Raw genomic sequence first — 57,671 nt, 5'->3', positions numbered from 1 at the left:
GCGCTCGCCAGTGCCGCGACCTGCTCCGGCGAGGAACTCTCCGAGTTGTCGGAGACCGATCGCGCCAAGGCGGTCGAGAACCAGCAATGGTGGTACGGACACAACGGCTACGCCACTCAGATGGCCTTGCGCCCCCAGACCCTCGCCTACGCCCTCAACGACTCCCCGGCAGGCCAGCTGGCCTGGAACCTGGAGTGGTTCGTCGACTGGGATCCGACGGCCACCGAACAGACACCCATCGATCGCGACGTCATCCTCACCAACGTCACCACATACTGGTTGACCGGCACCGCCGGTTCCGCTGCTCGGATCTACCGGGAGTCCGGGAAGGCGTGGGGTAAAAAGCCGGCGCCGTCGGGCGTGCCGACCGCTGTCGCGCACTTCCGGGGTGACCATGCCGTCCGAGGATTGGCGGAGATGGCCAACATTGTCGTCCGCTGGCACGAGTACGAGGTGGGCGGCCATTTCGCCTCTTTGCAGGCTCCTGCTGAGCTCGTCACCGATATGCGCACATTCTTCCGGTCGGTAGGTAGGTAGGTACTGGCGGTCTGGCCTGCCTCGCGGGCCGGACCTGCGCTTGTGACGACCTTCACCCGGCCGCGTCGAGCCGGGTGAAGGTCTGCTCGCGAGTCCCGGCGGGGCCCACTCAGCCCACATAATCCGCGAGATATTTACCTGTGAGAGTGGAACCGTTGGCCACCAGATCGGCGGGGGTGCCCTCGAAAACTATGCGGCCGCCGTCGTGCCCAGCTCCAGGGCCCAGGTCGATGATCCAGTCGGCGTGGGCGATGACGGCCTGATGGTGTTCGATGACGATGACCGACTTGCCTGCGTCGAGCAGGCGGTCGAGCAGGTCGAGCAATTGTTCGACATCGGCGAGATGTAGGCCTGCGGTCGGTTCGTCGAGTACGTAGATCCCTCCCTTGTCGGATAAGTGCGTGGCCAGTTTCAAACGCTGTCGCTCACCCCCGGACAATGTGGTGAGAGTCTGGCCGAGGCTCAGGTAGCCGAGCCCGACATCGGCGAGACGCTCGACTATGGCACGCGCGGCGGGCAGTTTCGATTCGCCCGTGGCGAAGAACCCCCGCGCCTCGTCCACCGACAGTGCGAGCACCTCGCTGATATTGCGGCCGCCGAGACGGTATTCCAGCACCGATGCTTGAAACCGTCTGCCGTCGCACTCCTCACAGGGGGCGGAGACGCCGGCCATGATCTCCAGATCTGTATTGATGACACCAGTGCCCTTGCAGCCTGGGCAGGCGCCCTCGGAGTTGGCGCTGAACAGTGCGGGCTTGACTCCGTGGGCCTTGGCGAACGCCTTGCGGACCGGTTCGAGCAGTCCGGTGTAGGTGGCGGGGTTGCTGCGCTGGGAGCCGCGGATCGGGGTCTGGTCAACCGATACGATGCCCTCGGACGCCGGGATTGAACCGTGGATGAGCGAACTCTTGCCGGAGCCCGCGACGCCGGTGACCACACACAGCACTCCCAGTGGAATGTCGACGTCGACATCGCGCAGGTTATGTGTGGACGCGCCGCGGATCGCCAGTGTGCCGGACGACGTTCGCACGATGTCCTTGAGGGCGGCGCGATCGTCGAAGTGGCGGCCGGTGATCGTTCCGCTGGTTCGCAGACCCGCCACTGTGCCTTCGAAGCAGACCGAGCCACCGGCCGTGCCCGAGCCCGGACCGAGGTCGACGATGTGGTCGGCGATGGCGATGGTCTCCGGTTTGTGTTCCACGACCAGAACGGTGTTGCCTTTGTCCCGCAATCGCCGCAGCAGGTCATTCATTCGCCGGATATCGTGCGGATGCAGCCCGGTGGTCGGCTCGTCGAAGACGTAGGTGATGTCGGTGAGCGCGGAGCCGAGGTGGCGAATCATCCTGACGCGCTGCGCTTCACCGCCGGACAGCGTCGCCGATTGCCGGTCCAGCGAAAGGTAGCCCAGTCCGATCTCGACGAAGGCGTCCAGCGCGCGCCCCAACGATATCAGCAGCGGAGCGGTGGTCGGTTCGTTCAGGTCGCGCACCCATTCCGCGAGATCGCTGATCTGCATCGCGCAGGCCTGCGCGATGTCGACGCCTTTGATCTTGGACGACCGAGCCTCGAGTGAGAGGCGGGTGCCTTCGCATTCGGCGCAGGTTGTGAAAGTGACCGCACGGTCGACGAAGGCACGGGCATGCGCTTGCATGGTCCCTTTGTCCTTGGTGAGGAATGTCTTCTGAACCCGTGAGACCAAACCCTCGTAGGTGTGGTTGACGCCGTCGATCTTCATTTTGGTCGGCTCGTGGTACAGAAGATCGTGTAGCTCCCGCTCGGTGAATTCGCGGATCGGTCTGTTGGGGTCGAACAGGCCCGATCCGGTGTAGAGCCGGGCATTCCAGCCTCCCCCTGAGAAGCCTGGAACGGTGATCGCGCCTTCCGCGATGGATTTGGAGTCGTCGTATAGCTGGGCGAGGTCGATCGTGGAGACAGTGCCGCGGCCCTCACATTTCGGGCACATGCCGCCGGATGTGGTGTGACCCTGATCGTCGACATCGGTGGTCCCGCCCGTCCGGACGGACGGGGAGTTGAACGAAAAGGCTCGGGGTGAACCGATATGCGGCTCGCCGAGTCGGCTGAAAAGGATACGCAGCATCGTGTGGGCGTCGGTGGCGGTGCCCACCGTCGAGCGCGGGTCACCACCCATCCGCTGCTGGTCGACGATGATCGCGGTGGTCAGGCCTTCGAGGACCTCGACATCGGGTCGCGCCAACGCGGGCATGAATCGCTGGACGAAGGCGGTGTAGGTCTCGTTGATCAGTCGCTGCGACTCAGCGGCGATCGTGTCGAACACCAGCGAGCTCTTCCCCGATCCGGAGACGCCGGTGAATACCGTCAGCTGTCGCTTCGGGATCTCGATGCTGACATTTTTGAGGTTGTTCTCCCGCGCGCCGACCACCCGGATCGCATCGTGGGCCTCGGCGACCGACGATCCGGATTCCACTTCCGGTGCCGTGCTCATCGTTTCTCCATTCGGTGGTGCGTACCGCTGCGCTGTTCGGTGGTGAGGTGAGATCGCCGGACCGAGAACTCGGTGCCGACTCGGAAGACGCTTCGCATGGAGGCGCCGCGTCGACTGTACCGGTGCCGACTGACAGTTGCAGTGGACCGAACTCGAAATACGTTCCGGCACAACGTGAGCGAGCATCGGGACGAGAATCCGTATTGAGCGGTTCGTCCTGAATTGTGCCGCGAGTTAGCGGTTGACCGCATCGGAAAGGTCACGCCGACAGCAATATTCACCTCACCGCCCGATGCGCCCAACCGCAGCGAGCCGGAACCGGCGCGAAGGATCCCCGCGGTCGGCCAGGTTCAGTCCGGCTCGCCGATCGTGAGGTCGTACTGTGGGGTGCCCGCCAGCTCGAGCAGCCGTGCTCCTTCGGCCTCGACGCAGGCTCTCACCGCTTTCGACCACCGGCGCAGCGGCCGTACCTCGATACCGCCGCGGCGGCGGGCCCAGGTCCATATCCCGTCGACCACGCCGTCGACCAGGACGGTGGCGGCCACCGCCGACCCCACGCACACCCGCGCCCGAACCTCGTCGGTCATCACTCGGCGGCGATCGTGATGAGCGAGCAGCAGCGAATCGAATTCCGGAAGTAAGCGCACCGGTGCGGGTACGTCAGCGTCGGGGCGTGCGAGCCCCGACAGATCGAGCAGTCGCTGTCCGTCGGGACCGTCGAACCATTCGACCTCATCCGACATCTGGGCCGCGATATCGTCGAGCCCGGAGAGTCCGGACCACGCCTGCACGTCCCGCGCGGTCGCGGGACCGAACGCGCGCAGGTGTCGACGGATCAATTCGACAGGGTCGGCGCTCGACAGCGTGCCGATCACGTTGTCGGCTGGTCTCGCGTACACCCTGCCGCCGCGAGCCCACTGCCCGGCGGGCGGCATATGCACCAACATTCGGCGGTATTGCACGGTATAGGCGAGTGCGGCGGGGTCGTCGTGACCGAACCGCTCCCCCAGCGCGGCCTTGAGGTCGGCATGCGTCAGCGCCCGCTCGGCGAGCAACTCGTCCGCTGCGGTGAGGACGGCCTCCACATCGGCGCCACCGAGTCGTTTGGTGAACCCGGAACGGAACACCCGCTCGATCGCGGGTTGGACGGTGGGTCGCAGCCAGCGGAAATCATCGGCGGTGACCAGGTGCAATGTTCCGCGCATCAGGGTGGAACGCACCACGGTGTGTTCGTTCAGCGCGCCGGTGAGGTGGGCGAAGTCGAACCCGTCCAGCCGTGCCGCCAGGGCAAGGTAGGGCGCGTCGGGCAGCTGTGACTGGAGTCCGAGGACCGCTGCTACCACCGGTTCGACCGCACCGGGTCGCCGCTCGAGCAGACCTTGTCGAGCGAGTGTCGCGCGGCCGAGGGAACGGAGGTCGATGGTCCGAGTCGTCACACGCCAAGCTTGCCACGGCGAGTCGAGTGGATCTCCAGCACTGACAGCGATGCTCGACAGGCGAATTGTCCACCGGCCTGCCGGAATCCGACCGAAGAAGCGGACCGATCATTTCACCGATGCCGACGACCGTGCGTCCCGCGGCCGAGAGGACCTGCCCGTGTCTGCTAGAACTTTCGCCCTCCCAGCGGGTTTCGCGCCCGAGAGCATCGTCATCGGTGCCGGTCCGGAAATTTTCGTCAGCTCACTCGCCGACGGTCGTGTGCTCGGCTTCGACCTGCGTTGCGGTGCTTCGCGCACCGTCGCCTCCGCCACGGGGACCGCCGCGGGCGGACTCGCTCTCGACGCCTCAGGCAGACTGTTCGTCGCGGGAGCCTTCTCTGGTGAGGTGCGTGTCGTCGATATCGGCACGGGCGCGCAACTGCGCCGGCTGCGGGTTGCCGCCGCGACGGACTCGCTCGTCGCCGACGTCGCGCTGACACCGACAGCAGCGGTGTTCACCGACGCTCGGGTTCCGGTGCTGTACCGGCTACCGCTCGGGAAAGACGGTATGCCCGCCGATTACGTCGATGTGGTGCCGCTGCCGGATTCCCTCGAATACGGCGATGGTTACAACGTCTGCGGTATCGCCGCCGGTCTCGATGACGGCGATGTGTTGCTGTTGCACGCGGGCACCGGAGCGTTGCATCGTGTCGATCCGTTCACGGGTGCGGCCGAACGCGTCGAACTGCGCGGCGATCTGACAGGCGGCGACGGTTTGTCGCGCCGCGACAACACCTTGTTCGTGGCACTCGGCTTCCGGAACGCGGTAGCGGTCGTCGATCTCGACGCCGCAGGGCGTCGAGGCGAGGTCCGCGCGATGATCACCGACCCGCGATTCGACGTTCCCACCGCTGTCGCCGAACGCGACGGCACGCTCTACCTGACCAATGCTCGTTTCCGCAGTCCACGTACGCCCGATACCGACTACAACGTAGTCGCGGTCCCGTGGCGCTGATGGCACTGCCGCGATCTGGTGATCCGCCCACCCCGCCCGTTCACTCGGCTACCGGCGACACGCCGGGCGTCCAGGCCGAGTCGAGCGTTCTTCCAGCCGCCGAGCGTTTTGTCGGTCGGTACCACCCCGGTCAGCTGACCCCGACCCGAGGAGAACACCGTCGTGTCCGAGTCGTCCACATCTCTTAACTCCCGCGCCCCGCGCCCCGTCGTGCTGCTGTTGCCTGGCCAGGGCGCGCAATTCGTGGGGATGGGCCTCGGCCTCTACGGCCACCACCCCGTCTTCACCGCAGCTATGGACGACGTGCTGATCCGCTGGGGCACATTCGGTGAACAAGTGCACGCGGATTGGATTCGCCCTACGGAGGCGAGCACGGATATCCACGACATCCGTCGTGCCCAGCCGCTGCTGTTCGCGATCGACCACGCGATGGCGAAGGTGGTCGAGAGTTGGGGTGTGCGACCTGCCGCCCTGCTCGGCCACAGCGCGGGTGAGGTGGTGGCCGCGGTGCTCACCGGTGTGTTCGATCTCGACACCGCCGCCGCCCTCGTCGCGGGTGGTGTCGGCCGCGCCGGGGATATGCCTGCGGGTGGGATGATCGCGGTGGCCGCGTCGACGGCCGAACTCGAGGGTTTGCTGCCGCGCGATGTCGCGGTGGCCGCAGTGAACGCGGCGCGGCAGACCATGCTCGCGGGCCCCACCGCCCCGCTCGCCGAGGCGGTAGGTGTCTTGCGCGCGGCAGGTTTCGCCGTGCGTGCCATCGGATCGAACCGCCCATTCCACAGTCCAGCGATGGCCACCGCTGCCGCCGCCAACACCGCCGCGCTGGCGCGGATCTCACTGCGACCGCACGACGGCCGACTGTGGTCGGGTTATACGGCCGGACTCCTCAGCCAGGAGCACGCCGTCGACCCCGCCTTCTGGGGCAGTCAGGTCATGTCGACGGTGCGCTTCGGTCCTGCGTTGCGGGCATTGCTCGAACACGGTGACGCGCTGCTGGTCGAGGCGGGCCCGGGCCGCACGCTCACCTCGCTCGCCCATCGCACCCCGGCGGTCCGTTCCCGCCGCTCGCTCGCGTTCGCCATGCTGCCGGAGAACCTCGATGGCCCGGAGGCTTCATTGGCCGCGCTCGACGACGTGGCCCGCGCTCTGCGAGTCGAAGGTCACCTGCTCATTGATCCGCGACCGACAACAAATAGCACCACCATAGATCGGAGATCCGCATGAGTGTCAGTTCCATCGTTCGCACCGGTGTCGAGGTGCGTCTGGCGTCCCGCCCGGCCGACGACATGTTGCGCGAAGACACCTTCGAGGTGGTCGAGGTCGACGTACCCGACCCGGACGAGGGCGCGATCCTCGTCCGCAACGAGTGGATGCTACTGGCCGCCGCCATGCGCGACCTTGTTGTCGAGACCTCGAACAGCGATCTGCCGATGCCGCGCTTCGAGATCGGCAGGGTGCCGTGGGCGCTCACCGTGGGCACCGTCGAGGCCACGGGAAGCGACGCCTTCGCGGTGGGTGACCTGGTATATCACCGGCAGGGTTGGCGGCAGTACGCGACCGGACCGGCCGCGGGGTTCGCCGCGCTCGAGCGTGGCCTGCTGCCTTCGTCAGAGTATTTTCTGAGCCAGGGACCGACCGCGTACCGCGGGATGGTCGAGATGGCGCGGGTGGGTGCGGGCGACACCGTATTCATCACCAGCGCGGCGGGCGGGGTGGGCAGTCTCGCGGGTCAGATCGCCCGGGCTTGTGGCGCGAAGAAGGTCATCGGCAGTGCCGGTTCGGCCGACAAGGTCGCTTGGTTGACCGAAGAACTCGGTTTCGACGCCGCGTTCGATCGCCACGACGGCCGCGTGTTCGACCACCTCCGGGAATTCGCCCCGGACGGCGTCGATGTTGTGTTCGACAATGTGGGCGGTCCTCAGCTCGAGGACGCGATACGGGCGAGCGCGCCTCGTGCCCGTCTCGCGCTGTGCGGTGTGCTGTCGCAGCGTGATCCCATGTTGCCGCTGGGATTCGCGATCAGGAACGAGTTGGAGATCCGGCCTTTCAGCACTTCCTATGCCCCCGCCACCGCGCGGGCGTGGCAGGAGCGGTTCGGCGATTGGCTGCGCGACGGCACCATCACCTTCCCTTACACCGCCGTTCGCGGAGGACCGGGCGCCGCTCCGGAGGCGCTGCGGGAGCTGGTGGCGGGACGCTGCCGCGGTCAGGTACTCGTCGACCTACGTCCCGCCGAATGACCAACGACAACAACTCCCGCCCTTGGTGGCTCGACCGAGGAGACTCGCAATGCGTATCGAAGAGACCGAACTGGCTGGGGTTGTTCGCCTGCACCCCGAGCCCATCCCCGACCGACGTGGTCGGTTCCACGAGGCGTGGCGCCGAGAGGAACTAGAGCGCGCGGTGGCTCATCGGTTCGACGTGCGGCAGGTCAATGTCACGACCTCGCACAAGGACACACTGCGCGGAATACACACCACGATCGTGCCGCCTGGTATGGACAAGCTCGTGACCTGTGTGCGGGGTGCGGTCCTGGATGTCGCTGTCGATCTGCGGGTCGGCTCGCCGACATTCGGGAAGTTCACTGTCACTCGGCAGGATGCCGCGTCGGGTACCGGAATCTTCATGGGGGCCGGGATCGGGCACGCCTACACTGCACTCGCCGACGACACGGCGATGCTCTACCTGTGTTCGCAGGAGTATGTCCACGGCACGATGTTGGATATCGACGCCCTCGATCCTGAGATCGGTATTCCCTGGAATTTGTCCCGCGACCCGATTCGCTCGGACAAGGACGCCGCCGCACCGACACTGCGCGAGGCCATGACGCTTGGGATACTTCCGACGTGGGAGGCCTGTGTGGCGGCGAATCTCGCGGCGGCGCCGTGACATTCGATGTCGTGGGCTCTCCAGTTCGGTTCGGCGTGCTCGGGTGCTCCGATGTCGCCATCCGCAAGATGATTCCGGCCCTGCTTGCCGAACCAGATGCCGAACTCGCCGTCGTGGCCAGCCGCGACGGCGACCGGGCGCGCGCGCTGACCGAGCGTGTAGGCGGGATCGCGGTGCAGGGCTACGACACTCTGCTGGCCCGTCACGATGTAGACGCTGTCTACATCCCGTTACCTGCGATGCTGCATGCCCGCTGGATCGAGGCGGCGGTGGAGTCGGGTAAGCACGTGCTGGTCGAGAAGCCGATGACGACGAATGCCGCCGAGACTTCACGGATATTCGGGCTGGCGGCCGACAGGGGTGTCGTCGTGCTGGAATCGTTTACTTTTCTTCATCACTCGCAGCACGCGCGGATCGGTGAACTCCTCAGATCGGGGACTATCGGCTCGCTGGTGTCGTTCGCCTCCGCGTTCACCATCCCACCCCCTCCGCAGGGCGATATCCGGCATCGGCCGGATCTAGGTGGTGGTGCACTCGTTGATATCGGTGTCTATCCGCTGCGCGCGGCGCTGCTGCACCTCGGCTCGGAGGTCGAGGTGCACAGTGCGGTGCTGCGTGTCTCACGTGCGACTGGCGCGGTGATTTCGGGCTCAGTGCTGGTCTCGGATCCCGCGGGCGTCGGCGGTCAGCTGAGTTTCGGAATGGAGCAGTCCTACCGCTGTGAGTACAGTCTGTTCGGCACCACCGGACACCTGACACTGTCTCGAGCGTTCACGCCTCCGGACAACCACGTTCCCGTCCTCGATCTCGTTGGCGGCGACGGCCCGTCCACGCTCTCGCTTGCGCCGGATCGGCAGTTCCACAACACCGTCCGCCGGTTCTGTGCGGCTGTGCGCCGCCGCGTGGACCTCGGCCCGGATACCGCGGCATCGATCCGGCTCGCGGAGCTGCTCGATCAGGTCGATCGGATCGCCCATCGTTTCGTGGTCTGAAGACCCGAGCCAGCCAAATAGGTTCCAGTAATGCTCGATTATACTGCTAGACAGTCATTTCCATGCGCGGAATAATTTTGGCCGGTGGCACCGGATCGAGGTTGCATCCGATCACCGTCGGCGTGAGCAAGCAACTGGTTCCGGTGTACGACAAACCGATGATCTATTATCCGCTGACAACTCTGATGCTCGCCGGTATTCGCGACATCCTGGTGATCACCCGACCCGACGACGCCGATGCCTTCGCTCGGTTGCTGGGTGATGGTTCGCAATTCGGCATCTCGGTCACCTACCGGATGCAGCACGAGCCGAATGGTCTGGCGCAGGCCTTCGTGGTCGGTGCGGCGCACATAGGCGCTCACTCCGCGGCATTGGCCTTGGGCGACAACATTTTCTACGGTCCGGGACTCGGCAGTCAGCTCGGCCGGTTCGGCACGATCAGCGGTGGCGCTGTTTTCGCGTACCGGGTGTCGAATCCCTCGGCCTACGGCGTGATCGAGTTCGATGCCGAGGGCAGAGTGCTCTCGCTGGAGGAGAAACCGATGTCGCCTCGATCGAGCTTCGCGGTGCCTGGGCTCTATTTCTACGACAACGACGTGGTCTCCATCGCTCGTGAGCTGAAACCGTCGGACCGTGGCGAATACGAGATCACCGATGTCAATCGGGCCTATCTCTCGGCCGGCCGACTCCGCGTGCAGGTACTGCCACGCGGGACTGCATGGCTCGATACCGGCACCTTCGATTCCTTGTTGGAGGCGGGCAATTTCGTCCGGACCATCGAACAACGCCAGGGGCTCAAGATCGGGGTGCCAGAGGAGGTCGCGTGGCGGCAAGGTTTCATCACCGATGATCAATTGCGCAAGCGCGGTGAACAATTGGTGAAGTCAGGCTATGGCGGCTACTTGTTGACCCTGTTGGAACAAGGTCGGCATCTGTCGGGATCGGACGGGCGCTGAGTCGACAACGTTTGCCGCTATCGGTTCTACCCAACCTGTGATAGACATGATTCATGTCTATCACAGGGTTGGTGGCGGCCCACGGACCGACCACGACACACCGTCTCGTCGGGTCCTGCGCCGACTACGAGCGCTGAATCCGACCAGATAAGGAGGCAACGATGACGACATGGACCGGTAACGCCACCGAATCCACCGAACCCACCGAACCCGCGGTACTCGGCGCCCGCGAATGGGCGCCGACGGCAGGCGGCTGGGGGGCGCCGCAGGGACCGCTCTACAAATGGCGGTGGTGGGCCCTGGCTACTGTTGTGCTTGCGACCGTGATCGATGTCATCGACGCACTGGTCACCAACGTCGCCGGCCCGCCTATCCAGAAAGACCTGAACGCGGGCACCGACCTCGTTCAGTGGCTCGGGGCGGGCTACACCCTCGCTCTGGCAAGCGGGCTGATCATTGGCGGCCGCATCGGCGATATCTTCGGCAGACGGCGGGTATTCATCGTCGGCGTCGCGGGTTTCACCTTGGCGTCCGTCTTGTGCGGCGTCGCGCAGGATCCGACCGCGCTGGTGGTATTCCGTGTGCTCCAGGGCCTGTTCGGGGCGGCGATGCTGCCGCAGGGCATGGGCATGATCAAGGAGGCGTTCCCGCCCAAGGAGATGCCCGCGGCCTTCGGTGTCATGGGCCCGACGTTGGGAATCGCTACTATCTCGGGGCCAATCCTCGCCGGATTCCTGATCTCGGCCGATCTGTGGGGCACCGGCTGGCGGATGATCTTCCTCATCAACGTGCCTCTTGGCGTACTCGCGATCGCCGGGGCCGTGGCCTTCCTCCCACGCAAACAGCTCAGTACCGCCGGCCGACTCGACCTCGTCGGCACCATGCTCGTTGCCGTCTCGGCGCTGCTGCTGGTGTTCCCCATCGTACAAGGGCGCGAAGAAGGCTGGCCCGCCTGGACATTCATCGCGATGGCCGCAGGTTGCCTCGGCTTCGTGGTGTTCGCCTGGTGGGAACGGCGGGTACAGGCTCGCGGCGGCGAACCGCTGATCGTGCCATCGCTGTTTGCGAAGCGCTCGTTCTCCGGTGGCATGGTGGTCGGACTGCTGCTGTATACGTCGGTCACCGGATTCTCACTGATCATCAGTGCGTTCCTCCAGATCGGACTCGGATACACTGCGTGGCACACCGGCGTCACGATGGTGCCGCAGGCCATCGGATCGCTGATAGGATTTCTGGCCGCCCGTGCGGGTCTGGCTACCAAGTTCGGTCGCAAGCTGATCCACGTCGGCATCCTCGTCATGCTGTCGGGCGTGACAGTCCTCGGCGTCCTACTCGCCACGGTCGAACCGGACTTCTCGGGTTTCGTCCTCGCTCCGGGCCTCGCGTTGTTCGGTGCGGGTATGGCGCTCGCCATGGCGCCGTTCTATACGATCGTCGTCGCCGGGGTTGATCCGGCGGAGGCGGGCTCCGCCGGTGGTGTGATCACCGCCGTGCAGCAGCTCGGCAGCGCCGTCGGCGTCGCCGTCATGGGTACCGTGTGGTTCGCGTTCGTCGGTGACCTCGCCTCGGCGGGCGGCCCGCAGAGTTTCATCGATGACACCAGGTGGACGATGCCCGCCAGTGCGGCATGTCTGCTGGTGGCGGGCTTGATCGTCTTCCTGATGCCACGTAAGGCGGCCAACAGCTGGGGATGAGCCCTGCCGATAGGCGGTCGTTCCGCGGTGGGTGAGATCGGGCTCCGGCCCGGTCTCACCCACCTTGCTGTGTATCCAGTCGCGGTAGTCCGCCGGTACATGTGTAGCGAAAGTTGAGCGTTGATCCACCGGCTCCGGCGATCCTGGTCTTCTCGACAGTCGGTCCACAGGAGGCGCAGGTCATGACGGCGAACCTTTCCACGGAAGACCACACTCAAACCAACACGACACTTCTCGATCGAGCCGCCCGGCACGCCGCCGAGGCAGACCGCAGCGGATATCTGCATTCGACTGTCGTCGAGGCTCTCCACAGCAGCGCCATTCCTGCCCACTTCATCGGCCCCCGTTACGGCGGCGGTCCGGGTGACTTCACGAGTATCACCCGGACCATCTCCGATCTGGCTCACGCCTGCCCGGCCACCGCCTGGCTGGCCGCGGTAGCCGCGTACAACGCACGATTCGCAGGCTTCCTGCCCCAACAGGGCCAGGACGAGATCTGGGGTGATGCGAATACCGCGCTCATCGCTTCTGGACTCGTCCCCGCTGGGCACGCCGAACTGACCGACACCGGCGATTACCGACTCTCCGGCACCTGGAAACATGTCAGCGGCGTCGAATCGGCGCAGTGGGTTCTACTGGTCGCGATGACCCAGCAGTCCACCACCGTGCCGTACCTGTTCGCCGTTCCGCGCAGGCAGATCACAGTTCGATCCACCTGGAACGCGCTCGGAATGCGTGCCACCGCGAGCCACACCGTCAACATCGACACCCTGGAAGTACCTGCCCACCGCGCCACCGCGCACCTGCCGATCCTCACGGGCGCGGCCTCGCCGAGTTCCCCGGCCGGGCCCGCGCACAGCACTCCGCTGATGGCCCTAGGAGGACTGACCTTTCTAGCCCCCGCGTACGGCGCGGCGGACGAATTGGCTCGCCTACTCACCCGACGGACGGTTGGGCAGGCCCGCGCCGCCGACAAGCCCGTCCCCGAATCGGTCAGCCTGGCGTTGGGACACGCGGCAGCCGCGATCGACGCGACGCGCCAGGTGATGAACGCCATCACCTCCGACCTCGACGCCGGATCAGGCCGCGATCGCGCAGCCGTGAACGCCCAGCGAGCCGCGTACGCGGCCACGCTGCTACGCGAGGCCATGGCGACGCTGCTACCCATCATCGGCACCGCGGACCTGGCTGAACACACCGACACTCAACGTCTCTGGCGCGATGTGACCGTGGCCGTCTCCCACGCCGCTCTGAATTTCACCAAAGCCACAACTGCCTACGTCGGCAGCATCACTTAGCATTCGCACTCCCGGAACGGAATCGAATCATGCCTACCGCCCTCATCGTCGGCGGCGGAATCGCAGGCCCTGTGGCCGCGATCGCCCTCGCCAAAGCCGGATACGACGTTCAGATCGTCGAGCGCCACCACCGATCGGCCGACGGCGTCGGATCTTTCATGAACATCGCCCCCAACGGTATTGATGCCATCGACTGCCTGGGGCTCGGTGACCTGGTCCGCGCCGTAGGCTTCCACACTCCGGCGATGGCGTTCTATCGCCACGACGGCCGTCGCCTCACTCGGGACATCCCGTTCGACCGCGGCACCGGGAAGGGAAACACCACCCTGAACCGTGCCGACCTGTACACCGCGCTGCGCGAGGAGGCCGAATCACGGGGAATACCCGTCCACTACGGCAAAGCGCTAGCGGGTGCCGAGACCGACGACTCGGGCGTCACCGCATCGTTCATCGACGGGACCGCACTACGCGCCGACCTGCTCGTCGGAGCCGACGGCCTCTACTCGAGCGTCCGTCAGATCATCGACCCACTGGTCGACGCACCTCGCTATCTGGGAGTTCTCAACGCGTGGGGATATATCCCGGACTATCCGCTTACCGATGCGCCGGGCGTCATCCGGATGTTCTTCAACCGCAAATGTTTCTTCATGTACACCCAGGCGCCCACCGGTGGCCTGTACTGGTACGCCAATCCGCCCCGATCGGAAAGGCCGTTCTCCGAGAACCTCTACGGCGGCGAACAATGGCGCGCGGAGATGCTCGGACTGGTCGAGGGCGACGCGTCCCCTGTCAAGGACATCATCGCCGCCACGCCTGACCTACCGGCCCCCTTCACCAATTGCGATCTTCCCAAGGTCGCCCGCTGGCACCGCGGAAATATCGTGCTCGTCGGGGATGCGGCCCACGCCGCCTCCCCGACGTCGGGGTCGGGGGCGTCGCTGGCCATGGAAGACGCCATAACCTTGGCGAAATGCGTTCGCGACGAGACCTCGATCGCATCGGCTCTGCACACCTACGAATCACTGCGGAGACCGCGGGCCGAAGCCATCGTCGCGCAAGGTCGTCGCAACATCAAAGGTAATACCGCAGGCCCGTTCGGCAGCCGGATCCGAGATCTGCTCATCAGCAAGAAGTTCGGCAGGGACCCGGAGCCCATGTGGACCCACCGGCACCACATCGATTGGGAAAGCCCTGTCTCGGTGCTGTCCCAGTAGGATTTCCGGCTTTCGCCCTCGCGGCCGCCCGAGATCCGAATCGACAATCCAACCGGCATACGAGAAGATCCGGTACGCGAGCGTGGATCTCACTGATTCGACGTGTACCGGAATAGAAGTTGTTGGCTGGTATCTCGTGATTCTGTTTTATTTACTTGGCGCTGTTGTAGACGAGTTTCGGATATCGGTCCGGGAGAGCGACCGTGTCCAGGATCTCGCTGGCTGTGGCGGTCCTTCGAACGGGCTGACGGTGGCGTTCCAGTGGGTGATGTAGTCGCAGATCTGTGTGATCAGCATTTTCGCAGAGGTTAAGGCGCCGCGGCTGATCTATTGAGGGTGATCAGGCCGAACCAGGTTTCGACCATGCTCATCCACGACGAGCAAGTGGGGGTGAAATGTAATGTCACATAAGGGTTTTCGTCCAACCATGTCCGCACGTCGAGGGTGGTGCGAGTGGACAGGTTGTCCAGTACGACATGAATCTCCTTGCCCGCATACGGTTTCACCGCCTTCTTCAGAAATGCCAGGAACTCCGCGCCGTCGCGGGTTGGCCGGCAGTCGCCGAGTACCTCGCCGCTGCCGACGGTGAGCGCGGCGAACAGGCTCGTGGTGCCGTGTCGGACGTAGTCGTGAGTGCGTTTCTCGGTCATCCCGAAGTCGATCGGCAGCAACGGCTGCATGCGGTTCAGAGCCTGGATCTGTGCCTTCTCGTCGACGCTGAGCACTGCCGCGCCACCGGGTGGATCCAGGTAGAGCCCGACGATATCGATGACCTTTGCGGCGAACTCCGGGTCGCGAGACAGCTTGAACGCGCCCTGGCGGTGTGGCGTCAACCCGGACTCGCGCCACAGCTTGGCCACATAATGGTGCGACACGGCGACCTTCTCGGTTCGGGCGATGAACTTCGACATCTCCCGGGACGACCAGTGCGACAACCCTTCCGGCGGCGCGGACTGGGTCGCGGCCAGGATCCGCGCCCGAATCCGGCCCGGCACCTGCTCACGACCAGCGCCGCGCTTGCGGTCCATCAGCCCCGCGATGCCTTCGGACGTATACCGTGCCAGCCACACGTCCACCGTCGGACGCGACACCCCCGCCATCGCCGCGATCTCGATCTTCGACCGGCTCTCCGCACGCCACAACACGATTCGCGCCCGACCACCCACGGTGGCCGGCACATCCGGGCAGTACGCCAGGTCCCGCAACTCCTCAAGTTGCGCCGCAGTCAACTCCACAGACACAGACTACCCATGCCAACAAAACAGAATCACGGGATACTAGACCGTGTTTGAGAAGTAGTCGACGTTCGACTCAAGGGGTGGGGACTGATGGCAATGAAGCGCGAGTTTTCGTGTGGCCCGGGCAGGCGTGACGGCGATGCACCAGTTGTCGCGCGCACCGTGGTCATCGCGGTGCTGACGGGATTCTGCATCCTCGAACTGCTCGAAATCGGCGCACAGATCCGCAGTCCCGTCGACCGCGGGTTCTGTGTCCTGTTCACCGCCGGTGTGATGGCGCTCCAGATCGGCCTGTTCGGGCGCCTGGAGACGCCGCCCCGGTTGCCGGTCGCGGTGTGGGCGCTGGCGGCCGAGGCAATGCTGACCTACCTGCCGATCCTGCGGTTTCACACGGTGTATGCCGGGATGCCGGGTTTCCTGGCGGGCTCGCTGATGCTCGCGCTCCCGCTGTCCATCGGCGCGGCGGGTTTCGCCGTGGTCGTCACGAGCGTGGCGCTACTGCAATGCGATTCGACCACGACGGCCTACGATATTGCCCACACCACCGTTTCGACCGCGGCGATCGGCGGCGTGGTGTTCGGTCTGACCCGCTTGGCGGGGCTCGTCGTCGTGGTCGCGAATGGTCGCGCCGTCGCAACTGCGGCCGCAGTAGCCGCGGAGCGCACACGGTTCTCCCAGGACCTGCACGATCTGTTCGGCTACCGTCTGACGGCGATCATGTTGAAGGCGGAGTTGAGCCAGCGGCTGGTTCACGGCGATCCGCCGGGCGCCCACGCTGAACTCGGCGAAATAATCGATATCACCCAGCAGACGGTGATCGATGTGCGCGCTGTCGCGCGTGGGCGCCACGGGTTGTCGTTAGAGGTGGAGGCTGCAGGACTGGCGTCAACCCTCGTCGCGGCAGATATCGAAGCCGATATCGATATCGATATCGATATCGCCACCCTCCCCGATCACGTCTCCTCCGTCTTGGCCATCGTACTGCGTGAGGCGGTCACCAATATGTTGCGGCACAGCACAGCACGGCACTGCCTGCTTCGAATCGGTGCCGATGACGACGGTGTCGAGCTGTCACTGAGCAACGACGGTCTCGCCACGGACCGAGGCGACTGGCCCGGTGACGGGTCGGGGCTGGTCAACCTCGAGGGTCGACTCGCTACGATCGGCGGGCAGCTTACCTGGGGAATGAAGGCGGCGGGCCGGTTCAAGATCGACGCGTTCGTGCCGCTGCCGATCGCATTGCCGCTCGAATCGAATGTCGCTTGAGTCGAACAGTGCTTTAGCGCCGAATCACATTCACAGCCAACCGGACTCGGCCGCGATACGGATCGCGTCGATCCGGTTGCGGGCGTGCAGTTTACTGACCGTCGAGGCGAGGTAGTTGCGCACTGTTCCCGGAGACAGGGCGAGAGACTGAGCGATCTCTCGGGTGCCGGTGCCCTGGGAGGCCACCCGTAGCACCTCCACCTCGCGACCGGTGAGCGGACAGTTGGTGGCCTCCAACGCCGACAGCGCAAGTTCGCTGTCGACGGACCGGCCGCCAGCAGCCACGGTACGGATTCCGTCCGCGAGCGCCTCGGCACGAGCGCCCTTGAGCATGAAACCCTGTACTCGCTGCGCGAGTGCCCGCCGGATCACCTGGGGGCGGGCGTGCGTGGTCAACATCAGGACCCGGACAGCTGGCATGTCGGCCATGATCTGTCGCGCCACCTCGATGCCGTCCAGTCCCGGCAGATCGATGTCTATAACCGCGACGTCGGGCGCGAGTCGGCGGACCTCGTCGAGCGCCTCGTCGCCGCGCGCCACCTCGCCGACGACGTCGATATCGACCTCGGCGCGTAACAGACTGCTCAGGGCGGTGCGGATCAGGTCAGCGTCTTCGACGAGCAGTACCCGGATCACAGTCGCACCCTGATCCGTTCAGCGACAACATGATTCGAACGATGCCTGGGCTGTGGAGTGGGCACGATGGGAACTCTAGTAGATACCGACTGCCTGGGTCCCGTAGTGTTATCGCGTCCGTCCGGCCACCCGGTCGAGGGCGTGGCCGTCGTCAAGGCGGCGGGCGAATCCAAGGTGGTCAACAGTGGCTCCTCGGTGAGGCGGTGGCGAACGCGCTCGCCCGGTGTTTCGATGACGACTCTCCCGCACATCGCTGGAGATACGGTCGACCGCGTCGCGGTGTTCGAGGCGTCGTCAAGCGGGTCACGGCAGGGTCGCAACTACCCCTGCCATCCGATCCCCGGAGGTTCACATGACCGCTCCGAAGTCTCACACCGAATCCCCCTACGGCACAGCTCCCGAGAACACCGAGGAGTGGGCCGTCCGCAAACAGGTCTGGGTGCCCGCCGGTCCGAACGCTGCATTCGAAGTCTTCGTCTCCCATCCGACCGAATGGTGCCCGGACCACGATGTCTTGGTCGCGCCGCGCGATCGGATCGTTTTCGAACCGCGCGTCGGCGGCCGGTGGTACGAAATCTCGACCAGCGGCGAGATGCGCGACCTGGGCCGGATCCTGCACTTCGAGCCCGGCCACTCGCTGAGCCTGACATGGCGGGTCGATGGCCGCTGGCAGCCTGTCGACGACGACGAGATCGCCTCCCGGATCGTAGTCACCTTCACCCCCGGCGACGCGGGAGGCACCGACGTCGAGTTCACCCACCTCGAACTCTGGCGTCACGGTCCTGACGCCGAGGTCATCCGCAACGCGGTCGGCGGCGACAGCCCAGGCGAGACCCTTGCGCTGTTCGAGCGCGCTGTCCGTCGTCGCTATCCCGCCGTCGCCGATCCGACCACAGCGCCGGACGTTGGCACGACGGCCGCGAACAAACGGGTCGTACTCGCCTCGTTCGACGCGCTGGCCAGCGGCGAACTCGATCTGCCGCTGGCCGCCCAAATGCACACACCGGAGTACATCGATCACCAGGCCCGGCCGGGTTCGGCGCGCGGCCCGGCCATGGTCGTGGCCCACGCGCGATGGTTGCGGTCGGTCTATCCCGACCTCGCGTTCGAGATCGAGGACATCATCGCCGAGGACGACAAAGTGGTGCTGCGGTGCGTGTTCACTGGAACTCACCTCGGCGACCTGTTCGGTATCGCTCCTACAGGCAAACTGGTACGAACCGACCAGATCCACATCCTGCGGCTCGACGGCGGCCGAATCGCCGAACACTGGGCCGGCCGCGACCACAGCAAGCTCGCCGAGCAGCTCGGGGTGTGACGGCGATGCGAGTACTGATCAGCACCGGACCGTCCTACGGACTGTTCTTTCCACTGGTGCCGCTGGCGTGGGCGCTGCGCGCGGCAGGTCACGAGGTGGTGTGCGCTTCCCCCGAGGGACATGCGCGCACGGTCGCGTCGGCCGGACTGAATTTCGCCCCCACATACGGGCCGATGACGATGCGAGAGGTGATGCTTGCCGACCGCGCAGGCCGCCCGGTCACCATCGCGGACACCGAACCAGAACTGCTCGAACAGGTCGGGCGCGGTTTCGGCCGGCTCGCCGCTCGGACTCTGCCGGGCGTCGATGACGTCGTGCGGCGATTGCGGCCCGATGTCGTCGTCGCCGAACCGCATGCCTATTCCGCCGCGGTATCCGCAGCCACACACGGTATCCCCTATGTGCGGCACGGCATCGGGATGGGATTCGACCCTGTCATCGACCGATGGGGCGCCGATGAACTCGCCCCCGAGCTCACCGCGCGTGGCCTGGCAGACATCCCTGGCCCTGCGCTCGACCTCGATCCGTGCCCGGCGCCGGTCCGCGCACCGCATGCCGAGCACCTACCCCCAATCCGCTACATCCCCTTCGAAGCGCCGACGACCTTGCCCGCCTGGCTGACCACACCACGCGACCGGCCTCGGGTGCTACTGACTCTCGGCACTGTCGCGCCGCAGGGCCGAGGATTACCGCTGTTCAGGGAACTGCTCGCGGCTCTGCCTGCATTGGGGGTGGAACTCGTTGTCGCGGTGGAGGACAAGGCGCTGTCTGCACTCGAGCCGCTGCCCGACGCCGTGGTGGCCGCCGGATGGCTGCCGCTCGCAACGGCGGTCGGCGTCTGCGATGTCATCGTGCACCACGGCGGCGGCGGAACCACCATGGCAGGTATACGGGCAGGGGTGCCGCAGTTGCTGCTGCCCCAGGTGCTGCCCGAACAGTACGACAGCGCCCGACGGCTCGCCGATCATGGCAGCGCGCTCCAGTTGCCGGGCGGAAATTTCAGCTCGAGCGATATCGTAGACGCGGCCGGACGGCTGCTCGGCGAGCCGGAATTCACCGTGCGTGCCCGCGCGCTGGCCGCCGCAGTTGCCGAGATGCCTAGTCCGGTTGAGGTACTCCCCTATATCGAGTCGTTGACGAAGGCGGACATGTCGGCGTCCTGATATCGCTCAAGCATCCGGAACCGCCCACAGCCGCGAATCTACCTTGCGTGCAGGCTGATTCGTCGTGGTGGGCGGTGCACGGGGACGGGACGGTGTCGGCCTTCGCACGGCGATCGGTGGACTCCTGTGGTACTCCAGTACAGGCGGCGACAGTTGGGTCACAGACCACCCCGCCCGGCGCCGATGGAGAAATCAATGACCGCCGTCTTTCGCCCAAGCCATCACCTACAACCGTTGGTCGATATCTCGCTGCCCAAGCGGCTGGCCGTATCGGTCGCCGCCCGCGGTGGAATCACCGAGAACGGCGAGTTCGACACGTGGTTCGCCGACCGCGCGCAAGCGGGCGCGTCCCGCGTCGATCACGTCCCGCTCGAGGAGCTCGACGGCTGGGATTTCCAGGCCGATACCGGCAATATCGTGCACCGCAGTGGACGGTTCTTCGTCATCGAGGGCCTGCAGGTACGGCGACGCGGCGAAGAAGGCGACCGGTGGCATCAGCCGATCATCAACCAGCACGAGATCGGAATCCTCGGAATCCTCGTCAAGGAGATCGACGGCGTCTTGCACTGCCTCATGCAAGCGAAGATGGAACCGGGAAATCCGCGCAGCGTGCAGCTCTCGCCCACCGTGCAGGCCACGCGCAGTAACTACACGCGCGTACACCGCGGCACGTCGGTGCGCTACATCGACTACTTTCGAAATCCGTCGATGGGCCGGGTGATCATCGACGTGCTGCAATCCGAACACGGCGCGTGGTTCTTCCAGAAAAGCAACCGCAATATGGTCGTCGAGGTCGTCGAGGATATCGAGATCGGCGCGGACTACTGCTGGCTGACTCTCGGGCAGCTCTACGACCTCATGCGCTGCGATAACCTCGTCAACATGGACTCGCGCACGGTGCTGTCGTGTCTGCCGCAACCAGCACCGTGGACCGGAGATCTGCGTGACCCGTTCCGTATCGCGCTCGCCGCATCCCGCGACACCGAATCCGGAGCGGTATTGTCGATGACGGAGATGATGAGCTGGTTCACCGACTGCCGCTCGGCCGTCGACATTGAGGCCCATCGCATCCCACTGTGCGAGGTTGAGGGCTGGCGGCACAGCGGCGGCGAGATCGCCCGCGAGGACGGCAAATACTTCTCCGTCGTCGGCGTCGACGTCTCGGCGGGCAATCGCGAGGTGGGCCGCTGGTCACAGCCGCTTATCCGGCCGCACGGCATCGGCGTCGTCGCATTGATCGTCCGGCAGTTCTGCGGTGTGCTGCACCTGCTGGTGCACGCCCGCGCCGAGGGCGGTTTCCTCGACGCTGTCGAACTCGGTCCCACCGTCCAGTGCGTGCCAGACAACTACGCAGACGGCGCGGGCCCGGCCTTTCTCGACACAGTGCTCGCCGCGCGCGGCGAGCAAGTCCGCTACGAGGCGGTGCACGCAGAGGAAGGCGGACGGTTCCTGCACGCGGAGAGCCGCTATGTCGTGGTCGACGCCGACGACAGCATCCCAGACCAGGCGCCCGCTGGTTTCGCGTGGGTGACCGTCGGACAGTTGTCGGAGCTGCTGCGCCACGGCCATTACCTCAACGTGCAGGCGCGCACGCTGCTCGTCTGCCTCAACGCCATCGGCTGACCGCGCCCGGTTCGTGTAACCGGTTCGGTCCGAGACCTTCCGGCCTCGAGCACAGTCCGTGATCCGGCGCATGCGGCGGACCACCACGCGGACCCGGACGTGAATTCCTCACGGTCGTGGGTATGCGCAGCGCAGGGGTAACTGGTGCGTCGTCCACTGGCCCGCCATCGGAGTGGTCAATAGGCTGGTCACGGACGTTGAAGCGACCCACATCAGCGCCGATCACAGGGTCGAACGCCAGTCAAACGCTTGGGGGAACACATTGTTGGACGTCAAGATCTTGGGCCCGCTCGATGCGCGCAACGGCGATCACGAAGTCACGCCGAGCGCCGCTAAACCTCGCCAGCTGCTCACGCTGCTCGCGCTAGAATCCGGTCGGGTCGTGTCCGCCGCGACGATCGTCGACGAGCTGTGGGGAGGCAGACCCCCGCGCAGTGCGCTCACGACCATGCAGACCTACATACTGCAACTGCGCCGCTGTATCGTCGGCGGCACGCTCGGCGGTCCGATCGAGGACGCAAGCGCACGACGTGCGGTCAAGGAGGTGCTGGCGACCAGGACCGGCGGCTACAGCCTGAATATCGATGCCTCGCACATCGATAGCCGCGTTTTCGATTCCCTGGTCCGTCGGGGCGGACATGCCTTCCAGGAAGGCGAATGGGCCGCCGCCTCGCAACTGCTGCGTTCGGCGCTCGAGCTGTGGCGCGGGCCGGCGATGGTCGATGTCGAGGTTGGCGACGTTCTGTCGGTCGATCTCGCCCGACTCAACGAGAGCCGCCTGGTCACCCTCGAGCAGGTCATCGAGGCGGAAATGCAACTCGGCAAGTACCGTTCGCTGCTGAGCGAACTCGCCGAACTCGCCTCTCGGTATCCTCTGCACGAGAATTTCGCGGGCCAGTACATCGTGGTCCTCTACCGCGCGGGGCGCCGATCGCAGGCGCTGGCCGCCTACAGCCGCCTGTGCACCAATCTCGGCGCCGAACTTGGCGTCGCCCCCTCGGCGCGACTACAGCAGTTGCACAGCGCGGTGCTCACGTCCGAGCCCGCGCTAGACGAGCCCAACGCGGGCGGCCGGCTGCTCGATCAGCTCGCGGGCTGACGGCAGCGGCCCGGCGTCCGCGCGCTGGGCGACCGGCGAGGTCGAGGCGCAGGTTCGGCCTCGCCGGCACGGGATCGGCTAGGTTCGTCGTTGTGAGTTCCCGTGAGACACGACCGGGCGCGGTGTTGTTCGACTATTCGGGAACGCTGTTCCGGTTGGAGGCTGACCAATCCTGGGAGACCGACCCGTCTACCGACCTGGACGGCCTCCTGCACCGTATGACCGCGCCGGTCGGCGTGATAGCCGACTTCGACGAGCCGACCCGCGACGCATGGGAGCGCAGGGATCTGGATCCCGCCCTGCACAGAGCGGCCTATCTGGAGGTGCTGCGGCAGTCGGGAGCCGACCGGGCCCGCGCCGAGGAGCTCTACGGTCGTCTCATTGATCCGGGCTACTGGACACCCTACCCCGACACCGGCGTGGTCCTGGAAGCGTTGAGTGCGCAGTCGATTCCGGTGGCCGTGGTCAGCAATATCGCCTTCGACGTGCGTCCCGCGTTCGCCACACGCGGGTGGGACCGGCACATCGACGCTTTCGCACTGTCCTACGAGATCGGGTCGATGAAACCCGATCCAGGCATCTTCGAGTGGGCGTTGCGGAAGGTGGGCGTGGCGGCCGAGGACGCGCTGATGGTCGGGGACAGTCTGACCTCCGACGGAGGCGCGGCGGCGCTGGGTTGCAGATTCGCTCTAGTCGAACCCCGCCGCACCGCCGAACGCCCAACCGGCCTGCGGAATGTGCTGCGGGAGTTCGGGTTCGCGGTTTGATCCCGCTTCGGGCTCGGTCCGCGGATTCAGGACTGCGGCGGCTGCGGGCGTAACTCTTCGTCGATCACCTTGTGCGCGTACATCTTCCACAGCAGGTCGGTGAGCACACGCCGCTCGTGTTCGTCGAGTGGGTTCAGGAAACTCTCGCTTTCCTGGCCGAGCCGGTTACCGAGACGCGTGAGCAACTGCTCGCCCGCGCCGCTGATGGTCAGCTGTTTGACCCGCCTGTCGTGTGCCGCGGGTTCGGCGTTGATGAGTTCACGGTGCCGGAGCCGATCGACCGACCCCACGACGTTGCGCGGTTCGATGCCCGCCGCGCGAGCCGCATCCCGTTGCCGCATGGGGCCGTTGGCCCGAAGGACCGACATGAGCGCGAATTCGACCTGCCCGATGCCTTCGGCGTTGATGAGCCGGAACCAGCTCGACTCACACATGGCACCCACCCGGGAAAGCAGAAAACCTGCGTTGCGTAGGTAGGACGGCTCGTTGATGTGCATATATCGTATCTATCACGGCACCGAGCGTGGGCCGCGTGACCTGGCGTGGGCCTGCTCCCGCAGAAAGGCCGCCAACGACGCGTCGACGTACATGTGGGTCAAACCCATGGCGAGAAGTCCCGGACCCACGTAGGTCGCGATGGTGTCGATGACGCGGCGAACTTTTCGCCAGGTATCGCGAGTGGCGGTATTTCGACCTGTCATGGCCACGATAGTCCGGCCACGAACTCGAATATCGCCGGAGGAGAACGGCGCACCGCGCGCGCCCGAACCTGTGGGTGGTCTTCTCGATCCAGTGATCCTCCAGAGAACTCCGGCGCCTCTCCAGAACCGGCCGCTACCAACGACATATGGGCGAAACAGAACCGCGGCAGCGATCTGACACCGATATCGAAGCCACCGCGGTGGGCGCGGCGATCCCGATCACCATATCCGGCCTGGCCTGCCGGTTGCCCGGCGCCACGACCGTCGACAGATTCTGGGATCTGCTCATCGGGGGTGTCGACGCGATCGCCGATCCGCCCGCCTGGCGGGGGCCTCGACGGCCGGGCGGCTATCTGAGCGATGTCGAATGTTTCGAGCCCCGTTTCTTCGGCGTGTCTGGCCACGAAGCCGCCGCGATGGACCCGCAGCAGAGAATTCTGCTGGAAACGGTCTGGCACGCGATGCACGACGCCCACGTCGACGCCACGGCCTTGGCGGCGGTGACCACGGGCGTGTTCGTGGGCGCCTCCAATGAGGACTACGCGCACCTCGTCCGGCGTGACGGCGCTGTCGATTCCTACACCCTGACCGGCACCAGCCGAACGTTCCTGGCCAATCGCGTCTCCCATATCCTTGGCCTGAGCGGCCCCAGCATGGTCGTGGACACCGGACAGTCCTCGTCGCTGACCGCCCTGCACACCGCGGTGACCTGCCTACGTTCGGGTGATTGCGACGTGGCCGTCGTCGCAGGCGTTCATCTGAACCTCGACCCACAAACCGACGATGTGCTCGACAGCCTGGGCGTGCTGTCGCCGACGCACCGCTGCCGCACCCTGGATTCGACCGCCGACGGAATCGTCCGCGGCGAAGGGGTCGGCGTCGTCATCCTCACTACCGGCGCGCACCAGCACTTGTTTGGGCGCGCCCCTTATGCCTCCGTCGTGGCGACTGCGGTGGGGCATGACGCGGCCGCGGGGTCGCTGACCACCTCGAGTTCCCAGGCGCAGGCCCGTCTGCTCGACGCCGTCTACGCCGAGACTGTTCACCCTGATCAGCTTGGCTATCTGGAATTGCACGGCACCGGGACACGTGTCGGCGATCCCATCGAGATCGACGCGGTGACGGCGGTTCTCGGCAGCGCCCGCACCGCCGCGGATCCGCTGTGGGTGGGTTCGGTGAAGACGAATATCGGCCATCTGGAAGCGGCCGCGGGTATCGCGGGCGTGATCAAGGTGGCGTTGAGCATCCAGCACGGCCAGATACCGCCAAACCTGCACTTCCACCGCTCCGCCCCCGCCATCGACCTGCCCGGATCCGGACTCGACGTCCCGATCACCGTTCAGCCGTGGCGCGGGCGTCCATCCGAACGATACGGCGCGGTGACCTCCCTCGGCCTCGGAGGCAGCAACGCGCACGTGGTGCTGGCCGGATGCGACCCCGTCGAGCACACCGCGTCCGCGGTATTCCCGGCGCCGCTGCTGGTATCCGGCAGCGACCACGCGACCCTGCGTGTGCAGGCGGGTCGATTGCGAGCGCATCTCGCCGCCTGCGACCCGACGACGGTGGCCGCCCGAGCGTGGCAGACCCTCCGCGATCCGCACGGTCCGGTCCGTATCGGATCAGCCGTTCGAGATCGCGCCGACGCACTGTTGCAGTTGAGCAGCCTGGCGGCCGGAGACCTACCCGCCGACACCGTTATCGAGCGACCCGCTCCCGGCGAGGTCGTCTTTACCTTCCCTGGACAGGGAATGCAGAAACCCGGGATGAGCACCGCCCTGTATCGGGCCTATCCCGCGTTCGCCGAGGCATTCGACAAGACCGCCGACATTCTCAACGGCTTGGTGGAACGCGATATCGTCGACCTATTGTGGCAGGACGCCGATCTCGACCGCCTCGACTACGCCCAGCCGCTGTTGTTCGCCATCCAGACCGGATTGCTCGGATTGCTCGCCTCGTTCGGCATCACTCCCGATATCGTCCTCGGCCATTCCCAAGGTGAGATTACCGCCGCGTACGCGGCCGGAGTGCTGTCCCTAGAAGACGCGTGCCTGCTGGTGCGTGATCGAGGGCGATTGATCGATTCGCTGCCGCCGACCGGGGCGATGCTGGCCACGATGGCCTCAGTAGACCAGGTCAACAAAATTCTCCCGACGTTCCCGACCATAGATATCGCGGGGATGAACGGTCCGTCGAACACAGTCCTGGCGGGTCCGTCCGCCGATCTGCCCGCCATGGCCGAAGAGTTTCGTCTGCGCGGAATCCATACCAGGACACTGCGGGTCGCCCGTGCGGGCCACTGCTCATTGATGCGTCCGATCAGCGACGAACTCGCTACCGCCGCGAGCCGGGTCGCCTGGATGCGGCCGCCACAGGGCGCCCCTCGCCTGATCTCGTGCCTGGACGGCGCCGAAGTCGCCGTCGATGCCGTCGATACCTTCGACTGGCCCGGCCATTGGGCCTGGCACCTGTGCCGCCCTGTGCGATACGCCGATGCCGTCGACCGAGCGCATCTTCTGGGCGGCCGCTGGTTCGTCGAAGTTGGTCCCGGCCACAGCCTGACGACCATGACCACCGACTGCCTCGACGGAGAAGTCCTGGCCACTCCACTCATGGACGGCGATCGGGAGGTGGACGCGTTTGTCACCGCGATCGCGCAGGCGGCCGCAGGCGGCTATCGCTTGAACCCGCACCCGGCGACCATGCATACCGACGTCCCTCACTACGAGTTCGCCCGAAACCGCTACTGGTACAAGGGGTTCGATCCGGGACGCGCTGACCCGACGATATCGGCGGGCGTCGTGACGCCGCCGATCCGCGCCACCGTGGATCCTGCGCTCGGCTCGGCGGAGAAAAACTCGCCGCCGATCACCGAACTGGTCGAAGACCTCGTCAACGCCGCCATCAGTGGCGATATCACCAGTGCCGACCTGGACCGCTCCTTCACCGACATCGGTCTCGATTCGAGAGCAGCAGTCGCCCTGCGCACCGCCCTGAACAGGCGCCTGGGCCGACAGCTGCCACGGACTCTGCTCTTCGACTACCCCTCACCCCGTTCGCTGGTCGACTACCTCATCTCGGAGACCGACACATGAGCACTGAAATCTCGCCTCCCGAATCAATCGCCGTGATCGCCACCTGCTGCCGATACCCCGGTGGCATCGCCGGTCCGGACCAATTGTGGGAGCTTGTGCATACCAGAACCACGGTGTCCGGCCGATTCCCCGCCGAGCGCGGTATCACTGCGACTGTGCCTCCGGGAAATTTTCTGGCCGAGGTCGACCGCTTCGACAACACCCACTTCGGCATATCCCCGCGCGAAGCGTTGGCGATGGATCCGCAGCAACGCGTTCTGCTCGAGGTCGTGGCACAGACTTTCGAAGCGGCAGGTCTCGATCGTGCCGGTCTGCGCGGTACACAGACCGGAGTATTCGTCGGCGCGATGTCGCAAGAGTATGGGCCGCGTTTGGCGGACCGGGGCGAAGATGTGCAGGGATATGGGATCACGGGGAACTCGATCAGTGTGATCGCGGGCCGGATCGCCTATGTCTACGGCCTGACCGGCCCGTCCTACACGGTGGACACGGCGTGCTCCTCATCGCTAAGCGCGGTTCATCTGGCGGTGCGGGCACTACGCGACGGCGAATGCGATCTGGCCGTGGTCGGCGGTGTGTGCGTGATGCCGTCCGATGCCCTGTTTATCGACTTTGGCAGGCAGGGTGGTCTGGCCCCCGACGGGCGCTGCAAAACGTTCTCCGACGCTGCGGACGGTACGGTCTGGTCCGAGGGCGCGGGCGCGGTGCTGTTGCAGCCGTTGTCACAGGCCCGTCGGGAGGGTCGCACCGTGCTCGCAATCATCGCCGGGACCGCCACCAACCACGACGGCGCCAGCAATGGGCTTACCGCACCGAGCCGCCGGGCCCAGGAACAGGTCATTGGTCGGGCATTGGCGGATGCACGCGTCGACCCCGCCGATATCGATCTGATCGAGGCGCACGGTACCGGCACTCCACTAGGCGACGCGATCGAGCTGGCAGCCCTACAGAACACCTACGGCTCGGCGCGCCCTCCTGGTCGACCAGTATGGGTCGGTTCGTTGAAATCGAACATCGGGCACACGCAGGCCGCAGCAGGCATCGGCGGACTTATCAAGACCATCCAGGCGCTTCGGCACCGCACGATTCCGCCCACCGTCGATGCCGAACCGTTGACCACCGACTTCGACTGGCAGGCAGGCGGATTAGCGGTGCCGGCCGATGCGATGGAGTGGCCCGCATCCGACCATCCGCGACAGGCCGCGGTCTCGGCCTTCGGGATCAGCGGCACCAACGCCCACGTAGTGGTGCGAGAAGGCGATCCGGTCGGGCGTCGTCACGACACCGTCATCGCACCGGTGCGACTGAAAGTCAGCGCCCCCGACACCGTCACCCAGACCCGTCACGCGAGGGCGCTGAGGCAGCATCTGCATTCCGCCGATCGCGGTGACCTGGCGACCACGGCTGCCGCTCTGGCGGGCCGGTCCCGGACAGGCGAGTCGGTCGGCGTGATCGGAGACAGCCTCGACGCACTCACCAGCGGCCTCGACCGCCTCCGCGCCGACCCGGCCGCCGACGACGGCCTCGGTGCCTACGCTCCCGGACATCTGGTGCGTAGTTCGCCGACCGCCCACGACCCGGTCCTGATATTTCCAGGCCAGGGAGCCCAGTGGGCCGGGATGGGCCTGCGGCTGTTTGAACAGCACCCTGCCTTCGCCGAGTCGCTCACCCGCTGCGCGCATGCCCTTCGACCCCACTGTGACTGGGATCTGTTCGAAGCGTTGGCGGGTCGAGATCTCGACCGGGTGGATGTCGTACAGCCCGCTCTGTTCGCCGTGATGGTGTCACTGGCCCGGGCCTGGCAGGCCGACGGGTTCACGCCCTCTGCGGTGATCGGCCACTCACAAGGCGAAATCGCCGCCGCCCACATCGCGGGTGCGCTGACCCTCGAAGACGCCTGCGCGGTCGTCGCTCTGCGAAGTCGCGCCATTCGTGACCTTGTCGCGGCAGGCGGGCTGTTGACGCTGCGGTGCTCGGCCACGCTTGCCTCGCAATTGGTCGAGCGGACCGGCACCGATATCGAGGTGTCGGTTATCAACGGTCCGAGGTCCACCGTGATCGGTGGCGTCCCGCGAGATCTGGCCCAGGTCGAGGCGGCCGCGCGCGCCGCCGGGATCGATACCCGCGTGATCGACGTCGACTACGCTTCACACACCTCAGCGGTGGAGCCCATCCGGGAACGGCTGCTTGACGACCTCTCCCACATCCGGCCGCGCATCCCCGAGATTCGGCTGTACTCAACAGTATTCGGCCGTCTGTTGTCGGCAGACGAACGACTCGACGCCGCCTACTGGTACCGGTCGCTGCGCGAGCAGGTCCGGTTCTGGCCCGCGGTCACGGCCGCGTTGGACGACGATCTGCGGACCTTCGTCGAGTCGAGTCCGCATCCGCTGCTGCCCCCGGTGATCGAGCAGATCGCCGAAGATCACGGTGTCGAGGTCGACGTCGTGGGTTCGCTACGCCGTGACAGCGGCGGTCTGCAACAACTGCTGATCGGTGAGGCCCGCTTGGATCGGGCACGCACCGTGGCCCTCTCAGCCGCCCCGACAGCCCCGCCGACACCGTTCTCCGGACGCAGCTTCTGGCTGACTCCCTCGGCGGGCTCCGCGAGCCCCACCGTGGCGGGCAGAGCGCTCGTCACGGACCGTGTCGAGTTACCACAGGGAGCCATCGCGGCCACCGTCGCGCTCGCCCAGCATCCCTGGATGGCCGAACATGTGGTCGCCGGGCAGGCGATCGTCCCCGCCACCGCCGTTATCGAAATGCTCACCGAGACAGCGCCCGGCCTGATCATCGACGAGTTGACGCTGACCGCCCCGATCGAGGTGGAGGCAGACTGCACGGTCACCGTTACCGCGACACCGATCCCGGCAGGCTACGACATGGCGGTACATCGGCGCGGGGCCGATGGGCAATTCCAGACAACCGCGACCGCGATCGCGGTACACCGATCTGAACCCGTGTCGGGACCCGTGTGGGCGACTTGGCCGCCGACGGACCTGGCCGCCATCGATGTCGCTGACGTCTACCGGCGGCTGGCAGACCGCGGCTACGACTACCGGGGAAGTTTCCGTGCGTTGACCCGTGCGTGGCGGGGTGAGTCAGTGATCGTCGCGGAGGTACATCTGCCGTCGGAGGTCACCGTAGGCAGATCGCGCGCGGCTCTGTTGGATGCGACGTTGCACGCGGTGCTATCCCATGCCTGGTCCGGACTGGCGCTGCCGTTCGTCTGGCGTGGTATCTCGGTCACCGCGACCACCGCCACCGTCCTGCGGATCCGTTGCGACCTGCTCGGGCCCGCGAGCGCGTCGGTGCACGCGGAAACCAGCGATGGCGAGTCGGTATTCGATGTCCGGGAAGTCCTTTTCCGCCCTGTGCACGGCGAGCCGGTCCCCGCACCGCTGCTGCGACAGCGCCGATGGACGGCCCGCGCGACCGAGCCCGAGGAGCCGGTCACGTACTTCTCGACAATCCCCCTCACCGACACTGTCACCGACCGGCTCGCCGAACTTCGCGAACAGCCGGTAGTCCTGGTTGATGTCGACGATCGCGAACTCGCGCTTACCGAAGATTGGGCCGAGATCGCGATGGCGCGAACGTGGCAGGCCGTCACAGCCGTCCGATCCGCCTCGCAGACAACCGATCAGGTCCTCGTATTCGTCACCCACCAGGCCGCGGCGACGTCACCGCACGATCCAGCGACCGGTCTGATCGGCGCGTCGGTGGCCGGGGCAGCCAGATCGGCAGGCACCGAACTAGCCGGTCGGGTCCGCATCGTCGATACCGACACCGACGCCAGCGACGCGCTCGTCCATGCCGCCGCTGGTCTGGGAGTGGCGGAGGTCGCGGTGCGAGACGGCCGGATTCTCGTTCCCACCGTAGAACCGGTCCCGTCAGTGGCGGTACCCGTCCCCCGCGACGGGTACCGGATCGATGTGACCCGCCGAGGCGCCTTGGACGATCTGGCCGAAGTGCCGTGGCCAGCGGCGACGGCACCGCTGCGATCGCGGCAGGTCCGCGTCCGGGTCGAGGCGGCGGGGTTGAACTTCCGCGATATCGCGGTGGCATTGAATCTTGTGAAGACTGAAACCACCATGGGCAGCGAAGGCGCGGGCCGTGTCATCGAGGTCGGCGCCGAGGTGTCGCACCTGCGCGCAGGAGATCGGGTGTTCGGGGTGTTCTCCGAATCGCTGGGTCCTGTCGTGGTCGCCGAGGCCGCACAGGTCCGGCCGATCCCGAAGGGCTGGTCCCTCGCGCAGGCCGCCGCGCTGCCGATCGCCTCGGTCACCGCCTATCAGTGCCTGACCGATGTAGCGGCAGCCAAACCGGGTGAGCGGGTGTTGGTGCATGCCGCCACCGGCGGCGTCGGTCTGGCCGCTGTCCACCTCGCGCGGGCAATGGGATGCGAGGTGTTCGCTACCGCTAGCCCCGGAAAACAGCATCACCTGCGGCAGTTGGGTATCCCCGCCGACCACATCGCGAATTCGCGCACGCTCGAATTCGTCGACCGATTCCGTGCCGTCACTGCGGGAACCGGAGTCGATATCGTGTTGAACTCGCTGTCCGGGCCGGCGATCGACGCGTCGTTGAGCATGCTCGCCCCCCGTGGCCGATTCGTCGAGATGGGCAAAACCGATATCCGCAGAGCGGAGTGGGTCGCGGCCGACTTCCCAGAGGTCGAGTACGCGGCGTACAACATTCTGGCCATGGACCCTGCCCGGATCGGGCAGGTACTCGACACCCTGATCGAGCTGACTCGGACCGGGCGAATCCCGTTGCCGTCGACCCATTCCTACGACATCCGCGACATTGATCTGGCGTTGGCCCGACTGCGCCGCGCCCGCCATACCGGCAAACTTGTGGTAACGATCCCCGACCGACGACGCGACGTAACCTGTGTCATATTCGGCGGCGCGTCGGGCATAGCCGCCGAAATCGCCGAATACATGGTCGCAGACGGCGCCAAGCATATGGTTGTCGCGAACAGATCGGGCCGACACGGCGGCGGTGCGCGCGAACTGGCCGAACGCCTGCGCCGTGTGGGCGCCGACCGGGTCGATATCGCCGAATGCGATATCACCGACCTGCGCCAGGTCACCACCCTGGTGGATACCTACCGGCCCACGGTGATTGTGCACGCGGCGGGTCTGGTCAACGACGCCTCTATCGCCACCCTCACCGAGCCGCAGTTGCGTGCGACGATGGCAGTGAAGGTCGCCGGCGCGGTGAACCTGCACATCGCCACCGCAACCGCCGACACCGAGCGGGATCCAGTCCGGTTAGTGTTGTTCTCCTCGATCGCCGGGATACTCGGCACCGCGGGACAGGCCAACTACTCCGCGGCGAACGCATTTCTCGATCACCTGTCCGCGCACCGGCATCGATTGGGATTGCCGTGCCAGTCGATCGCCTGGGGCCTGTGGGACAAGCCGACCACGCTGACCGGTCATCTCGATGACGCCGACCGCGGCGCACTGCTGCGGCGCAACGGCATTCATCCACTGTCGACCGCTCACGGCGTGGAGATGTTCGCTGCGGCGTCTGACCTACCCGCGCCGACGGTGATCGCGGCGCACCTCACCGAGCCACCCGAGTCCACCGACCTGGGCGCCGACGACGAGCCCGGCGTGGGCGATATCCTCGCACTGATCCGCGCCGAAGCCGCCGACGTGCTCGGCTACGATCTGTCCGAGGTCGGCCCGACTGATTCGTTTCGGGACCTGGGCTTCGACTCCTTGCTGAGCATCGACTTGCGCAATCGCCTGAACAAGGCCTTGGGTGCGAGGATTCGCGCCGAGGCCGCACTGGAGTTCGGCACGGCCGAACGCCTGGCCCGGCATATTGCCGCGAACCACTGAGCACACGAGCGTCGGCGAACCGGATCAGTTCGCCGACGCTCGTGTGGTCGCGGTGTCAGGCGTGCGACAGCGGCGGCGCCCCGCTCAGAACCGACATCTGCGAGAACGGCTCCCGAATATCGATACGGCCGCCTGTCGGCACGCCATCCAATTCGGCGTAGACCCGAAACAGATTCGCCACCAACCGCTCGGCCTCGGACAGTTCCGGCACGGTCCCCTCCGACCACGCCCGCTGTGCCACCTGGAGCGGGGACATCCCCTCACGACGGCCTTCGAACGCAAGATCCCTGCACCACAACAGATATCGGCGAGTCTGCTCAAGTACCTCCAGTCCCCCGACATCGCCGTGTCCCGGCACCACGACCGCCGGGTCCAACTCGAGCAGCCGTTGCAACGCCGCCAGCGATCCGTCGACCGACCCCATCAGGGCGAAAGGCGTCACCCCGTTCCAGGCCACGTCCCCGGTGAACAACACCCGCTCCCGCGGCACCCAGACCACCAGATCGCTGGAGGTGTGGGCAGGGCCGACGTCGAACAATTCGACCTCGACCCCGCCCAGATCCATGCCGAGCCGATCCTCGACAAGGATCGATGGCGCCACCAGGGTGATCTCACCCCAGTCGACCGCCGGCCACAGACCACACAGCGCCAGGCCCGCGTCGCCTGCCTCCCGGGCCGTGGTGGACGTACCGATCACTTCGGCGGTGTCGAAAACGCAATTGCCGAACGTGTGGTCACCATGGAAGTGGGTGTTGACGATGTAGCGCGGATCGCCGATACCCGCCGCGTGCAGCTCCGCCCGCATGGCGCGGGTTCGGTCGATCGTCGCGGTGGTATCGATCAACAGCGTCCGGTCGCTTCCGACCACGACGCCGGCGTTATTCACACACCACCCCCATGGTGGCTGGAGGTAAGCGCGGCAGTGCGGTGACAGTTTCTGTAGCGACGCGCTCGTGCTCATGGTCGCGCTCCCAGCTTCTCGACGGCCAACGCGAACAATTCCAATGTCTCCCCGGGCGATTCGCCGTCCAACGCAGCCCGCAGCGCCCGACCCGCGTCACCGAGCCGCCCCAGTTCGGTGTGCGCCAATTCCACCCGCGTGCCTCCCGGCGCGGCCGCGAAACTCACATCGATCTCGGAAGCGCCGTCATCGGTGCTCAGCGGTCGGAAGTCCGCACCGACGCGCCAGGTAAACCGCAGTCGTCGCGCGGGCTCCCACACGGTCACTACACCCCACTGCGCTTCCAGACCGGTCCGGTCCCATTCCAGGTAACGCCCGCCCACACCCGGTTCGATCTTCAATCCGACCCTCGGGGTTCGCAACAGCACATGCGAGGGCGGCCACCACACCGACGGGTGGGTGGTGAAGATCTCGAACGCGCGGGTCGGGTCGACCGGCACCGTCACATTCTTACGGACGTCGGGAATCTGTGTCGTCTGCATCGTCACCCTTTCCAGTGGACAAACCGATCGCCGACCACGGTGCGGGTCACCGCTGGACTCCGAGTCGAGCCACTTTGCACGGTCGAATCGGTTCCGTGGCAACGGCTGTCCAGCGAAAGTCGAGAACGGTTGCGCAATATTGCCCGCAAGCCTTCGAAAGGACCGCTGATGCCCACGATTGACCGCCGCGCTGTGATCACCGGGATCGGCGTCGTCGCCCCTGGTGCGATCGGACGCGACCCCTTCTGGACGTTGCTGCGCAACGGCGTCACCGCCACCCGAATCATCACCGCGTTCGACGCCGACCGACACCGCTGCAGAGTCGCGGCCGAATGCGACTTCGATCCGATAGCGAACGGACTTACCCACCGGGAAGCGCGAGCCCACGACCGTGTCACCCAGATGGCGCTCGTCGCCGCCGACGAAGCGCTGCGAGACTCGGGCCTGACCATCGACGGGGAACTGGCCGAGCGGACCGGCACCGCCGTCGGCAGCGCTGTCGGCGGCACCACCACGATGGAGCGGGAGTACACCGTGCTCTCCGACGGTGGCGAGCACTGGGTGGTCGATCCGAGTTTCGCCACACCACATGTGCACGACTACTTCCTGCCCAGTTCACTGGCTGCGAGCCTCGCCCGCCGCGCCGGAGCGTTGGGGCCCGCAGCGGTCATCTCCAACGGCTGCACCTCCGGTATCGACTCGGTGGGCTACGCGTTGGAAATGATCCAGCGCGGTGAAGCGGACGTGATGGTGACGGGTGCCTCCGACGCGCCGATATCCCCGATCACGTTGACCTGCTTCGACGTAATCAAAGCCACATCGATCCGCAACGACACACCCGAGTCCGCATGCAGGCCGTTCGACCGCAACCGCACAGGGCTAATTCTCGGTGAGGGCAGTGCCATCCTGATCCTCGAGGAAGCCGAGCACGCCCGACGACGCGGCGCCCACATCTATGCCGAGGTGGCCGGTCACGCCACGCGCTGCAATGCCTTCCATATGACCGGGCTGTCGGCGCAGGGTGCAGAGATGTCGGAGGCGATCGACCACGCACTGAGCAAGGCGCGGCTGAACCCCACAGATATCGACTATGTCAACGCGCACGGATCAGGGACCAAACAAAACGACAAGCACGAAACCGAAGCCGTCAAACGAAGTCTGGGCGAACACGCGTATCGAATTCCGATGACAGGAATAAAGTCAATGATCGGGCATTCCCTAGGGGCGATCGGGTCGCTCGAGATCGCCGCGTGCGCGTTGGCGATGCAGAACAAGGTCGTGATGCCCACGGCGAATCTGTTCGAACAAGACCCCGACTGCGACCTCGACTATGTGCCGAATATCGCCCGCGACCACGACATGAAGGCCGTATTGACGGTCGGCAGCGGTTTCGGCGGATTTCAGAGCGCTCTCGTCCTCACCGATCTCGAGTTGGCGGGCCGAGGATGACCACCGCCGCCGTCACCGGATTGGGAATCGTCTCACCCCTGGGCGTCGACCTCGACACCTACTGGACGAACCTATTGCTCGGTCGTAGCAAGATCGCCGAAATCGACCGTTTCGATGTCTCGGCGTTCCCCGTGCGCTACGCCGGGATGATCCCGCCGTTCGAGGCCGAGGATTCGGTACGAAAGAAGCTGGTTCCACAGACCGACCGGATCACCAGAATTGCGATGGTCGCGGCCGATTCGGCGCTGGCCAACGCTTCGGTCGATCCGCAGAGCCTGGATGGCTATCAGGCGGGTGTCGCGGTGAGCAGTTCCACCGGGGGGCTTGAGTTCGGTCAGCGACAGCTGCAGACCCTCTGGCACGAAGGGTGGGAGACAGTCAGCCCGTATATGTCCTTCGCCTGGTACTACGCCGTGAACACCGGTCAGATCTCGATCAAAAACAAGCTGCGCGGCCCCGGCTGCGTTGTCGTGTCCGAACAGGCCGCAGGGCTAGACGCGGTCGCCTATGCCAAGCATCGCGTGTGTACCGACGTGCCGACCATGCTGGCGGGCGCCGTCGACGGTCTCCTTTGCCCTTACGGCATGGCCGTGCTGGGTGTCGCGCCCGAAGTGAACCGATCGTCCGAACCTGCCAGCTATCAGCCGTTCGTCGCCACCTCGCAGGGATACTTCCCCGGAGAGGGCGGGGCGATCCTCACCGTGCAGCGGTGGGACCGCACCGGCGACCCGGCCCGCGCGTACGCCGTCGTCGCGGGTAGCGCCGCAGCGTTCGATCCCGATCCGCGGACCGGAGACGGTTTGCGGCGGGCTGCGGCGCAGGCGCTCCACCGGTCAGGATGCCGCCCCGGCGATGTCGATGCGGTTTTCGCCGACGCCTACGGCGATCCCGATTTGGATGGGGCCGAGGCGCGGGTGCTGGCCGATCTGTTCGGCGCTCGCGCGGTGCCAGTCACCGCGCCCAAGACGATGTTCGGAAGGCTGATGGGTGGCGGGGCGGCCCTGGATGTCGCTACCGCGTGTCTGAGCCTGCGTCACCAAACGCTACCTCCCGCAGGCCTTCCCGCCGACGCTATCGTCGACGACAGCGTCGCGTTGATCCGGTCGGCGACTCCCGCCGAGCTGCGCACGGTGCTGGTCCTCGCGCGCGGCCACGGCGGATTCGCCTCGGCCCTTGTCCTGCAACGCCCTTGAGGGAGCTCGGCTCAGCATGTATATAACCGCGACGGCAACAGATCTGCCCGCGCCGACCCCGGTGCATGAGGAGATCGCCCTCGGCCGTATCGATTCCCGCAGTGCCCGGCGGCTCGGCATCCGATCGGTGTGTCGCTCGGAGCAATCGGGCGCCGAATCGGCGTTGCGGGCAGGCCGGACTGCGATCTCCGAAGCCGCGATCTCCGGCGATCAGGTGAAGTTGGTCCTGCATGCCAGCGCCTATTTTCAGGGATACGACATGTGGTCCTCGGCAGCCTACGTCCAGCACGGCGCGGTCGGAAACACCTGTCTTACGTTGGATGTGGCGCAGCTGTCCAATGGCGGACTGGCGTCGCTGGAACTGGCCGGACAGTTCCTGTCCGGCCGGCAGGACTCGGCTTCGGTGCTGATCACGACCGGTGACCGGTTCTGCGAACCGGGTATCGACCGCTGGCGAACCGATCCCGGCACCGTCTTCGCGGACGGTGGAACCGCCCTGCTGGTGTCGAATTCGGGAGGGTTCGCCGAGTTGCTGTCGGTCACCGGGCGCGGCGCCCCCGAGCTGGAACAGATGAGCAGGGGCGCCGATCCCGCGGCCGACGCGCCGCTGCGGTCGACACCGATCACCATCGATCACGGCCGCGAGATGCTCACGCGCCGATACGGTCTCGCGGAACTATTGAAGATCCTGCAACAGGGACAGCTCGGCGTGTACGACGCTGCCCTGACGGGGGCTGGTCTGGCTCACGAGGACATCGACTGGCACGTGGTGCCGCATTTGGGGGTGCCGAAGATGCGGCATCAATTCTTCGAGCCACTTGGCATCGAACCCGATATCACCAACTACGAATGGGGTCGCACCATCGGTCATCTCGGTGCGGGTGACCAGATCGCCGGACTGCACTGGCTGCGTCAGCACCGCTCGATCCGACCAGGTAGCATCTGCGCCCTGCACGGATCCGGCGGCGGATTCTACTGGTCCTGCGCCGTGATCCGTTTCCTCTGACTGCGCACCGCGTTCACAACCGGGTCTCGCCGTTTCGCCGGTAGGCCGCTTCGGTGGCGACCTTGTCGGGTCGCCACCACTGTTCGTTGTCGCGATACCACCGGATGGTCGACCTCAGGCCGTCCCGGAAGTCGAGATATTGCGGCGTCCACCCCAGTTCGCGGCGCAGCGCCGAGGAGTCGACGGCGTAGCGCACGTCGTGTCCGGGTCTATCGGTGACCTGGTCGAATTCGTCGGGTGCGCGGCCGAATTCCTCAAGTAACGCGGCAATCACGGTCCTGTTGTCCAGCTCGCCGTTGGCGCCGATCAGATAGGTGCGGCCCACGCTGCCGGCACACAGGACGCGCCACACCGCACGATTGTGATCCTCGACATGGATCCAGTCGCGCACGTTCGTGCCTGCCCCGTACAGACGCGGACGGATCCCGTCAATCAGGTTGGTGATCTGGCGGGGAATGAACTTCTCGACGTGTTGGTAGGGGCCGTAGTTGTTGGAGCAGTTGGAAATCGTTGCCCTCACGCCGAAGGACCGCGTCCACGCCCGCACCAGCATGTCGCCTGCCGCTTTGGTCGCCGAGTACGGCCCCGACGGATTGTAGGGGGTGGACTCGGTGAACCGGAGTGGGTCGGCCAACGGCAGATCCCCGTACACCTCGTCGGTCGACACATGGTGGTAGCGCACACCGTGTGCCCGGACGGCTTGCAGAAGTGTGAATGTGCCGACGATATTGGTGTCGATGAACGGGCGCGGGTCGGCCAGCGAATTGTCGTTGTGCGATTCCGCGGCGAAATGCACGACCGCGTCGACGCGGCGCACCAGATCGTCCACCAGTCCGGCGTCGCCTATATCGCCGACGACGAATTCGATCCGGCTCCTCACCGTGGCTAACGATTCTCTGTTGCCCGCGTAGGTCAACGCGTCCAGCACCACCACGTCGACATTGGGATAGCGGTTCACGATATGGTGAACGAAGTTCGCCCCGATGAATCCGGCTCCGCCGGTCACCAATACGCGCGTCGGCGTCGTCGCCTCTGTACTCATGCCGCCGAGCGCCAACTGGTGGCGGTCACATAGACCGAATGGCGCCGGGGTCGTAACCAGACCGCAGGAGCCGGGGCGGGTGAAGATTTCGGTGTCGTGGCGGTGGCGAGCAATACCGCGAGCAGGGCTGCGATCTCGATATCGTCCGGGTTGCCGTGCTCGATGCGCAACAGCGGCGCATCGTGCGCGACCCTGTTTCCGTTTACCTCGATACTCATGGGTCCACATCCTTGTCCGGTCAGAGCGGAGTGTTGCTGTGTTTGCGTAGGGGGAGGTCAGCGTGTTTGGTTCGCAGCATGGCCAGCGCGCCGATCAGCGCCGTGCGGGTCGTCGCCGGATCGATCACCTCGTCGACCAGCCCGCGCTCGACAGCGAAATAGGGATGGACTAGCTCCCGCCGGTACTGCCGGATCCGTTCGGCACGTATGACTTCCGGGTCCTCGGCGCCTGCAAGTTCGCGGCGGAACACGATCTCCACCGCACCCTCGGCGCCCATGACCGCGATCTCGTTGGTCGGCCAGGCGAAAGTCAGGTCGGCGCCTATCGACCGGGAGTCCATCACGATGTACGCACCGCCGAACGCCTTGCGCAGGATCACCGAGACGCGCGGCACGGTCGCATTACAGTAGGCCGCCAGCAATTTGGCGCCGTGCCGGATGACGCCGCCGTGTTCCTGCCCGACACCAGGGAGGAAGCCAGGTACGTCGACTAAGGTCACGATCGGGATGTTGAAGCAGTCGCAGGTCTGTACGAACCGCGCGGCCTTCTCGGCCGCCGCTATATCCATCGCACCCGCCATCGAATTCGGCTGGCTGGCCACGATTCCCACCACGTGCCCGGCAAACCGGGCAAAAACACAGAGGATATTCCCGGCCCACTGCTCAGCGACCTCGAAGTAGTCGCCGTCGTCGACAATCTCCTCGATCACCGCGCGCATGTCGTAAGGCTGGTTTCCACCGGTCGGGACCAGGTCGTAGAGTGCGTCGTTGCGCCGGTCGACCGGGTCAGCACAGGGCACGACGGGCGGCTGTTCACTGTTGTTTGCGGGCAGCATCGATAGCAGCAGCCGGACGTCGTGCAGGCAGGATTCCTCGTCGTCGTAGGCGAACTGCGCGACACCGGAGCGCTGTGCGTGGACATCGGCACCACCGAGTTCGTCCATGCTGACCCGCTCGCCGGTCACCGCTGCCACGACGTCGGGACCGGTGAGGAACATCTGTGCGATACCGCGCACCATGAATACGAAATCGGTCAGTGCCGGACTGTAGGCCGCGCCGCCCGCACAGGGGCCGAGCATGACGCTGATCTGTGGAATTACGCCCGAAGCGTGCACATTTCGACGGAAGATTCCGCCGAAGCCCGCCAACGCTGCCACCCCCTCCTGGATGCGAGCGCCCGCGCTGTCGTTCAGGGCGATCAGGGGTGCGCCGGTGGCGATGGCCAGATCCATGATCTTGTGGATCTTCTCCGCGTGTGCCTCACCGACCGCGCCGCCAAGGATACGGAAGTCCTGGGCGTACACGAAGACCGTGCGCCCCATGACCGTACCCCAGCCGGTGACGACGCCATCGGTGTGCGGGCGGCGCTCGCCGAGCCCGAGACTCGCGCCGCGCGCGCGCCGCAGGGATTCGACCTCGTGGAAGGACGCCTTGTCCAGAAGCATGTCGATGCGGTCGCGTGCGGTCGCCTTGCCTTGTTCGCGCTGGCGTCCGGTGGCTGCGGTCGTCTGGTCGAGAACCAACCGCCGCAGCTCGGTCAGTTCCGTGACGAGTTTCTCCACAGCGTTCTCCTCTGCAATGCGGATCGGGGTCTCGACGAAGGTGCCGCAGGATTGCCTAGCGGCGACGCGACGCGGGTTTGACATATCGGGCGTAGAGCAGTGCGCGGGTGACATCTTCGCCGCCTTCCACGACGCCGATATAGCGCGCGTCTCGCACGAGCTTGCCGATCGGGTGGTCGCGGGTGTACCCGCCGCCGCCGAATATCTCCGATCCGATGCTCGCGACTTGCCAGGTGATCTGGCCGCAGAACAATTTGGCGACCATCGCCGAGCGCAGCGTGCCCTGACGTAGCGGATCCGCCGACCCGCCACGAGCGAGGAGTTCGTCTATCTCGCGGCCCGCCGCGAGGCACTGGGTCCGCATGGTTTCGATATGCGCCTCCATTTGTCCCAGTTTGGCGGCGAAGACGTCGTTGAGGTGCAATGGTCGCCCACCGACGAGGGTGGTCTGCGCGTAGGTCATGCTGAGGTCGCGGATGCGGCGGGCGATTCCGATGCCGCAGGCGGCTATGAGGGTACGGCTGAGGTTGAGGCCGACTTCGAGCACTCGGATGCCGTTGCCGTGCAACATGTTCTCGACCGGGACGGTGACATTCTCGAGCGCAACCTCGTAGGTGGCCGAGCCGCGCACTCCGGTCATCGACCAGCGTTGGTGAATCCGAACTCCGGGGGTGTCACGCGGCACGACGATCATGCGGTACTCGGACCCGTCGTCGATGTCGCGGGCCAGCACGACGTGATAAAGCGCCCGGTCGGCGTTGGTCGCGAAATACTTCTGCCCGTTCAGCGTCAATCGGGCGCCGTCGGCGCTGCCGCGATAGGTGGTGGCCGTCTGGGTCAGGTCACTTCCGGCCTGCTGTTCGCTGGCTAGGATCGCGCAGGAGTGACCGGCAACTCCGAGCTGGGACAACACCCGTCGAGCCACGTCGGGGTGGGCGAACCGCTCGATCATCGTCGTGCCGAGAATCGGCAGAAACGAGCCGAAGGTGAATCCGGTGTCGTGATAGGCCATCTCGGACACGATGTCCACACTGGACTCCATGCCGATGCCGAGGCCGCCGAATTCGGCGGCCAGCCACCAGTTCGCCAACCCGACTTCGGCGAACCGCTGCGACTGCGGCAGTGGATGCTCGGCGGCCTGGTCGAGTTCTGTCGCACTACCCGCCAGATTTTCGATGGCGAACCGAACGAACCTCGATGGCAGGTCGACGGCCGTGGTCACGGTCACGACTGACCGGCGAGCTGTTCGTTGGCTACGGTCAGGAAGTTCCGGATGGTGTCGATGACATCGGCGCTGCCCTCGGGGAACCTGAATCCGAACTGTCTCTCAAGGCGGCCGAGCGCATCGATTTTTGCCAGGGAATCGATGCCGAGTTCGACAAGGTCTGTATCGAGATCGGCGGTGTCGATATCGATGTCGTCGTCGCCGCCGACAGCCTGCTGTAGGCAGGTCTTCAGGTCGTCTTCGGTCACAGTGAGGTTCGGCACGGCTGATGTTCCTTTCCGGTTCGCCGCCCAGTCACGGGTGGCGGAGAGAGTGATGCGGCTGTTGCCGCCGAGGGTGTCGCGGACCATACGGGCCGCATCGGCGTCGGAGAGCCCGACGCCGTAGATACTGCGGGCGACGGTCATATCGACGATGACGTCGTGGTGTGAGGTGACCTTCACCGTCGCCGGGTCGATCTGCTCGAAAATCCAGCGGCCGGTGTGGGCGAGCATCACCGGGGGAAGTTCGTACTGCTTGTAAAAGATGCGGGCGGCGGGTCGGCACACCCGACCCGATGTCGTGCGGTGTTCGCTTCCGTCGGCCGCGATTGTGGTCATGGTCATGGTCTGCAGGTCTGGGCCGTATTCGGTTAGGTCGACGTCACCGACGTGCGGGAGACGGTCGGGCCACGCGTCGGATCGGTGAATGAATTCGTAGGCTCGTTCCAGTGATCCGGTGAATTCGACGGAGTCGTCGAAGGACACTGCGAGTCCGGTGCCGGCATGTTCGGCGGCCTGTTTGATGCGGGCCAGTTCCTGGGTGCTGTTGTGGTTGACGGCGGCGCCGATCAACGCCACTGCGGCGGGGTCGTCGTCGACCGCCGAGAACGTGTGATGCAAGGTGACCTGCGAGGCGTGGGGTCCGGCGGCGGTGATGTCCCAGCGTCCGCGCATACTCGCGACTGGGGCGGTGAATTTCACCTGTGCGAACTCGATGGTGTGGGTCTGTGGGGTCAGGACACGGCGGGACTGCCAGGTGGTGAGTCCGCCGTTGGCGGTGGCCCACAGCTGGATCAACTCTTCGTCGTCGTGCCGGTGCAATTGTTCGGCGTGCACGGTCGGTGTGAGCAGCAGTGGCCATCGCCCGACATCGGCGATGAGCGTGTACACCTGCGCCGGGGGCGCGTCGACCCGGATCCGATGGGTGAGCGTGTTCTCTGTCAAACCGTCTACCCCCTGGTAGTTCGTTCTCGTCCGATGAGTTCTCGGTAGATAAGCGGCCGCTCGAATGGGCCTGGAGCACGAGCGACGTCAGTGACGCGACTTCTACCAACGGACAGGCACTTTCGCGGCACGATAGACGAAACCGCCGTCCATGTAGGGGATCTCACCCTCTGGGACGGTCAGCGCTAGCGCTGGGGCCCGCTCGGCGAGCTTGCCGAATACCAGCCGGAGTTCGACGCGGGCCAGATCGGCGCCGAGACACAGGTGACGTCCGAACCCGAACGCCACGTGACGGTCGGTGTCTTGGCGACGTGGGTCGAATCTGTCCGGGTCGGGGAATACGGCCGGGTCCCGGTTCGCGGCGGCGGTCGACGGGTAGACGCCGTCGCCGCGCCGGATCCGTTCGCCCCCGATCGTGACGTCCTCTGCGGCGACCCGCGGAGTCGCCAGGTCGGTCACCGACAACAGCCGCAGAAGCTCTTCGACGGCGCTGTCGAGGAGTCTGGGATCGGTGGGCAGCGCGAGGAAGGTGTCCCGATCGCCGAGCAGCACCACCAGGCCGAGGCCGATCATGCTGGCAGTGCTGTCGTGTCCGCCGTTGAGCAGAAGTCGCGTTAAATGAATCATTTCGGTGACGGTGCGGCCGGGGTTGCGGGCGATGATCCGGCTGATCATGTCGTCACTCTCGGCGACGAACTTCGAGGCGACGAAATCCTTAAAGTACTCCTCAAGGAACGTGATCGCAGCTACACGTTCGTCCTGGGTGACCGCACGGTCGAACATGCGGCGCGTGTTGTGGTGCAGGGTAGGCAGGTCTTCGGGCGGTATGGCCAGCAGCTCGCCGATAACGGCCAGGGTCAACGGTAGTGCGAGATCTTCCATCACATCGCCGGTGCGGTCGGCTCGGTCTAGGAAACGGTCGATGTGTTCGTCGACGAGTTCTTCGATCCTCGGGGTCATGGCCCGGACCCTGCGCAAAGTGAACTCCGCCTTGACCATTCCGCGGTAGTTGGTGTGCTCGGGCGGATCCATTCCCAGCAGGGACGCGTTGGTGCGGAAGGCAGGCGGGATCGGCAGTGGCGAAGGATAATTGGGGTGGGTTCGATCCATGCTCATGCTGGTGTCGTGGAGGGCGAATCGCACGTCTTCGAAGGAGGTGAGGATCCATGCCTTGCCGCCGTGGGCCACGTCGACCTGTTCGACTGCACCTGCCTGCTGGAGTCGCCGGTATTCGTCGGGAATGTCATAGGGGCAACGGCGTGCGAACGGGAAAGTGTCCTGACTCATCGGATGACTCCCTACTGTCGGGTGACGCGACGTTCCCGGATCAGCCAGGAATCGTCGACCGGGTCGTAGTGCAGAGTGTCTCGACACAGATTGAAGAACCGCAGTTCGGCGGTGCCGTCGCCCGTGCCGGTCAGCGTCAGCGCGTAGCTGCGCGCCCGCACCCGGTTGCCGCCGACGTCTTCGGCGACGACCATGCCGAGCCAGTGATGACGCTGGATGCCCTGCGCGGTCAGATCTGCGTGCGCACGGCGCGAACCGCTGGCGAGCTGGTCGCGCCCGACAGCGGGTTCGGGAACCGCCTCGGTGGCGAAGACGCCGTCTTCGGTGAATCCGGCGGCCCACTCCTCGAAACGGCCTGCGTCAAGGAGTTGCATGTGTCGCGTCAGGAACTGCACCAGCGAGGTGTATCGGTCCGAAGAGATCGGAGTGGTTGTCGGTGCGGAGGTCATGGTCGTCGCTCCTCGGTATCGTGTAGGAGTTGATGCGGTCGAGGTGGCGGGCCCGCTTGACCGGATCGGTGACCCCGAGCCCGCGGGTCGGTGCGAGGCAGAGCACACCGACTTTGCCCATGTGGCTGCCGCGGTGTACGGCGGTGACGGCGTCGGCCGACCGGTCCATGTCGTAGGTGCGGGACAGGGTGGGGTGGATGTTGCCCCGGTCGATGAGCCGGTTGGCCTGCCAGGCTTCCCGGTAGTTCGCGAAATGGGTGCCGATGATGGATTTGAGGTTCATCCACAGGTAGCGATTGTCGAATTCGTGCCGGAACCCCGATGTCGACGCGCAGGTGACGATCTTTCCGCCGCGCCGAGCGACATAGACAGAGGCTCCGAAGGTGTCCCGACCCGGATGCTCGAAGACGATGTCGGGATCCTCACCGCCGGTGAGATCGCGGATATGGGAGCCGAATCGGCGCCATTCCCGTTCGTCGGGCTCACCCTCACGCCAGAAGCGGTAGTCCTCGGCCTTGCGGTCGATGACCAGTTCGACCCCTTGTCTACGCGCCTGCTCGGCACGTTCAGGGCTCGAGACCACCGCGATCGGCACGGCGCCGCCGTTGAGGGCGTACTGGACGGCATAGGAGCCCAGGCCGCCGGTGGCGCCCCAAATCAGCACGATGTCACCTTGTTTCATCGCCCCGCCGTGCTGGGAGACGAGTTGTCGGTAGGCGGTCGAGTTGACCAAGCCGCTACAGGCGGCCTCCTCCCATGTGAGGTGAGCGGGCTTGGGCATGAGCTGGTTGGACCGCACGAGTGCCAGGTGTGCCATCCCCCCGAAGTTCGTCTCGTAGCCCCAAATGCGCTGGTCGGTGTCCAGCATGGTGTCGTCGTGGCCGTCCGGGGACTGCAGGTCGACATTCAGACAGTGCGCCACCACTCGATCGCCCGGCTTCCACTTGCTCACGCCGGGACCGACATTGAGCACGACACCGGACATATCGGAGCCGAGCACGTGCATGGGCAGATCGTGCCGGGCTCCCGCCGGGCCGGTCTTGCCCAACTTGTTCAGAAACCGGAATGTGCTGACCGGCGCGAAGATCGACGACCACACCGTGTTGTAATTGACGGCACTGGCCATAACCGCCACCAGCGCCTCACCTGGTCCCACGACAGGAGTGGGAACCTCGTCGAGATGCAGTGCCAGCCCGGGATCGCGCTCGCGGTGCGGCAGACCGTCGAATATGTGTTGCTCGTCGGCGTGCACGGTGACGGCCCGGTAGCTGTCGGGAATCGAGACACCGGCCAGATCCGTCGCCTCCCCGTTCAGGATCCTGTCCAGAATGTCCTTCACGGTCTTGTTCCTTTCACCTGACAGCGGGGCCCGCACCGGTGAGCAGGCGTTCGGCGAGGCTGTGGGCATGGGTTCGGGCGGCGGTCTCCGCCTCGGCGAGCGCGCTATTCCACGCGGCCCTGGTCTCGGGGGTGTCCGAACGCGCGGTACTCAAGGTGTTGCGAACAACGATGGTCTCGACCCGATAGCCGAGCACGGTCCCCAGCAGCGTTTTCAGGTAGGACTCGCAGAACTCGAACGTAGCGTCGCCGTCGACGAGTTTTCCCGGGCCGCCGTACGCCAGGGCGACCACGGCGTGCCTGCCGCCGAGTGGCTTGTTCAGCGGATCTCTCGGCAGTGTGCGCCCCAGAACCAGAACGCGATCGATCCAGGCTTTCAGGTTCGACGGAATCGCCCAGTTGTACATAGGGGCGCTCAACACCAACAGATCGGCATCGAGGAGTTCACTGGAGAGCGTGTCCTGTAATGCCCGTGCCTCGGCTTCTCCGGCGGTGTCGCTGTCGTTGTTCATACCGGTCAGCACCGATACCGCGTCCCAGGTCAGGTGGGGTATCGGGGTGCCCGCCAGATCGCGATTCAGGATGGTCAGGCGAGGCATATGTGCTTCGAGAGCTTCGGTGAAGGCAGCGGCGACACGCCGCGAAACCGACACCGGCGATGCTGACGCATCGACGCGTAGAAGGGTGGTCATACTGCCTCCCGGGCGGGTTGCGGGCGGTGGATTCGACGGGGTCAACACTGGTGGGGCGTGCTCGAAGATTGATGGAGGCGCTATTTGGCAGCGAAACCCGGGAGGTTGGAGCTAGGCAGGGTGAGCCAGGCGCGGAAATGGCGCGCTGAGACTGGAAAGGTGACCTGACCCCATGAGATTGGTCCAGATCAGGTGGACCGACTACCGGGGTCCCGTCAAAGGCAGCGAACTCGCGCGCGGTCGACTGACTCGGGGCTGTGGAGACCGGAACGGCCGGCCTCGGGAGCCGGAAATGGTCTACCGATGTTGTGACGGCGGCGCGTATGCGCGGCCCTCATACGTGCTGCCGGGACGGAGCCGGGAAGGTGCGTACGAGGCCGGGCGGGTGGGGCGTTCGTATTCGTTCGCGGGCCGGATGCCGGAGTTACCGTGAACGATGCGGGACGGTCCTCGATCGCGTATGCGGTACTGCGCGGTCAGAGTTCGCGCGGAACCGAGCAGATTACCGAGTCACGGACGGCTCGGTAATCCCTCCAGAAAATCGCCGCGCAGGATGGATTCGTGCAATTGGACGAGCTTTCGCGAAGGGGTGACTCCCAATTCGGCACGCAGCGATCTGCTCAGGTCACGGAATGCGTTCAGAGCCTCGGGAGTTCGCCCTGAATCGTAGAGTGCAGCCATCTGCAGACCGCACAGTCGCTCGTTGAGCGGATCGGCAGCGCGCAGGGCGACCAACTCGCTCAGCGCGGTTCTGTACCGTTTGAGATTGAGTTCGGCCTCTACCCAGGCTTCCTGGGCACACCGATGGTATTCGTTGAGCCGTTCGACCTCGAGCCGCAGCACCGTGCCGGTATCGACGTCGACGAGCGCCGGACCGCGCCACATCTGAATAGCTTCCTCCAGCTTGACCGAAGCGGTCTCGTAGTCGCGTTGGTCGAGTGCAACGAATCCGGCGCGGGTGGCCTCGACGAATCGCCAGGCGTCGCTCTGTTCTGGATCGAAATCGAGCGTATATCCATTGTGGCGAGTGATCAGCAGCTGTTTGGCGTCCTCGGTGGAATCGAAGGGCGCAGCCGAGAGGAGTCTGCGGATCTGCATGATGTAGGTCTGCGTGGCCGTGCGGACGCGGCTGGGCTGATTGTCTCCCCAGACCTCTTCGACCAGTAACTCGACCGACACCACCTGACACGGACGCAGCGCGAGCAGGGCGAGCATCTGCCGTGGCTTGGCCGCGGTCGGCAGGATCGAGTGGTTGTTCAGGGTGGCCATCATATTGCCGAGTAGGTCGATACGCGGTGAGGTCAACAGAGCGGTCGTCATCGGGTTCCTCGCGATACGTCGTTCGTTACGAATCTGGTGCCTGTGCAAGCTGCTTCGTCGAACCGCCCGGTTGACCGCTGTAGAACCAGGGACTCGATACCCCTAACTCTCTCTAGCACAACATGGTTAGAAGCGACCGGTCCGAAAATCGGAGTCGGCGTCCCCCGCGCGGCACCCGGACGACCAGGGGACGCCCTCGGCCGCAACGCGACTCAGTAACGGCCGAGGCCGCCACAGACGTTGAGCGCCTGGCCGGTCACGCTGGCGGCGGCGTCGCTCGCCACATACTCGATCATCGACGCAACCTCATCGGCAGTGGAGTAGCGGCCGAGTGGGACCTTGCCGACGAATTCGTCGAGCACTTCCTGCTCCGATCGTCCCCAGTGATCGGCGTACCCTTGCCGTACGCGCACGGCCAGGGGGGTTTCCACGTAACCGGGGCATACAGCGTTCACCGTTATCCCGGACCGGACCACCTCCAGCGCCACCGCACGCGTCAGCCCGAGCACACCGTGTTTGGACGCGCAGTAGGGCGAGGCGAACACCACACCCTGCTTTCCCGCCGTCGACGCGACATTCACGATGCGGCCCCACCCCCGACCCACCATCTCCTTGCGGCCTAGAACTTCCCGCGTCAGGTAGAACACACTGGTCAAATTGGTGGCCAGCACTTCGTCCCATAATTGGTCGGGCAGTGCGCCGATCTCGCCGCCGCCGCTGCGCCCGGCATTGTTGACCAGGACGTCGATGCGACCGAAACGATCGAGCACCGCATCGACCAGATCGTGGATCTCGTCGGTCTTCGTCACATCGGTTGCTTTCCAACCGATGCGGGCGCCGCCCGCCACCAGGGGTGACAACGCATCCCGCAGTCTGTCGTCGGACCGGGCGGCGCCGAACACCGACAGCCCTGCCGCCGACAGGCGCCTGACGGTGGCGAGGCCGATACCGCTGCTTGCGCCTGTCACAAGCGCTACACGAGTTTCCATCATCAAGCTCCAGGGATGTTGTGGTGGGGATTCGGTACCACGGTTGTGCGGGTCGCTCGACCAGCGCTGGAGAGCGGGCCTATCGGTGAGGCTCCATCGACACTTGAGCGCACCTGTGCACAGTCAGCTCGGTATTCCACCCCCCTGCATCGACACGTGGTCTGCCCCCGCGCCGACACCCGCACGACGACAACTGCCCTACAACAACTCTCGGAGAGTCAGTGACGTGACCGCTGAAAACTATCTCGACCCGGCACGGCATCGCGACCGTGAGATCGTGTATTCCCAGGCCGGGCCGCTTGAAGTTCCCGCCGCGCCGAACACGGCGGTGGGCATTCTCGGGACCGGTTCGTATCTGCCACACCGAGTCGTTTCCAATGCCGAGATCGCCGCGAACACCGAAACGACCGAAGAGTGGATCGTCGCTAAAACCGAAATACGCCGTCGCCGATACGCCGCCCCCGAGGAAGCGACCTCGGATCTGGCGGCGCGCGCGGCGCGCGCGGCACTGGTCGACGCGGGAGTCGGTGTCGAACAACTGGACTACATCATCGTCGCCACCTCTACCCCGGATCATCCGCAACCGGCTACGGCGGCGCTGGTGCAAGGTCTGCTGGGCGCGGACGGCACGGCGGCCTTCGACGTCAACGCGGTGTGCAGTGGATTCGTGTTCGCCATGCACACCGCGGCCCGCCTTCTCGCACGAGGTGGCCACGGCCTGGTAATCGGTGCCGACATCTATTCACGCATCGTTGATCCGACCGATCGCCGCACTGCGGCGCTGTTCGGCGACGGCGCGGGCGCGGTGGTTCTCGGCCCAGTGCGAGCACCTGCGGGCCTGCTCAGCACCGTGTTGCACACCTACGGCGGCACCCACGAAACGATCAGGGTTCCGGCGGGCGGCAGTCGCCTGCCGGCCCGGGAGCTAGGCCGGGACGACAAAGGGCACTACTTCTCCATGCAGGGTCGAGCGGTCCGCGAATTCGTCGCCACCCACATGCCCCTGTCGATCAAGGAGGTCCTGCGCACCGCCGGTCTTACCGAAACCGCCGTCGACCATTTCATTCCACACCAGGCCAACGGCGTGATGCTGCGAGAACTGGCTCCCACTCTGGGACTCGACAACGCCGAACATCATGTGATCGTCAGCGATTGCGGGAATACCGGCGCCGCGTCGGTGCCGGTCACGCTCGATCGCGTCCACCGCGAGGGAGCCCTGCAAAACGGTGATCTGGTGCTTCTTTCGGCTTTCGGCGGCGGTATGTCGATCGCTAACACCCTGCTCCGCTGGGGGCGATGATGGTGCGCGCCGATCGAGATCGCCCAGAAGCGGCACCGGTCGCGTCCAGCGACCAGCCTGGTCGTCTCGCCTTGGTTGCGCCGGGGCAAGGTTCCCAGAAAGCGGGCATGCTATTGCCTTGGCTGGAGGTAAACGGTGCCGAAGCGGACCTACGCCGATGGTCGGACCTCATCGATTCAGATCTCATCCATTGGGGAACTGCCGCCGATACCGCCGAACTCGTCGATACCGCGGTGGCGCAACCACTGGTCGTAGCCGCAGCGCTGCTTGCCTTCACCCGACTTGCGGCGACCGGCGCGGTGAGTCGGGAAACGATAGTCGCCGGTCACTCGGTCGGAGAACTCACCGCGGCGGCTGTCGCCGGTGTCATCTCATCCGATGACGCGGTACGGCTCGCCGCCGTTCGCGGACGTGCCATGTCGCGAGCCTGCGAGCGTGACCGCACCGGCATGTCAGCGGTTCTCGGCGCAGACCTCACGTACCTTCTCCCGTTGCTCGCCGAACTCGGTCTCACCCCGGCAAACTACAACGGGAGTGGACATGTGGTGGCTGCGGGACGAATCGAGGCGCTGAGTGAACTCGCCACTAACGTACCTCCCGGTGTCAAGGTTGTCGCCCTGAGTGTGGCAGGGGCCTTCCACAGCGACCACATGGCGTACGCACGTGACGATTTCGTGCACGAGATCCACGATCTCGACGTGCGAGATCCGGTGCTGACGCTGCTGTCGAATTCGGACGGCGAACCGGTTATCTCCGGCGACGACGCCATTGCCAAGATCGCGGCGCAGATCACCAGGCCGGTTCGCTGGGATCTGTGTACCGCGAACCTTGAGCGCCGTGCGCTCACCGCATTCGTCGAATTGCCTCCTGCGGGTACGCTCACCGGTATCGCTCGACGTGAGCTGCCGACCGTTGCTCGTCATCCCCTGCGAACACCGCGGGATCTGTCGGCGGTCGTCGAGAACATGCGAGCAATAGCACCGATCTAGCTATTGCTCGAATCCATTCATTACCCGGATCAATCTAGGACACTGAACTCACCTCGAACACAGTGGATCTCACGCCGCAGCTGTCTCCGGCTGACCAGCAACGCATCGCGCTCGCCACCGCCGATTGGACAGGAGAACTGATCATGGCGACCGACTAGCAATCGTCACCCCGACGTCGCCGGTCCGTAGGGACTCGTGCCCTGGATCGGGTCACTTCGGCGCAGACGAGCGCTTGCCGCGTTGCGCGTCGCGTCGATCCGACGATAGGCGTTCCGTCTCCCCGTACTGACGACGCGGGCGTCCGGCGACGGGATCCCGCGGGCGCTGCACCGGATCGGTTAGCGTGCCCAGGTCGTGGAATCAGCCTGGTGCACAACATCGCCCAAGTCATCGAGGATTTCGAGTAACAACCTCGGCCGAGAGCGCGGCTTGACGACTTACCCAGGCGGTGTCTGGGTCCGCGCCGAATTTCTCCCGGAGCTCTGCGGTGCGGAGTTCGCCCCACTGGTGAGTGAGGACGTGGCGAATTCGACGAATTCCCGTCACTCGCGCCGGTTTTACGTCGAGTCCCAGGTCGGTGTCGAAGTACTCGACCATCGAGTTCCAGCCTGGTGACTTCTCTGCTCCGACGTTCCAGTTGTGGCCGAGTTCGGTTCCGACCTTCTCCAGGTACACCTCGAAAGCAGTGACAGCATCGCGCACCACCGCCGCGCGAAGGATCCAGTCATAGTCGATGGGCTGAATCCGGACTTCGCGGTGTCGATGTGTATCGGCCCGATCTCGGGCAGGTATTTGTAGATCGTCGACCGCGAAACGCCGAGTAGCCGGGCGACCGAGGAAACGGTTTCCTCGGGTCGAGTGAGCGTGGCGCGGGCTTGGCGGATCTGTTCGGCGGTCATCGCCGGTGATCGGCCGAGGCGTTGACCGCGGGACCGCGCGGCGGCCAGGTCCTCTTCGGTGCCATCGACGATCAGTTCGCGGATGAATTCGGCCAGCGCGGCGAAGACGTGGAAGACCAGGCGCCCGCCGGGGGTGGTGGTGTCGATGGCCTCGTGCAGGGACCGGAACCCGACGCGCACGGTGGTGCGCGTCGGTGATCGCGCTGGCGCGGCCCCGCTGAGTGGCCAGCGGGCCGGGGTGGGCGCGCAGGTAGTCGACCAGGACTGCGGTCGAGGCAGGCAGCACCCTGCTGCCTCCGGCGATCGCCCACACCGCGAATTGAACCCATTCCCGCTGGTATTCGGCCGTCAGTCCCTCGACGCGCGAGGGACTGTTCGAGCTCTTCGACGGCTGGGTCGTCGTCCGCGTCGTCGAAGCTGGCTTCGTGGGCGGTCATCGGCTGCTCACCGATGCTCGTCGGGTCCATCGGCAGTGCTGGCGTGCGGGCCGGGCTGCGTTATTCCGGGCAGGCTCCAGAGCGCCAGCTTCCAGTCCGAGACCGGCGGCACCGGATCACCGAGCCGGTCAGACAGCGCCAGGTAGAAGTACGGCTCGTTGCTCGGGGCCACGTTGAGCCGGAAGCCCTCCGCTTTGCCGTTCTCCATGGCTGCGAGAGCTTCTGTGCCGTTGCGCGCGGTAGCGCGAGGGTGGAAGACCAGCACGTCGGTGAGAGTGAGTTCCTTGGCGCCGACGGAGAAGGTGAAGCTTTGTGCGGTGAAGCTCACCCAGGCATCTTCACCTGCGAGAAGCTGACGTAGGTGTGGACTGTCCGAACCGTTGAGAATGACGACGCCACCGGGTGCTTCCGGAGATGCGACAGCGTAGCCCTCCAGCAGTAGTCGGGCCACTCGAAGATTGATGCGCTCTAGTGGCGTCAGCGCCTCGGGGAGGTCGAACGACGATCGGCAGTGTTCCTGAACGACTTTCAGGTCGTAGGCGAGGCGGAACACCGCATCGAGCTCGTCGTCGATGTCGGCATCTGCGGGAGGCTCGAATGACAGCGAAACGAGGAGCTTGTCGTCGATGTATACCCGACAGCGGAGATCGGGCTGGTTGATCGCCGTCAGGATCTCCTCGACACCGAGGGCATCAGCAGGGCGGATACGCCGCAGGTTGTAGCTGATGTCGGCGTGGCCCGGCTGGGAGACATCCTTGGGGCTCAGCAACTCGACCTGAAGGTGGTCGAAGAAGTCGATCCGCATCGCGAAGCCGTGCGATCCTGGAGTCAGGTGGGAGATCCGCCCCTCGTGCGAGATGACCTGGGCGCCGTGGTCATCGAAGAACCGCAGCTCCGCCGGTGCGCCGATAGCCGCAGCGCTGCTCAGCGCCTCGAATCGTACTTCCATCCCTGTGTACACACCGGCGACGAGTTCTGGTCCGGTGATCGTCACGGCGCCTACGATCTCCGCCGGCAGGACAACCTCGCCCGAGGCACCGAAGCGTGTCGAACGCTCGAACTGCTCTCGCAGCGCGGCATGCTGTGGACCGAACGATCCCTTGAAGCTGACCAGGATGGGGCTGTTCTCCTGAGAACGAGAGTTCTTCGCGCGCAGCGTGTGGGTCACAACATCGCCGACACGCGCGAAGTCGGTCGCCCAGTTCAGATCGGTCGAGTCGGCTAGCGCGCCCAGCTCGGACACTCGGATCGACAGATCGTCGGGGTGGAGCAGGTTGTCGCGCTCGCGGTTGTAGGTCGCGGCATTGTCGCGGAGTTCGCTGTGGACATTGCGCTGGGCCCAGCGGTCGATCTCGGGGAATTCGATGAGCAGGTCATCAAGGTCTTTGCGACCGAGGGGCCAGGTCGACGGCGTGGTAGCGGTCTTGCCGAGGCCGGTGACGAACGCATGCTCACCGGGAGTCAGGTTTCTCGGCACTACGAGAACCCATTCGTCGACCATGCACGTCTTGTCGACGGTGCGCGTCTTGACCAGCTTGGCGAACGAGCGCTTGATCTGCGTGCGCCGGGTTTTCCAGCCGCCGCTGAACCCTTCGGGAAAGTACTTGAGCTGGAAGATGATCACCCGCCCGTCCTGGCGCACCTCGATGTCGACGCCGCCATCGCCACCACGGCCGTCGAGAGCGATCACCTCGATGTCGGCACCGCGATATTTGTGGTTGATCAGCGCTTCGACGATGCGGTCGAACTGTTCCTGACCGATCGTGTGCCAGTCGATGCTCATCGAGGGGTGGGTGTCCTTTCACTTGTGCGGGTCGGCGGCGGCCGCGCGAGCGTGGTTGCTGGTGGCGTCGGGTGTCCTGCAAGACCCTCCTCGCGGCACAACCGGTCGGAGCGGATGCCAGTATCCATCCCTGCACCGACAGCTTGAGCCGGAGTGTGGGCGGAACTCCGAACGGCAGTCGTTCGCGCGCCCGCGTGCCCGAGAGCTACAATTTTTCCCATCTCGGCCATCAGATGCCCAAATCAACTCGGCCCGAACGTCGTTCTCGGTTGCGGTCGTAGCGCAGGGCCATGACATCGGTCAGCTCGGCGCCGCGCTCGAACGCTTCGGTCGCGCCGCCGGCGCTGACGCATTGGCCGATCTCGATGCGGCGCTGGCCGAGATGACCGACGTCCGCAACCGCCTCGCCGCCGCTGTATCTGCCGCGGCGAACGCTGCTGACGGGCGGGCCCACGTATGAGCTCAGAGGAAGTCACCATGTCAGAGACAGTTCGTGTGCTCGTCCCCGATCATCTCGACCTCGTCGGCGTGATCAACAAAGCTCTTGAATTCGCCTTCGAGCTGCGTCTCGCGAACGACCCCACGATCGACCGTGACGGGGATCCCTGGAGACTGCCGGATCAACTCGTCGCCACCGAACTGCAAGCCGCGTTGGAGGCGATCGTGGCACACTCCTGGCGGTTCGATATCGGCCACGACACCGCCGGGCGCGACACCGCGATCCCGGTGAACCACAACGGGACCGAGCATATGGGCGTCTACGTCACGACCGCGACCCGGCAACAGCTGACGCTGCTCACCGCCGCCTTGGAGCTGATGATCCAGGCCGAGACCACACGGGCCACGCAACGCCTGCCCGCCCTCGACGAGGTCACCCAGTTCCTCGACCGATGGAACGAGATCGACGAACACGCCGACGCCGACGCTTCGTTGTCGGACTGGCGCACCGTCATCCGGATTCTGGGGCTCGCGATCGCGGCGGCACCCAGCGCTCGCGGCGACCGGCCGGCGCGGCTGTACACCTCGGAGGGCACCGACGCGCGCTTGCAACCGGCCGCGGCCGCCGAAGGGACCTCACCTGCCGCCGACACCGCGGTGGTGCTGGCGCGGCTCGATGCCGGTGACGGCCGCTCAATCGACCTCGATGGCGAGGCGTGGGAGGCGTGGCAGCGGCTCACCGCCGAATGGCACGGTGCCGTCTACGGCGCGCGGTCGAACTCGCATGACGCGCTGCTGAGCTCCTGGGCATACTGACAACACCGCCGCCTTGGGGTACGTCCACCGACTACAGGCCGAACCCCTTCGAGAAGGACCCATCATGGACAACCTCCGAACCGGTATCCCCGAGGTCGACGCGCTGATCGACGCCGCCGACCGCGAATATGCCAAGGGCCGGAACTTTCGGAGGTCAGCACCGCCGAAAGCACAGTCGCTGGCGCCCGCCTCACCGATATCGCCGAGCAGCAGAAGGCCGCGCGCCGTCAATTGTCGGCCGCGAAGGGCCTGGTGACCAAGGCTTTAAGGGGTGGGGACGCGGGGAAGAGCGCCGCCGCGCGTCAACGCGAGACCGACACGTACCGGGAGTTCGACGCGATCTCGCGCGCGGTGATCGACGAAGGGTTCGGGATCGTTGCGGCGAGCACCGACCGCCTAGGTCAGCAGCTCGATCAGATGAAGCGGAGCAATACCGCCGGTGATGCCCGTCCTCGCCGCGCTGCGCACGAGCCGCCCGGGCTGAACGTCTGTCAATCTGGCGAGCAGATGCGAGTCCGCCGCCGGGTGCGCTGACCGCTGCTCAGACCCGCAACGTCGACCGGTGGCGGCGCCAGCTCACCGTGGCCGCCCGCGGGTGGCACCACACCCCCGGGCGGGATGCAAGGGCGTAGTCACCCGGATGCCGCCACACTGCGACGAACCGGACGATCTGCCGTCGGTCGGTGCAGTGATCGCGGCACGGCGACACAGTCGACCATCGGGTGGCGCAGCTCGCGGCACGGAAACCCGTGACCGCATTTGCCCAGCTAGATGGCCATTTATCTGACGCGACAAAAGCGCGATGAATGTAACCCCTGTGCTTTTATCCGAGTGAACTGCTGACGCGAATTTGCTAGCGGAGACTTTGTGCGTACACTCTTCATCGTCCAGTGAATCCATTCGACCATCGGTCCTGCATATTGTTGCCCTCCGGTTCGGGGGGTAATTTTATGCAGGAAAGGAACGATATGAATCCATCGGACAATGATGGTTCTCCCCACTGGCGAGTGTTTCTGCTCTTGGGCACGGCCTCGGTCGTGATCGAACTGAGCTCGCTTGTTCTACAGATCACAGAAAACGTAGACGTCAGCGCGGCGACCGTGGTCGCCGCGCTGACAAGGTACCTACTCTTCTGACCAGCGGTTTCTAGGCGTTTCGGTCAGAAGTTCAAGGAAGGCTCGGTCCGCTCGTCACAGCGGATCGAGCTTTTTCTGTGTGGCCCACTTGGCACTGGCGGTCACATTCTGACCGTCAGGAACCTCATGTTCCAACGCAAACTTTACCACTCTTCGTAACTGCGCTCACCAAGTGTCTCCTGAAATGTTCTCGCCAATCGCACAGCGACTGGCG

Annotated in this window: 48 protein-coding genes (1 of these 48 running past the window's edge); 25 read left to right on the top strand and 23 right to left on the bottom strand. The window is 65.5% G+C overall.

Features of this window, described 5'->3' with window-relative positions; translation table 11 throughout:
* A protein-coding gene (locus tag NA12_RS28515) for an epoxide hydrolase family protein (RefSeq protein WP_132370345.1) crosses the window boundary here: on the top strand, positions 1-537 show its final stretch. The gene continues 609 nt to the left of window position 1, outside the view; only the last 537 of its 1,146 coding nucleotides appear in the window; its start codon lies off the left edge, out of view; the stop codon is at positions 535-537.
* A gap of 109 nt (positions 538-646) precedes the next feature.
* On the opposite strand, the gene NA12_RS28510 is transcribed toward NA12_RS28515, so the two are convergent.
* Both NA12_RS28510 and NA12_RS28505 read right to left on the bottom strand, forming a co-directional pair.
* Complete coding sequence (locus NA12_RS28510) at positions 647-3,001, bottom strand: ATP-binding cassette domain-containing protein (protein WP_067458228.1); 2,355 nt, start codon at positions 2,999-3,001, stop codon at positions 647-649.
* Positions 3,002-3,351: 350 nt separating this feature from the next.
* On the bottom strand, positions 3,352-4,437 hold the full coding sequence (locus NA12_RS28505) for a winged helix DNA-binding domain-containing protein (protein ID WP_165914879.1): 1,086 nt from the start codon (positions 4,435-4,437) through the stop codon (positions 3,352-3,354).
* 160 nt (positions 4,438-4,597) lie between these two features.
* Here NA12_RS28505 and NA12_RS28500 point away from each other — a divergent pair, with 160 nt between their 5' ends.
* The 9 genes from NA12_RS28500 to NA12_RS28460 all read left to right on the top strand — a co-directional run bounded on the left by NA12_RS28500 (position 4,598) and on the right by NA12_RS28460 (position 14,480).
* A complete protein-coding gene (locus NA12_RS28500; protein ID WP_132370343.1) occupies positions 4,598-5,434 on the top strand; it encodes an NHL repeat-containing protein in 837 nt (278 codons plus the stop codon).
* 210 nt (positions 5,435-5,644) lie between these two features.
* Positions 5,645-6,661: an acyltransferase domain-containing protein gene (locus NA12_RS28495; RefSeq protein WP_132370341.1), complete on the top strand. Its 1,017-nt coding sequence runs from the start codon at positions 5,645-5,647 to the stop codon at positions 6,659-6,661.
* Positions 6,658-7,677: an MDR family NADP-dependent oxidoreductase gene (locus tag NA12_RS28490; protein WP_067458219.1), complete on the top strand. Its 1,020-nt coding sequence runs from the start codon at positions 6,658-6,660 to the stop codon at positions 7,675-7,677. The genes NA12_RS28495 and NA12_RS28490 overlap by 4 nt, the downstream gene beginning before the upstream one ends.
* 49 nt (positions 7,678-7,726) lie before the next feature.
* The gene (locus NA12_RS28485) at positions 7,727-8,326 is read left to right on the top strand and encodes a dTDP-4-dehydrorhamnose 3,5-epimerase family protein (protein ID WP_067458216.1); all 600 of its coding nucleotides are present in this window, start codon (positions 7,727-7,729) and stop codon (positions 8,324-8,326) included.
* 11 nt (positions 8,327-8,337) lie between these two features.
* Positions 8,338-9,318 carry a Gfo/Idh/MocA family protein gene (locus NA12_RS28480; protein ID WP_207905676.1) on the top strand — a complete coding sequence of 327 codons (981 nt, stop codon included), beginning with the start codon at positions 8,338-8,340 and terminating at the stop codon, positions 9,316-9,318.
* A gap of 62 nt (positions 9,319-9,380) precedes the next feature.
* Entirely contained in the window at positions 9,381-10,274 is an 894-nt protein-coding gene (gene rfbA, locus NA12_RS28475; protein WP_067458213.1) for a glucose-1-phosphate thymidylyltransferase RfbA, read from the top strand.
* A gap of 161 nt (positions 10,275-10,435) precedes the next feature.
* Positions 10,436-11,968 (top strand): MFS transporter, encoded by a 1,533-nt coding sequence (locus NA12_RS28470; RefSeq protein ID WP_084473173.1) that lies wholly within the window; start codon positions 10,436-10,438, stop codon positions 11,966-11,968.
* Between the two features lie 182 nt (positions 11,969-12,150).
* A complete protein-coding gene (locus NA12_RS28465; RefSeq protein WP_067458210.1) occupies positions 12,151-13,266 on the top strand; it encodes an acyl-CoA dehydrogenase family protein in 1,116 nt (371 codons plus the stop codon).
* Positions 13,267-13,295: 29 nt separating this feature from the next.
* Positions 13,296-14,480 (top strand): FAD-dependent oxidoreductase, encoded by a 1,185-nt coding sequence (locus NA12_RS28460; RefSeq protein WP_067458207.1) that lies wholly within the window; start codon positions 13,296-13,298, stop codon positions 14,478-14,480.
* 308 nt (positions 14,481-14,788) lie between these two features.
* Here the strand turns inward: NA12_RS28460 and NA12_RS28455 are convergent, their stop codons facing one another.
* Positions 14,789-15,715: an IS630 family transposase gene (locus NA12_RS28455; protein ID WP_165914878.1), complete on the bottom strand. Its 927-nt coding sequence runs from the start codon at positions 15,713-15,715 to the stop codon at positions 14,789-14,791.
* A 99-nt stretch (positions 15,716-15,814) separates the two neighbouring features.
* On the opposite strand from NA12_RS28455, the gene NA12_RS28450 reads away from it, so the two are divergent.
* Positions 15,815-16,984, top strand: coding sequence for a sensor histidine kinase (locus NA12_RS28450; protein WP_067458204.1), 1,170 nt, complete (start codon positions 15,815-15,817; stop codon positions 16,982-16,984).
* A 30-nt stretch (positions 16,985-17,014) separates the two neighbouring features.
* Here NA12_RS28450 and NA12_RS28445 read toward each other — a convergent pair whose 3' ends face one another.
* On the bottom strand, positions 17,015-17,620 hold the full coding sequence (locus NA12_RS28445) for a response regulator transcription factor (protein WP_067458201.1): 606 nt from the start codon (positions 17,618-17,620) through the stop codon (positions 17,015-17,017).
* A 352-nt stretch (positions 17,621-17,972) separates the two neighbouring features.
* Between NA12_RS28445 and NA12_RS28440 the strand changes: the two genes are divergently transcribed.
* The 5 genes from NA12_RS28440 (at position 17,973) to NA12_RS28420 (ending at position 23,590) form a co-directional block, all read left to right on the top strand.
* Entirely contained in the window at positions 17,973-18,938 is a 966-nt protein-coding gene (locus tag NA12_RS28440) for an ester cyclase (RefSeq protein ID WP_067458198.1), read from the top strand.
* A 5-nt stretch (positions 18,939-18,943) separates the two neighbouring features.
* Entirely contained in the window at positions 18,944-20,101 is a 1,158-nt protein-coding gene (locus NA12_RS28435) for a nucleotide disphospho-sugar-binding domain-containing protein (protein WP_132370337.1), read from the top strand.
* 195 nt (positions 20,102-20,296) lie between these two features.
* Complete coding sequence (locus tag NA12_RS28430) at positions 20,297-21,724, top strand: NDP-hexose 2,3-dehydratase family protein (protein ID WP_067458193.1); 1,428 nt, start codon at positions 20,297-20,299, stop codon at positions 21,722-21,724.
* 172 nt (positions 21,725-21,896) lie between these two features.
* Positions 21,897-22,823, top strand: coding sequence for an AfsR/SARP family transcriptional regulator (locus NA12_RS28425; protein WP_207905675.1), 927 nt, complete (start codon positions 21,897-21,899; stop codon positions 22,821-22,823).
* A gap of 92 nt (positions 22,824-22,915) precedes the next feature.
* A complete protein-coding gene (locus NA12_RS28420) occupies positions 22,916-23,590 on the top strand; it encodes an HAD family hydrolase (RefSeq protein WP_067458188.1) in 675 nt (224 codons plus the stop codon).
* A gap of 26 nt (positions 23,591-23,616) precedes the next feature.
* Here NA12_RS28420 and NA12_RS28415 read toward each other — a convergent pair whose 3' ends face one another.
* Both NA12_RS28415 and NA12_RS28410 read right to left on the bottom strand, forming a co-directional pair.
* Positions 23,617-24,087 (bottom strand): MarR family winged helix-turn-helix transcriptional regulator, encoded by a 471-nt coding sequence (locus tag NA12_RS28415; RefSeq protein ID WP_067458185.1) that lies wholly within the window; start codon positions 24,085-24,087, stop codon positions 23,617-23,619.
* A 12-nt stretch (positions 24,088-24,099) separates the two neighbouring features.
* Positions 24,100-24,291, bottom strand: a complete 192-nt coding sequence (locus NA12_RS28410; protein ID WP_067458183.1) for a hypothetical protein — start codon at positions 24,289-24,291, stop codon at positions 24,100-24,102.
* 146 nt (positions 24,292-24,437) lie between these two features.
* Between NA12_RS28410 and NA12_RS28405 the strand changes: the two genes are divergently transcribed.
* Complete coding sequence (locus tag NA12_RS28405) at positions 24,438-27,383, top strand: type I polyketide synthase (protein ID WP_067458179.1); 2,946 nt, start codon at positions 24,438-24,440, stop codon at positions 27,381-27,383.
* Positions 27,380-33,241 (top strand): type I polyketide synthase, encoded by a 5,862-nt coding sequence (locus tag NA12_RS28400; protein ID WP_067458176.1) that lies wholly within the window; start codon positions 27,380-27,382, stop codon positions 33,239-33,241. Before NA12_RS28405 ends, NA12_RS28400 begins: the two co-directional genes overlap by 4 nt.
* 55 nt (positions 33,242-33,296) lie before the next feature.
* On the opposite strand, the gene NA12_RS28395 is transcribed toward NA12_RS28400, so the two are convergent.
* Together NA12_RS28395 and NA12_RS28390 are read right to left on the bottom strand one after the other, a co-directional pair.
* A complete protein-coding gene (locus tag NA12_RS28395) occupies positions 33,297-34,127 on the bottom strand; it encodes an MBL fold metallo-hydrolase (protein WP_207905674.1) in 831 nt (276 codons plus the stop codon).
* 71 nt (positions 34,128-34,198) lie between these two features.
* The gene (locus NA12_RS28390; RefSeq protein ID WP_067458171.1) at positions 34,199-34,684 is read right to left on the bottom strand and encodes an SRPBCC domain-containing protein; all 486 of its coding nucleotides are present in this window, start codon (positions 34,682-34,684) and stop codon (positions 34,199-34,201) included.
* Positions 34,685-34,852: 168 nt separating this feature from the next.
* Between NA12_RS28390 and NA12_RS28385 the strand changes: the two genes are divergently transcribed.
* The 3 genes from NA12_RS28385 to NA12_RS28375 are packed head-to-tail and all read left to right on the top strand — an operon-like array spanning position 34,853 to position 38,332.
* Complete coding sequence (locus NA12_RS28385) at positions 34,853-36,133, top strand: beta-ketoacyl-[acyl-carrier-protein] synthase family protein (protein WP_132370335.1); 1,281 nt, start codon at positions 34,853-34,855, stop codon at positions 36,131-36,133.
* Positions 36,130-37,326: a beta-ketoacyl synthase N-terminal-like domain-containing protein gene (locus NA12_RS28380; RefSeq protein ID WP_067458168.1), complete on the top strand. Its 1,197-nt coding sequence runs from the start codon at positions 36,130-36,132 to the stop codon at positions 37,324-37,326. Before NA12_RS28385 ends, NA12_RS28380 begins: the two co-directional genes overlap by 4 nt.
* A 16-nt stretch (positions 37,327-37,342) precedes the next feature.
* On the top strand, positions 37,343-38,332 hold the full coding sequence (locus NA12_RS28375; protein ID WP_067458164.1) for a ketoacyl-ACP synthase III family protein: 990 nt from the start codon (positions 37,343-37,345) through the stop codon (positions 38,330-38,332).
* A 13-nt stretch (positions 38,333-38,345) separates the two neighbouring features.
* On the opposite strand, the gene rfbB is transcribed toward NA12_RS28375, so the two are convergent.
* From rfbB to NA12_RS28320, 11 genes are all read right to left on the bottom strand, one after another.
* Positions 38,346-39,374: a dTDP-glucose 4,6-dehydratase gene (rfbB, locus tag NA12_RS28370; protein WP_067458361.1), complete on the bottom strand. Its 1,029-nt coding sequence runs from the start codon at positions 39,372-39,374 to the stop codon at positions 38,346-38,348.
* Complete coding sequence (locus NA12_RS28365; RefSeq protein WP_067458161.1) at positions 39,371-39,592, bottom strand: acyl-CoA carboxylase epsilon subunit; 222 nt, start codon at positions 39,590-39,592, stop codon at positions 39,371-39,373. Before NA12_RS28365 ends, rfbB begins: the two co-directional genes overlap by 4 nt.
* A 20-nt stretch (positions 39,593-39,612) precedes the next feature.
* On the bottom strand, positions 39,613-41,238 hold the full coding sequence (locus NA12_RS28360) for an acyl-CoA carboxylase subunit beta (RefSeq protein WP_084473171.1): 1,626 nt from the start codon (positions 41,236-41,238) through the stop codon (positions 39,613-39,615).
* Complete coding sequence (locus NA12_RS28355; RefSeq protein ID WP_067458355.1) at positions 41,210-42,376, bottom strand: acyl-CoA dehydrogenase family protein; 1,167 nt, start codon at positions 42,374-42,376, stop codon at positions 41,210-41,212. The genes NA12_RS28360 and NA12_RS28355 overlap by 29 nt, the downstream gene beginning before the upstream one ends.
* A gap of 2 nt (positions 42,377-42,378) precedes the next feature.
* On the bottom strand, positions 42,379-43,584 hold the full coding sequence (locus NA12_RS28350; RefSeq protein ID WP_067458158.1) for an SRPBCC family protein: 1,206 nt from the start codon (positions 43,582-43,584) through the stop codon (positions 42,379-42,381).
* Positions 43,585-43,686: 102 nt separating this feature from the next.
* Positions 43,687-44,871, bottom strand: a complete 1,185-nt coding sequence (locus NA12_RS28345; protein WP_067458155.1) for a cytochrome P450 — start codon at positions 44,869-44,871, stop codon at positions 43,687-43,689.
* 11 nt (positions 44,872-44,882) lie between these two features.
* Positions 44,883-45,245, bottom strand: a complete 363-nt coding sequence (locus tag NA12_RS28340; protein ID WP_207905673.1) for a nuclear transport factor 2 family protein — start codon at positions 45,243-45,245, stop codon at positions 44,883-44,885.
* A complete protein-coding gene (gene ccrA / locus NA12_RS28335; RefSeq protein ID WP_207905672.1) occupies positions 45,232-46,659 on the bottom strand; it encodes a crotonyl-CoA carboxylase/reductase in 1,428 nt (475 codons plus the stop codon). The genes NA12_RS28340 and ccrA overlap by 14 nt, the downstream gene beginning before the upstream one ends.
* Before the next feature lie 13 nt (positions 46,660-46,672).
* Positions 46,673-47,350, bottom strand: a complete 678-nt coding sequence (locus NA12_RS28330; RefSeq protein ID WP_084473169.1) for an FMN-dependent NADH-azoreductase — start codon at positions 47,348-47,350, stop codon at positions 46,673-46,675.
* A gap of 510 nt (positions 47,351-47,860) precedes the next feature.
* Entirely contained in the window at positions 47,861-48,622 is a 762-nt protein-coding gene (locus NA12_RS28325) for an AfsR/SARP family transcriptional regulator (protein WP_165914877.1), read from the bottom strand.
* Between the two features lie 260 nt (positions 48,623-48,882).
* Positions 48,883-49,593: an SDR family oxidoreductase gene (locus NA12_RS28320; protein WP_255284109.1), complete on the bottom strand. Its 711-nt coding sequence runs from the start codon at positions 49,591-49,593 to the stop codon at positions 48,883-48,885.
* Between NA12_RS28320 and NA12_RS28315 the strand changes: the two genes are divergently transcribed.
* Both NA12_RS28315 and NA12_RS28310 read left to right on the top strand, forming a co-directional pair.
* Entirely contained in the window at positions 49,499-50,959 is a 1,461-nt protein-coding gene (locus NA12_RS28315; RefSeq protein WP_255284107.1) for a 3-oxoacyl-ACP synthase III family protein, read from the top strand. The genes NA12_RS28320 and NA12_RS28315 overlap by 95 nt on opposite strands.
* Before the next feature lie 71 nt (positions 50,960-51,030).
* Complete coding sequence (locus tag NA12_RS28310) at positions 51,031-51,948, top strand: ACP S-malonyltransferase (RefSeq protein WP_255284108.1); 918 nt, start codon at positions 51,031-51,033, stop codon at positions 51,946-51,948.
* Between the two features lie 387 nt (positions 51,949-52,335).
* Here the strand turns inward: NA12_RS28310 and NA12_RS34255 are convergent, their stop codons facing one another.
* From NA12_RS34255 to NA12_RS28300, 4 genes are all read right to left on the bottom strand, one after another.
* A complete protein-coding gene (locus NA12_RS34255) occupies positions 52,336-52,623 on the bottom strand; it encodes a hypothetical protein (protein WP_169810418.1) in 288 nt (95 codons plus the stop codon).
* On the bottom strand, positions 52,506-53,027 hold the full coding sequence (locus tag NA12_RS33335; RefSeq protein WP_243655147.1) for a recombinase family protein: 522 nt from the start codon (positions 53,025-53,027) through the stop codon (positions 52,506-52,508). Before NA12_RS33335 ends, NA12_RS34255 begins: the two co-directional genes overlap by 118 nt.
* Positions 53,028-53,291: 264 nt before the next feature.
* The gene (locus tag NA12_RS28305; RefSeq protein ID WP_067458141.1) at positions 53,292-55,067 is read right to left on the bottom strand and encodes a hypothetical protein; all 1,776 of its coding nucleotides are present in this window, start codon (positions 55,065-55,067) and stop codon (positions 53,292-53,294) included.
* Between the two features lie 229 nt (positions 55,068-55,296).
* Entirely contained in the window at positions 55,297-55,521 is a 225-nt protein-coding gene (locus NA12_RS28300; RefSeq protein ID WP_067458138.1) for a hypothetical protein, read from the bottom strand.
* 23 nt (positions 55,522-55,544) lie between these two features.
* Between NA12_RS28300 and NA12_RS28295 the strand changes: the two genes are divergently transcribed.
* Entirely contained in the window at positions 55,545-56,321 is a 777-nt protein-coding gene (locus NA12_RS28295) for a hypothetical protein (protein ID WP_132370333.1), read from the top strand.
* Positions 56,322-56,573: 252 nt separating this feature from the next.
* Positions 56,574-56,855, top strand: a complete 282-nt coding sequence (locus tag NA12_RS28290) for a hypothetical protein (protein ID WP_132370331.1) — start codon at positions 56,574-56,576, stop codon at positions 56,853-56,855.
* Positions 56,856-57,671 lie beyond the last annotated feature (816 nt).

The organism is Nocardia alba NBRC 108234 (assembly GCF_001612665.1).
Lineage (GTDB): Bacteria > Actinomycetota > Actinomycetes > Mycobacteriales > Mycobacteriaceae > Nocardia > Nocardia alba.
This window is presented reverse-complemented; position numbering and strand designations above follow the sequence as displayed.

Bases quoted from the DNA above. Each gene is read 5' to 3' on its own strand.
- NA12_RS28510 (WP_067458228.1), bottom strand. From the start codon at position 3,001: ATGAGCACGGCACCGGAAGTGGAATCCGGATCGTCGGTCGCCGAGGCC.
- NA12_RS28490 (WP_067458219.1), top strand. From the start codon at position 6,658: ATGAGTGTCAGTTCCATCGTTCGCACCGGTGTCGAGGTGCGTCTGGCG.
- NA12_RS28485 (WP_067458216.1), top strand. From the start codon at position 7,727: ATGCGTATCGAAGAGACCGAACTGGCTGGGGTTGTTCGCCTGCACCCC.
- rfbA (WP_067458213.1), top strand. From the start codon at position 9,381: ATGCGCGGAATAATTTTGGCCGGTGGCACCGGATCGAGGTTGCATCCG.
- NA12_RS28470 (WP_084473173.1), top strand. From the start codon at position 10,436: ATGACGACATGGACCGGTAACGCCACCGAATCCACCGAACCCACCGAA.
- NA12_RS28465 (WP_067458210.1), top strand. From the start codon at position 12,151: ATGACGGCGAACCTTTCCACGGAAGACCACACTCAAACCAACACGACA.
- NA12_RS28460 (WP_067458207.1), top strand. From the start codon at position 13,296: ATGCCTACCGCCCTCATCGTCGGCGGCGGAATCGCAGGCCCTGTGGCC.
- NA12_RS28450 (WP_067458204.1), top strand. From the start codon at position 15,815: ATGAAGCGCGAGTTTTCGTGTGGCCCGGGCAGGCGTGACGGCGATGCA.
- NA12_RS28440 (WP_067458198.1), top strand. From the start codon at position 17,973: ATGACCGCTCCGAAGTCTCACACCGAATCCCCCTACGGCACAGCTCCC.
- NA12_RS28435 (WP_132370337.1), top strand. From the start codon at position 18,944: ATGCGAGTACTGATCAGCACCGGACCGTCCTACGGACTGTTCTTTCCA.
- NA12_RS28430 (WP_067458193.1), top strand. From the start codon at position 20,297: ATGACCGCCGTCTTTCGCCCAAGCCATCACCTACAACCGTTGGTCGAT.
- NA12_RS28415 (WP_067458185.1), bottom strand. From the start codon at position 24,087: ATGCACATCAACGAGCCGTCCTACCTACGCAACGCAGGTTTTCTGCTT.
- NA12_RS28410 (WP_067458183.1), bottom strand. From the start codon at position 24,291: ATGACAGGTCGAAATACCGCCACTCGCGATACCTGGCGAAAAGTTCGC.
- NA12_RS28405 (WP_067458179.1), top strand. From the start codon at position 24,438: ATGGGCGAAACAGAACCGCGGCAGCGATCTGACACCGATATCGAAGCC.
- NA12_RS28400 (WP_067458176.1), top strand. From the start codon at position 27,380: ATGAGCACTGAAATCTCGCCTCCCGAATCAATCGCCGTGATCGCCACC.
- NA12_RS28390 (WP_067458171.1), bottom strand. From the start codon at position 34,684: ATGCAGACGACACAGATTCCCGACGTCCGTAAGAATGTGACGGTGCCG.
- NA12_RS28385 (WP_132370335.1), top strand. From the start codon at position 34,853: ATGCCCACGATTGACCGCCGCGCTGTGATCACCGGGATCGGCGTCGTC.
- NA12_RS28380 (WP_067458168.1), top strand. From the start codon at position 36,130: ATGACCACCGCCGCCGTCACCGGATTGGGAATCGTCTCACCCCTGGGC.
- NA12_RS28375 (WP_067458164.1), top strand. From the start codon at position 37,343: ATGTATATAACCGCGACGGCAACAGATCTGCCCGCGCCGACCCCGGTG.
- rfbB (WP_067458361.1), bottom strand. From the start codon at position 39,374: ATGAGTACAGAGGCGACGACGCCGACGCGCGTATTGGTGACCGGCGGA.
- NA12_RS28365 (WP_067458161.1), bottom strand. From the start codon at position 39,592: ATGAGTATCGAGGTAAACGGAAACAGGGTCGCGCACGATGCGCCGCTG.
- NA12_RS28360 (WP_084473171.1), bottom strand. From the start codon at position 41,238: ATGTCAAACCCGCGTCGCGTCGCCGCTAGGCAATCCTGCGGCACCTTC.
- NA12_RS28345 (WP_067458155.1), bottom strand. From the start codon at position 44,871: ATGAGTCAGGACACTTTCCCGTTCGCACGCCGTTGCCCCTATGACATT.
- NA12_RS28340 (WP_207905673.1), bottom strand. From the start codon at position 45,245: ATGCAACTCCTTGACGCAGGCCGTTTCGAGGAGTGGGCCGCCGGATTC.
- NA12_RS28330 (WP_084473169.1), bottom strand. From the start codon at position 47,350: ATGACCACCCTTCTACGCGTCGATGCGTCAGCATCGCCGGTGTCGGTT.
- NA12_RS28325 (WP_165914877.1), bottom strand. From the start codon at position 48,622: ATGATGGCCACCCTGAACAACCACTCGATCCTGCCGACCGCGGCCAAG.
- NA12_RS28315 (WP_255284107.1), top strand. From the start codon at position 49,499: ATGCGGGCGCCGCCCGCCACCAGGGGTGACAACGCATCCCGCAGTCTG.
- NA12_RS28305 (WP_067458141.1), bottom strand. From the start codon at position 55,067: ATGAGCATCGACTGGCACACGATCGGTCAGGAACAGTTCGACCGCATC.
- NA12_RS28295 (WP_132370333.1), top strand. From the start codon at position 55,545: ATGTCAGAGACAGTTCGTGTGCTCGTCCCCGATCATCTCGACCTCGTC.